The organism is 'Cynodon dactylon' phytoplasma (assembly GCF_009268075.1).
In the GTDB taxonomy this organism is placed as follows: Bacteria; Bacillota_I; Bacilli_A; order Acholeplasmatales; family Acholeplasmataceae; genus Phytoplasma; species Phytoplasma cynodontis.
On the sequence record NZ_VWOH01000001.1, the window covers coordinates 1 to 57671 of the forward strand.

Here is a 57671-nt window from a genome sequence, read left to right on the forward strand (position 1 = left end):
AGCTTTACAACAAGAAATCTTCAATATCCAAACTCAAGTTCAGCAACAAACAAACCAACTCCAACAAAAAGATCAAGAAATCATGAACTTAATTGAACAAAAAGACGCTATTCAACAACAATTACAGCAAATGGAAATAGACATTAAAAAAATCAATAACTTAAATAAAAAATTAAAATTTAATCTAATAAATAAAATAGAAAGACAAAAACGTCAATTAATAGAAATAGAAAATCAATATATAGAATCTCGAAATAAAATTGAAGAAAACAAAGAAGAAAATAAACTTATCCAACAATTGTATACTTTTACAATTGAAAATTTAAAAGAAATAAATAAACAAAATCAAAAAACACATTTAGAAACTTTAAATATACTAAAAGAAATAAAACAAGAAAATCAAGAAAAAATAAAAAAAGAAAATGATAAATTCTCAAATGAAGTACAAAAATTTTTAAAATCAACAGAAAATTTTGGTACTTTTGAAGATATTATAGGCTCTGAAGAAGCAACACAACAATTAAAAGAGTCTTTAGAGTCGTTAATACATGGCGATTTATATAAAGAGATGGGAATGAGAAAAAAACCTAAAGGGATTTTATTATATGGCCCTCCAGGAACAGGTAAAACTTTTTTAGCAGAAGCTTTTATAAAAGAATCAGGATTACCTTGTTTTGTATTAACATCAGCTGATTTTGCAAAAACATATTTTGGAGAAGCGCCTCAATTAATAAAAAATCTTTTTGAAGAAGCAAGAAAATCATCACCAAGTATAATTTTAATAGATGAATGCGAAAGCGTTTTTAAAAAAAGAACTGATGATCGATTAAGTTCAGATCACGGAAATGTAGTAACTGCTTTCTTATCACAAATAGAAGGTGTTTATACAGACCCACAAAAACCTGTCTTTGTTATTGCAACGACTAATCTTAAAGACGAAATAGATAACGCTATTCTGAGTAGATTTAACAAATTAATAAAAGTGGATCATTGGAAAAAAAATGAAATAAATATTTTTTTAAAAAAAATTTCCAAAAAATATAAAATAGATATAAGAACTTATAAATATTTTGATGAAATTTGTCAACAAATAGTTGATGCACCAGAAGAATATATGTTAAAAAATCCTAGAAAAATAATAGAATTACTGGAACAATCAACTATTATAGCCACTTCTAAACATAAACATTTAAATATTTTACCCATAGATGTAAAATTAGCTTTGGATAGAATGAGTATGAATAGTAAAATTATAGATTGGGATCAACATAAACACATTAAACATGAAAAAGAAGAATTATTTTCTATTAATGAATTTAAAAATACTCCAATTAGACATCTTTTTAAAGACAGTGATTTTAAAAATATATTAGAAAAAAACTATTTTGATTTAATTTATAACCAGAATATTTATTCTAAAGAAGATATATTATATAACGCTAATAACAAAAAAGAAATAAACAAAATAAAAATAAATGAAAATAAAGATGAAATTAAAAAATTTTATAATAATGAATATCCTCTTCCTGAACATCTTTTAGGTTTTTATTTTGAATATGAAAATAAAAAACAGGATTATGAATCAGATCAAAACTTTTATTTAAAAATAGAAAACATAAATACTTTAGAAGATATTTTACACAAAGTAATAAAAGAAAAAGTAAAAAAAATTTATTTTATATGGAATTTAAACAAAAAAGAAGAAAATAAAAAAATATTTTTAAAACTAAAAAAAGAATTCGCTAATCAATATCCTTTTTTAAATAATGATTTTGATTTTGAAAAAAAACTATCACAATATTATGAAAAAGAAGAAAACCAAGAAGAAGATTTGAAAAAAATAATATTAGAATATTTAGAAAATATTCAAAATGATATTGTAAATCAAATATATAATGATTTTTTATTAATTAAAAAAAATGTATTAATAAATGAAAATGAAAAAATAGAAAAAAATAATTTTTTTATTTATAAAATAAAAGAAATGGTTAAAAACTATTTTGAACAAGAAATTATTGAATCAAAAAAACAAATACAAAATAAAATTCTCACACAAATACAAAATGAAGATATTAACCAAAACAAATTAAAAATAGAACAAAAAATTGATTATTTGATGTCTGAAATAGTTTTTAATAATAATTTTATTTCTAAAGAACAAACTATTAAAATAAAAAATAAAATTTTGAATCAATTAAAATTACTTTTAGAAAATAATGAAAAAATAAATATAAAAATAGATGACATTAAAATTAAATTAAATCAAGAAATAGAACAAATAACACAATATATTTTTTTAAATAATGAAAATGATATTTTAAATAAAATAAAAATAAATAGTTTACCTATAAATATCAAAGAAAAACTTTTAGATGAGATCAAAAAAAAAATAAAAGAAAAATTAATTTATGGAAATGAATCTTTAGAACAAATAACAAATAATATACAAAAATATATTTTAAATTATGAAAATAATTTTAATATTTATTTAGAAAATAAAATTTTTGAAAATTTTTATGAATATTTTTTAATTAAAAAAATAGATAATTCATCAATTCAAAATGATCAAATTGAATTTTTAAAGAAAAAAACATTTTTTTTTATCAAAAATGAATTAAAAAACGAAGAAATTACTGATGAAAAAATAAAAGATAAAACATATTCATTTTTAGATAATAATTTTATAAATACAAAAGAAAATAATATAAGTTTCTTTTTACAAAAACATCCTTATTTATCATCCATAATTATATTATTAATTTTTTTAAATATTAAAAATATAATAAATTCAAATAAAAAAAATTAAAATAAAAATTTAATCAATATCAAAATATAAAAGTCGTATTAAATACGACTTTTAATTTGTAATAAAAAAATATTTATAAATCTTAGTTCTTTTTAATTCATCCTAAAAATATTATTTTTCAATATTTATAATAATAAAAAATCCGCTATCATTCCTGTAGATTCTAATTCCATTAAATGAAGTAGATCCAAATATCTATAATTTAACTGTTGAAAACATTGATAAATTAAAACACCAAAAATTTTCAAAGAATCACTAAATATAACATTAATATCAATATCATCTGATGTCAAAATTGCTAATAATTTGGAAAAATTTATTCTTGTTCTATCATAAGCATTTTCTTGTTTTTCTATTATATAACCTAATAAAGTTTGAGTTATTAAATCTATCGCTTCTTTTGATTCTGCTGTTGTATCATTTTTAAATAACATCAAATTTAATTGAGACATATTTTGGATAATATGTTGAAGAATAACTGATATTAAATTAGGATATTCATTAATGTATTTATCAAAATATATTTGAGAATATTTTATTTTTGCATCTTCTGACTGTTCTAATCCACCATATTGTTTTAAAAAGTCTATCATTTGTGACTTATTTTTAATACTAATTTGTTCAAAAATATCTTTATATAAAAATAATAAATATTTTACTTCTGGTTTTACTTTTGAAATTTCGTTATTTTCTATTCTTAAAATTTCGTTATTTTCTATTTTTGAAATTTCGTTATTTTCTATTTTTGAAATTTCGTTATTTTCTATTTTTGAAATTTCGTTATTTTCTATTTTTGAAATTTCGTTATTTTCTATTTTTGAAATTTCGTTATTTTCTATTTTTGAAATTTCGTTATTTTCTATTTTTGAAATTTCGTTATTTTGAGCCATAATAAAATTATTATCAATATTATAATAATAAGTAGAAAAAATTAAAAAAACAAACAAAAACAATATTCTATTTTTTTGCAAAAAAACTTCTTTTTTTAACAAAATATCAACTCCTTTTTTTTATTAAATAAAAAAATATATTAGTAAGTAAATTTGAACATCAACCATAAAGTATTCTAATAAATTTTTTAAAAATTAAAAATTTTTCATAACAAAAAAATAAAAATATGATATTTTATTAATGAATATATTAATGAATATATTAAAAAATATTTTTATTATTTTTTAATTTAATTAAAAAATTATTCTAATAAAATGTTTTATAATGAATTTTAAAATTTGTAAAAGGAAGTTTGAAAAAAATGAATTCAAAATGTGAAATAAAAGAAAAAGCATTACTTATTCACGAAGAACATCAGGGCAAAATAGAAGTTAATTCAAAAATAAAAGTCAATAATTTAAAAGATCTTGCTTTAGTATATACTCCAGGAGTTGCAGAACCTTGTTTAAAAATAGCTGACAATAAAGAAAATGTATATAAATATACTTCAAAACAAAATACTATAGCAGTTATCACAAATGGTACAGCTGTATTAGGATTAGGTAATATTGGTCCTTTAGCTTCTTTACCTGTAATGGAAGGAAAGGCTATATTATTTAAAGAATTTGGCAATATTAATGCTTTTCCTATTTGTATTGATTCTGAAGATCCAAAAGAAATAATTCATATTATTTCTAAAATTTCATCTTCGTTTGGAGGTATTAATTTAGAAGATATTAAATCGCCTGAATGTTTTGAAATAGAAGAAAAGTTACAAAAAATATTAGATATTCCTTGTTTTCATGATGATCAGCAAGGAACAGCAATCGTTATTAGCGCAGGTTTGTTAAATGCTTTAAAAGTAATCAACAAAAAAAAAGAAGATGTTAAAATAGTGATTTGCGGAGCAGGAGCTGCAGGGATAGCTACAGCCAAAATGTTACTTTCTTTAAAGTTCAAAAATATAGTTTTAGTAGATAAAGAAGGAGCTATTTATAAAAATGCAAAAGGATTAAATTCTGAACAAGAAAAAATGTCTCTAATCACAAACTTAAACAATGAAAAAGGTAGTTTAAAAGAGATTATCAAAAATAAAGATGTTTTTATTGGTTTATCAAAACCAAATTTATTAAATAGTGAAATAGTATCAACTATGAATAAAAATGCTATAGTTTTTGCTTTAGCTAATCCTATTCCTGAAATTATGCCTGAAGAAGCAAAAAAAGGCAATGTTCGTATAATAGCTACTGGTAGATCTGACTTCCCTAATCAAATAAATAATATTTTAGTTTTTCCAGGAATGTTTAAAGGTGCATTAAGAGCTAAAGCAACAAAAATTAATGAAGAAATGAAAATAGCTGCAGTTGAAGCCTTAAAATCTATTATTCCAGAAAAAGAATTAAACGAAAATAAAATCATTCCTTCTATTTTTGATTCAGAAGTTTCAGAAAAAATAGCTGTAGCTGTAGAACAAGCTGCAATTAAAACAAAAGTTATTAGAAAATAAAAAAATTTTTTTAAATTTTGTTTTTAAAAAAAAAAGATGTTAAAACATCTTTTTTTTTTAAAAAACAAATAAATTTAAATTCTTTTTTGAAAAAAATTATTTGCATCTTTCAAACTTTGAATTAACTTATTAATGTCTTTGTTATCGTTATGAATACCTATAGAAATCCTAATTGTATTTTTTTTTTGAATCTTTTCTAGAGCAAAATCAGCGCAATATTTTCCTGTTCTTACATAAACATTATTTTTAATTAAAAAACTTTCCAAATCATGAATATGAATATATTTGGAATTACACAAAATAATATTATTATGTGCATTTTCATTATCAGAATTTAAAATTTCTATATTATTTATTTTTTGTAACCTTTCTCTAATTTTTTTTACTATTATTTTATTATGTTTTTGTATTTCAGAAAAACCTATTTTTTCTATAAAATCTAAACTTTTTTTAAAAGATATAATACTACTAATATTTGGTGTTCCTATTTCAAATTTAAAAGGAGTATTTTTGAAAAAAAATTTGTTTTCATTTATTTTTTCCACATTACCACTACCTACAAAAAAAGGTTTAATTTTATCCAAAATTTTTTTTTTGCCAAATAAAATTCCTAAACCAAAAGGACCATACATTTTATGAGCAGAAAATGCCATAAAATCAATATCTAATTCTTTAACATCTATTTTTTTACAACTAACAGATTGTGCAGCATCTAAAATAACTAAAGCTTTTTTAGAATGAGACAATTTAGTAATCAATTTAATGGGATTTTCATATCCTAAAATATTTGAAATATGATTTATAGCAACGATTTTAGTTTTATCAGATAAAACTTTTTCAAAATTTTCAATAATAATCTTATTTTGTTTATTTAAAGGAATAAAAACAATTTTAGCTTTTTTTTCTCTAGCTATTTTTAACCAAGGAAACAAAGAAGAATTATGTTCCATCTGAGAAGTTATTATTTCATCTCCTGGTTGAATTTCTTTTGCTAAAATATTTGATATTATATTTAAAGAATCAGTAGTATTTTTTGTGAAAATAATTTCTTCTGAATTTGAATTAATAAAATTAGAAACTGCTTTTCTAGTTTTCATTATTAATTTCTCAACTTCTTGAGATAAAAATCCTGCATTTTTAAAACTCATACCATTAGAACTATAAAATTTGGATATATCATCTATTAATATTTGCGGTTTTAAAGAGGTAGCGGCTGAATCAAAATAAGTTAATTCAGGATTTATTTTAAAAATAGGAAATAATTCTTTAAAATTTTTTTTAAGCATGATAAAACACCAACTTTTTAACAAAATAAAAAAATTACAAAACAGAATTAATAATATTATTTATCTTGTCATTTATTTCTTGTGTTTTTAATTCTTTAAAATCTTTAAATGGAATATATGGGTGAATAAATAATTCTACTTTTTGCTTTTTAAACCAACATTTTCCTATCAACATTGAAGAACCTTTAATAGATACAGGTAAAATAGAAGATTTACTTTTTAAAGCTATTTTAAAAGCACCTTCAAGAGATGCTACAATTTTATCGCTTTCTTTATTCTTTCTACCTCCTTCATGAAACACCACTACACTTAATAAATTTTTATTCATTTTTTCTATAGTTTTATTTATATTTAATACAGTTTGTCTTTTATTATCTCTTACAATTTCAATACAATCTAAAGTATTAAAACAAAATCTACGTAAATAACCTAAAAATCCATTATAAAGTTCGCTTTTAGGAGTAAAAGTAATATTAATAGGAAAAACAGAAGACAAAATAAAAGCATCAAAAAAAGATTTATGATTTGAATAAATAATAACTTTTTCTTTTAAAGGAATATAATTAATATTATTAACTTTTATCTCTATTCTAAAAAAATGAACAATTAGTTGAGAAAAACTAGATAAAACTTTTCTTTTAAAATAATAATTATTATTAATATTAATATTCTTTATTATGAAAAGAAAAATTAAAAATATAAAAAAAATTGAAAACCAAGATAAAAACAAACTAATAACAAAATTTAATAATAAAAAAAATAATTTTAAAAAATTAAAATACTGTAACGAAGAAAAAAACCATTGATAAAAACTTACATTATAAAAATAAGGAATCGGCAAAAGAAAAATAGAAATGAAATAAAATAAAAAAAATAAAATAAAAAAAATAATAAAAAACATATTTTTACTTCCTTATATAAGTGACAAAAATTAATTCATTTGATATTTTTTTTTTTTTTATAGTAAAATCATTATAATCAAAAATAGGAAAAAATTTATTACCTTGATATCTTCTTAAAATATGAGTTATAATCATTTTATTAACAAAAGGAAGGGATTGCTGATAAATTTGGCTTCCTCCGATAACTATAATTTCTTTTTTTTCTTCACATTTTTTTTTTAAAAACAAAATTAAATCATTTATTAAAATTATTTTTTCTTTTAAATTATCAATATTAATATTAGGATCAAATTTAGAATTAGCAATATAAATAGTTTTAAAAGGTAATTTTTTTTTTTTATAATAACCCATTAGTGAAAAATATGTTTTAGAACCCACTAAAACTTCTTTTTGAAAAGTTTGCTCTTTAAAAAAAAGTATATCTTCTGAATAATGCCATGGTAATTTATTATCTTTTCCTATTAATAAATTCGAATCAAAGGCTGCTATCAAACTTATCATACTGCTATTTCACCCTTTAAAGCGCTATGAAAATTGTAATTTTTCAAAGAAAAATCTTTAATTTTAAAATCTTCTATTTTTTTTATATTATGATTCAAAATAATTTGAGGTAATATATTAGGTTTTCTTTTTAATTGAATTTTAATTTGTTTTAAATGATTAAAATAAATATGTGCATCACCTAAAGTATGAATAAATCTATAGGGTTTTAAATTAGTAACTTGAGATATCATCATAAGTAATAAAGAATAAGAAGCAATATTAAAAGGCAAACCTAAAAAAACATCAGCGCTTCTTTGAAAAAGTTGTAATGACAACATTCCATCATTAACATAAAATTGCATCAATACATGACAAGGAGGTAAAACCATTTTTTCTATTAAAGGAACATTCCAAGCAGAAATTATTAAACGTCTAGAAAAAGGATTTTTTTGAATTTGATTAATAACTTCTTTCAATTGATCAACACCAGAAAAATTACGCCATTGTTGACCATAAATAGGTCCTAAATTTCCATATTTATCTGCAAAATCTTTATCTTTTTTTATTTTATTAATAAATTCTTCTAAACTTTCTCCTAAAAAACAAGATTCTTTAGAATATTTTTGATATGGCCATTCGTTCCAAATATTAACGTTATTTAATACCAAATATCTAATATTAGTATTTCCACTAATAAACCATAATAATTCATGAATAATAGAATTAATATAAACTTGTTTAGTAGTTAATAAAGGAAAACCAAAATTTAAATCAAAATGCATTTGATAACCAAAAATACTTTTAGTTATGATATTTGTTCTATTTTGCCTAAAAACACCTTTTTTTAATATAAATTGACATAAATCTAAATATTGTTTCATATTATTATCTCTTAAATATTTATTATTTTATTTTTTTGCAAAAAATTAAAATGGCGGAGGAAGAGGGATTCGAACCCTCGCATCTTTAATAAGATCTACATATTTTCCAAACATGCCTCTTAAACCGCTTGAGTATCCCTCCAAAATCAAAATTATTTATCAATTTGAAAAATATATTATATCTTTTGATTATACAAATAATATTAAGAAATAATAAAAAAGAATAAATTGATAAAAAATATTAATTTAAAAATTTAAATAATAAAAAATTTAAACAAATTTTATTTAAATATTTTATTATTTGTTTTAAACCAAAAAACATCCCTTGCAATTATTATTTCTTCATTTGTAGGGATTATCATAATTTTAGTTTGAGAATCAGGGCTAGAAATAATTCTTTCTTTTTGATCAACTTTTTGTTCATTCAAATTTGAATCTAAATATATATTTAAAACTTTCAAACGTTTCACAATTTCTTGTCTAAAAAAAGAAGAATTTTCACCTATGCCTGCTGTAAAAATTAAATAATCTGCTCCTTCTAACAAAACATAAAAACTTGCGATATAATCAACTATTCTTTTTATTTGAATATTTAACGCTAAAATAGATCTTCTATGTTTTTGCAAAATTTTTGTTTCCAAATCTCTTGCATCATTTGACACACCTGAAACACCTAAATATCCAGATTTTTTGTTTAAATCATCAACTACTGATTGAGAATTTTTATTTTCTTTTATAGATATAAAAGGTATTATAGCAGGATCTATATTTCCGCTTCTAGTACCCATAGGAACGCCTTCTAAAGGAGTAAAACCCATAGAAGTATCTATTGAATTTCCATTTTTAATAGCTGCTAAAGAAACGCCATTACCTGCATGACAAACAATTAATTTTAATTCTTTTTTATTACATAATTTTTCTACTCTGGAAGTAATATACCTATAAGAAGTTCCGTGAGCTCCATATTTTCTAATTTTATATTTTTGATACCATTCATAAGGAGTAGCGTATAAAAAATTTTCTTCTTCCATTGTTTGATGAAAAGTAGTATCAAAAACACCTATTTGTAAAACTTCAGGCAAAATATCTTTAAATAATTTAATATTTAATAAATTAATAGGATTATGAAGTGGAGCTAAATCATTTAAAGTTGCGATTTTATTTATATTTTCTTCTGTTAAAATAACAGAATTTTTAAATATTTCTCCTCCTTGGACAATTCTGTGTCCTATTCCTTCTATTTCTTTTAAACTATTTATAATTTTTTTTTCTATCAAATTATCTAATATTAATTTTATTGCTTGCTTATGGTTTACAATAGGCAAAATTTTTTTAATTTTTTTATTTTCATTAAAAGAAATATTAAAAATAGCGTTATCACAACCTATTCTTTCTACTAATCCTAAAGCAAAAATTTTCTCTGTTGGCATTTCTAACAATTTAAATTTTAGAGAAGAACTACCTGCGTTTACTGACATAATTTTCATAATAAAAAACTTAATTCAAAATTGAATTTTTACTCCTTCTTTAATTAAAAATAAAAATAAATTTTAAAAAAAACTGAAATATATTTAAATTTTATTATATTTAGGTCGATATTTTTTTAAAAAAACATCTAATAAAAAATAATTTATTTTTTGAATATAAGTTTCAGTATATTCAAAACATATAGGAACAGAAATATTAATTTTTACTAAAAAACGATTAAAAAAAACTCTATCTTTAAAAATAATTAATTTTTCTTTTATTTTACTATCAATTTCTTGTAAATTATTAAAAATGTTTTCTAAATTTTGAAATTTATTTAATAACTTAATAGCTGTTTTAGGACCGATTTGAGGTATTCCTTTAATATTATCAGATGCATCTCCAATAATGCTTTTAAAATCTATTATCTGATTAGGTTTTAAATTGAATTCATTCCATAAAATATTTTCATCATAATAAATCACATTTTTTAATCCTTTTTTTATTAAACAAATTCGAATATTATTATCAATCAACTGTAAAAAATCTTTATCACTAGAAAAAATAAAAACTGATACATTTTGATTACTAGCTTTTTTAGCTAAAGTTCCAATAATATCATCAGCTTCATAACCATTTTTAAAATAATGTTTAATGCCAGACAATGTTAAATATTTTTTAATTAATACGATTTGAGAAATTAAATCAATCGGCGTAGGAAGTCTTTTTTTTTTATAATTTTTATAAAGAATATGTTTTTGAGTTTTTTCTCTTGAATCAAAAATAACACAAATATTTTTTTCTGTTTTTTCTAAAATTTTTTTGAACATATTAATAAAAACTATTAGAGCATTAATATCTTCTCCTTTTTCATTTTGTATTTTTTTTTTTTTATAAGCAGTAGCATAATAAGCTCTAAATAATAAAGAATTGCCATCTACTAAAACTAGACTTTTCATGTTTTCCAAACCTCTTCTTTTTAAAAAAAAACAAAAAAACATAAAATTAAAATTATTTAAAAATTTTTACTTAAAAAAATTAAAAAAAATTTTTAAATAAATCTTCAGGATTTTCTAATTTATCTAATAAATTACTATCTAATTCACCTATTTTGCCAGATATTTGTTTTTGTTTTTTAATAAACATTACTAAATTATCTACATCTTTAATTTGATTACCTGAACCTATAGCTATTCTTTTTCTTCTTCTAAGATTTGATTCTATTAAATAAGGATAAATTCTTTCTTTTGACGTCATACTATCTATTATAGAATTAAATTTTTTCAAAAAATTTGTCTCTAAAACAGGCATTTTATCAATTTTAGAACTTAACCCTGGAATAAATTTTAATATTTTTTTTAAAGAACCTATTTTTTCTAATATTTTTAATTGTTTTTTTAAATCATTATAATTATATTCTTTTTTTAAAATTTTTTCTAAAGTTTTTTTTTCTTCTTCAGAACTAATTTTTTCTTCTATATTATCTATTAAAGTTAAAATATCTCCCATCCCCAAAATTCTAGAAGCAATACGATCTGGATAAAAAATTTCAAAATTACCATCATTATATTTTTCAGAAGAAGAAATAAATTTAATAGGCAATTTAGTAATATATCTTATAGATAAAGCTGTTCCACCTTTAATATCAGCATCCATCTTAGTTAAAATAACTCCAGTAGCAGAAATTTTTTGATGAAAACTTTTAACAACATTTACAGAATCTTGACCCAAAATAGCATCTGAAACAATTAAAATTTCTGAAGGATTAGTTCTTGTTTTGATTTCCATCAATTCTTTAATCATTTTTTCATCAATATTTAATCTTCCTGCAGTATCTATAATTACTGTATCAAAATTATTTTTTAAAGCATAACTTAATCCATCTTCAATAATTTTCATAACTTTTTCATTTTTTATTGAAAAAACATGAATATTTATTTTTTTTCCTATTTGTAATAACTGATCAATAGCACCAAACCTATAAGTATCAGCAGCAATTAATAAAATTTTTTTATTTAATTTATTTTTAATAAAAAGAGATAATTTTCCAGAAGTTGTTGTTTTTCCACTACCTTGTAAACCTATTAAAAGAATAACATTTAAAATATTATTATTTTTAAAATCTAAATTTGATTCTTTAGAACCTAAAATTTCTATCAAAGTATTTTTAATAATTTTAATGATTTGTTGTTTTGCATTTAAACCGTCCAATATTTTTTGTCCTATAGACTTTTCTTTAATAAGATTATTAAATTTTGTTACTACTTCATAATTAACATCAGCTCTTATTAAAGATAAATTAATATCCTCCATAATAGATTCTATATCTTTTTCTTTTATATATTTTTTATTTTTAATTTTATCAATAATTTTTTGAAAACCTTCAGTTAAAAAACTCATTTTATATTCAATTTCTCCTTAATTTATAAAAAAACAAAAAATTTAAATTTCAACTTAACTTAATAAATAATCAACATAATCTTTAATATTAAATTCAATTAAATCATCGTTTTTTTCTCCTATACCGATATATTTTATCTTTAAATTATGTATATATTTTATACTTAAAATTATACCTGCTTTAGATATTCCATCAAATTTAGTTAAAATAATACTATCTATAGGTAATATTTTTTTAAATAATTCAACTTGATTCAGAGCATTATTTCCAGTCATAGAATCTATAACTAAAAAAATTTTATAATTATTTTTAATAAAAGAATTTTTTTCTATAATTTTTTTAATTTTTTCTAATTCTTTCATTAAATTAATGTTATTTTGTAATCTTCCAGATGTATCACATAAAATAAAATCAAAATTTCTAAATTCAGCATATTTTAGAGCATTAAAAAATAATTTAGAAGTTTTTTTATTTTCGATATTATTTTCTTGAAAAAAAACACTTTTTGTTATTTCTGACCAAGTTTTCAATTGTTCTACAGCTCCATCTCTAAAAATATCTCCAGCTACTAATAAAACTTTTTTTTTTTCTTTGCGAAACTTAAATGCTAATTTACCTATAGTTGTTGTCTTACCGACTCCATTCACACCTACAAATAAATATAATTTAGACTCTTCTTTTTCAGATTTAAAATCAATATTTTTATCACAAGTATCAGATTTTTGATAAAAATCTAAAATAGTTTGTTTAATTAAAATCAAAAAAGAACTAGAATCTGTAACTTGGTCTTTTTTAATGCTTTTCTCTATTTGTGATAATAAATAAGAAGAAGTTTCCAAGTCTATATTAAATTTAATAAAAAAAATCTTTAATTTATTTAGTAAATCAAAATCTATAATGGTATTCTTTTTTATACTTTCTATCCAGTGGTTAAAATCATAAGAAATAGATTTCAACTCTAAAGATTTTTTTATATCTTTTTTATTTTTTTTTTCAAAAATTTTTTTCAATAAATTAAACATATATTATTTTTTTTCTTTCTTATTTTTTAAAGTTACCATATTTTTACATTTAGGAAAAGAATTACAACCTAAAAATTCTCCATATCTCCCTATTCTTCTGACTAAAAAATCATTACATAAAGAACACTTTTCTTGAGTTAAAATATTTTCTTTTTTCTCTTTTAAAGAAATTATATTTTTACATTTAGGAAAAGAATTACAACCTAAAAATTCTCCATATCTCCCTATTCTTCTGACTAAAAAATCATTACATAAAGAACACTTTTCTTGAGTTAAAATATTTTCTTTTTGGATTTTCTTATTAGCTATATCCCATAAAATAATAAAATCATTATAAAAATCTGTTAAAAAATCTAACTTGCTGATTTTACCATAATAAATATCATCAAGTTTTTTTTCTATCTTAGAAGTATATTCAATATTAATAATAGAAGGAAAAAAATCTTCTAAAGTTTTTTTAATTGACATTCCTAATTTTGTACAAATTATTTTCTTATTTTCTATATAAACATAAAATCTTTTTTTCAAAATTTCAATAATATGTGCATAAGTTGAAGGTCTTCCGATTTTCAAATTTTCTAATTTTTTAATTAAAGAAGCTTCTGTAAAATAAGCAGGCGGATTAGTCTCTTTTTCAATTTTTTCAATTTTTTTTGGTAAATATTTTTGATTTATTTTTAAAAATGATAAATCAATATATTTAAAATCATTTTTTAATATTTTATAAAAACCATCAAAAATCATTTTATTAGATTCTGTCGAAAAAATATATTCTTTAACATTAAAAAAGAATTCTGTTTTTTCAAAAATAGCATTCGACATAAAACTAGCTAAAGTTCTTTCATAAATAATTTTATATAATGATAATTCATATTTATTTAAATATTTTTTTAAATTTTCAGGAGTCATTAAAATATCCGTAGGTCGTATAGCTTCATGAGCATCTTGAATTTTATTTTGAAGAATATTTTTTCTTTCAGAAACATTTAAATATTCTTTTCCGTATTCATTAATAATAAAACTTTTTATTTTTTCAGTAAATGAAGAAGATATTCTGTAAGAATCAGTTCTCATATATGTTATTAAACCAATTATTTTATTTTCAATCTTAACTCCTTCATAAAGTTTTTGAGCATGTAACATTGTGGTTTTTGCACTCATAGAAATTTTTTTAAAAGCTTCTTGTTGTAAAGTAGAAGTAATAAAAGGTTTAGGAGGTTTGTTAATAATTTTTTTTTTAATTATTTTAGACAATAAAAAATTTTGATTTTTTATATCTAAAACAATTTTATCTGCATATTCTTCTTTTACAATTTTTTTCTTTTTTTCTATTTCTAAATTGACTTCAAATTGATCAAAAAAAGCTTTAATCAAATAATATTTTTCTGATATAAATTTTTTTCTTTCTTCTTCTATTTCTACAATTAATTTCAATGCTACTGATTGAACTCTACCGGCAGACTTAGCAGATTTTTTTCTAATCAATTTAGATAGTTTAAATCCAATAATTCTATCTAAAATTCTTCTAGCTTCTTGAGAATCAACTAAATTTTTTTTTATGGATTCAGGATGTTTAAAAGCTTCTAAAACAGTATTTTTGTTAATTTCATTAAAAGTTATTCTATTTTTATCTTTTAATCGTAAACCAAGTACTTCTGATAAATGCCAGGCTATTGCTTCTCCTTCTCTATCAGGATCTGTAGCTAACAAGACTTTTTTACCTTTGGATATTTTTAAAATTTTCTTGAGCAATTCTTTTTGTCTAGGTATGATTTGGTAATTAGGACAAAAATTATTATCAATATCTATACCTAAATTGTCTTTACCTTTGTATGACAAATCTCTAATATGACCTTTAGATGATAAAACTAACACTTTATTTTCAAAATAGCTATTTAGAGCTTTAGCTTTAGAAGGTGATTCCACTATAATAACTGTAGATTGCATTTAAAATCCTTTCATCAATATTTTGATCATTTTAAAATTTAAAATAAAAATTAAGAAAACAAGTCTAAATCAAAATTGATTTTTTGTATTTTTTTACCTATTATTTCTGAAAAAAATTTTGATACTATATTGTTTCTATCAACAAAATCATAATAATTTTTTTCAATAAATTTTTCATTATTATATCTTTTTTTTATTAAAATTTGGAATAAATTTTTTTCATTTATTTCTGATTGACTTAAATTAAAAAATATCATCAATTTTTCTAAATAATATTTTTTTAAATAATCTAAAAAATAATGAATTAAATCTTCTTTTGATACAAGTTCTTCTTTTATACATCCGCAAAGAGCTAAAGAATAACTTATTTTATAAGAATTTATTTTAGGATATAAAATTCCTGGAGTATCCAAAAATTTAATATTATCAATAAAAGAACTTATCCATTGAAGTTTTTTAGTAATACCAGGTTTGTTAGAAGTTCTAACAACCTTTCTTTTTGTTAAACTATTAAGAAGGGTAGATTTTCCTACATTAGGTACTCCAACAATCATGATTTTAATTTGTTTTTTATAATTTTTATGAGAATTAATTTTAATATTAAGCATTTTTTTAATTTTCACCAAAATTTTATCAATATTTATTCTATTTTTTGCATCTATTAATAAAGTGTTGATTTTTTTGCTTTTAAAAAAATTTTCAAAAAGAAAATTTTTACTTAAATCAGTTAAAGATATCTTATTTAACAAAACTAAGAAAGGCTTATTATTCAAAATTTTTAAAAGTTCAAAATTCATACTAGAAATAGGTATTCTAGCGTCTAAAATAACTAAAACAATATCTATAAATTTTATATTTAATTTTATTTCCTCTAATGTTTTTTTCATATGTCCAGGAAACCATTGTATTGGAAACATATTTTGATACCAACTTTATTTCTAGTTATATATTTTCTTCTTCCTCTTGATCTATTTTTTTTTGCAAATCTTCTAAAAAATCATCTAAATTTTGTTTATCATTAGATTCAAATAACTTTTTACTATAAATTTTATAAATTTCTTCTCCTAGAATAAAAATAATAGCACAACCTATTTTATTCACCAAAATATTATACAAATTATTTAAAAAAATTTTTTTTAACCAATGAAAAGGATTCAAAATATTCAAAGTATTTGTAAAAATATTTAATATTTTATTTGTTTTTTTAAATTTTCTAATATATTTTTTTTTTATTATTTTTTGTCTAAAAAGAAAAATTTTTCTTAAAGTGATTTTTTTAAACATAAAAATTATTTTTTTATTAAATAATTCATCTATTCTTTGATGTATATATTTCACTAAGGTTAAACTTTCCTCAATAGTTAATTCTAAATAAGGATAATTAGAATTTGGGTAAAAACTAGAAGCTACTTTTAAAGTCATTTCCTGAATATTTTTAAACAAGAAAAATATATACTCGTCTTTATCTTTTTTTAAATTCTTCAAAAAATTTTTTTGTGTTTCTTTAATTAATAAAAGCATTTTATCATAGTCTAAATCGTCATTTTGAGTTTTAGAAACTTTAAATTCTTTATTAAAATTTTTAATAAAAAAAAATAGATAAAATAAAAAAGAAAAAATAAAACCAAAAAAAAATCCAGAAAAAAAAGATAAAAAAAATCTAAATTGCATTAAAAATTGTATTTGACTTAATATATTTTTCATAATTAAATAAATTTTTAATCCTTTTTTTTAAAATATAGTACTGAAAATAATAATAATGAAATAATTTACTTTAATTATATTGTATACCTAAATAAATAAAATTATCTTTACCCAAAGTTTTATTTATATAAAGTTTAGGTATCCATATTATATTATTCATTTTATCTGATACTATATAAATATTATCTCTTTCCTGATAAACAATTTTTTTATTAATAAAAAATTTTTTTAGTTTTTGAGTACCAAAATTAAATTTTAAAATATCACCTGATGCTCTTTTTCTCAAAATAAAAGGAGGATAAAAATTTTTCACATCATAATATATTTTTTCTATTATACAACAAAAAGAAATTAAAAACTTATTTGGAGATAAATGTAAAATAGGGTTTTTTTTATCCAAATTTTTATTTTTGAGTATTTTCGTTTTTTTCTCAATATAAAAATATCTATATTCCTTGATTAAAACATAATTCGGTTCTAAATTCAAAATTATAGAAGCTTTATTCTTATTATTTAAACATTTGATAATATTATTAATAAAAACAAAATTTAAATTTATTTTTTTATTTTCTAACAAAAACACAATAATATCTTTTTGAATAGCTATATTTAAACTTAAAAAATATTTTAAATCTAACATATGGGAGAATTTTTGTTTTTGTAAAAAAAACAAAGTATTTTGTCTTATGAAAGAATAAATTTCTTTAATTTGAAAATGAAATTTTTTAATATTTTTTAAAAAATTACGAGATTCTTTGAAAAAAGGAATAACTTGGTTTCTTATCTGATTTCTAAAATATATATTTTGTTTATTTGTATAATCTTCTATAAACAAAATTTTATTTATGTTTGCATATTCAATTATTTTTTTTTTTTCTGTATACAAAAAAGGTTTTAAAAGAATAAAATCTTCATATAAACAAGAATCTTGCATACCACTATAACCTAATAAAGAACTACCTCTTAAAATTTTTAAAAAAATAGTTTCTGATAAATCATCTAAATGATGAGCTGTTAACAAATATTTTGTTTTATATTGTAAAGCTACTTGTTTTAATTTTTCTAATCTTAAAATACGAGCTTTATTTTGAAAATTTCCTTCTTCATAATTTAAATTTAATTTAAAATAATGAAAATCTATATTTTTTTTAAGGCAATAATCATAAACTAAATTTTTATCTTTAATACTGTCTTTTCTTACTGAATGATTAAAATGAACAACTTTTAACTTATAATTTTGATGATATAAAAAATCTAATAAAACCATAGAATCAATACCTCCACTAACAGAAATAATGTAATCCTTAGTTTTATCTAAATTAATACAAAAAAACATATCAAATTATAATTCAATCTTTTTTATTATAAAATTTTAAATTAAGAACGGATAATTGTTGTTCATCTACAATACTAGGAGATTCTAACATTAAATCTTGAGCACTTTGAGTTTTAGGAAAAGCAATGACATCTCTTATGTTATTAGTTTTGGTTAATAACATTACCAAACGATCTAAACCTAAAGCAATACCACCATGAGGAGGAGTACCATATTTTAAAGATTCCATAAAAAAACCAAAACGTTTATCTATTTCATCCTTAGAAAAACCTAATATATTAAAAATAATTTCTTGTATTTGAGGTTTGTAATTTCTTAAAGAACCACCGCCAACTTCATATCCATTCCATACTAAATCATAAGCTTTAGCTTTAGCTTCTTTAGGATTATCAATTAATATATTAATATCTAAAGGAGCTGTAAAGGGGTGGTGAACTGTTTGAAATTTATTTTCTTTAACATCGAATTCAAACAAAGGAAAATCAATAATCCATAATAGAGATTCTTTTTCTGGATTAATTAATTCAAAATCTTGAATTAATTTGCTTCTTAAAAAACCTAAAGCTTTTAAAAAGATATTATATTGATTATTATAATTATTTTCATATACTATGAAAAATAAAAATTCTTTTTCTTTTAAATTAAAATTTTTAGACAAAAATAAAAATAAATGGTCTGATATAAAAGATTTCTTTTTAGAAAAAATTTGCAAATTTAAATAGTATTTTTCATTAATTAAACAATTATATTTTTCTATTTTTTCAAAAATAATTTTATTAGAAAAATTCTCTAAATTTAATCTAAATCCTTTAACAATTTTTTTTTGAATTTCGAAATTTTTTTCTTTTTGTTCAATAAAAAAATCTTTATTAAAAATAAAACTTAAATCTTCTATTAACAAATCAGATCTTAAATCTGGCTTATCTGTTCCATATAAATTCATAGCATCTTTATAAGTCATTTTTAATAGAGGAATATTTATTTTTTTATGTAAAATTTTATCAAATAAATCAACTATTATTTTTTCCGTTAAATGCATAATTTGTTCTTGATTAAAAAAAGAAGTTTCTATATCTATTTGAGTAAATTCGGGTTGTCTATCTGATCTCAAATCTTCATCTCTAAAACAACGAGCAATTTGAAAATATCTTTCAAAACCAGCAATCATATATAATTGTTTAAAAATTTGAGGAGATTGAGGTAAAGCATAAAAATGATTTAAAAATAATCGCGAAGGCACTAAATAATCCCTAGCTCCTTCTGGCGTAGATTTAGACAAAATAGGAGTTTCTAATTCTAAAAAATTTTCTTTTAAAAGCGTATTTCTAACATTTTGAGTTATTTGATGCCTTTGGATTAAATATTTTTTTTGTTCCTCTCTTCTCAAATCTAAATAACGATATTTTAATCTAATTTTTTCTAAAACTTCTTCTTTATCAAAAACATTTAAAGGTAATTCTTCTGCTTCAGATAAAATATTAATAAAAGTAACTAAAATTTCTATTTCTCCAGTTTTTAATTTAGGATTTTTATTAATTCTTTCTATAACAACACCTTGAACTTCTACTACAGTTTCTTTCTTTATAGAACAAATATCTTTATATTGATCATGATTTTTTTTCATAATTAATTGAATCAAACCTGTAAAATCTCTTAAAATTAAAAATAAATTATTCCTTAAATCTCTTTTTTTAGCTATCCAACCTTTTACAAAAACTTTTTTATTTTTATCTTTTAAACTAATATCTTCGTTATTTGTATAATTAAATTCTAATTTCATTATTTTTTTAATTCCTTTATTAAAAAATCAATTCCCTCTTTAATTTTAAATTTATAAATTTTTTCAGTAACAACATTTTTAATAGTCAAAAAATTATTATTTATCTCTTTCTTCCCTATAAAAATAATATATTTAGGTTTATTCATTAAAATTTTTTTTAACTGTTTACTGAAATTACCAAATTCATAATTAATTTCAGCTATTAAACCGAATTTTCTTATTTTTTGTAATAAAAAAAAAGATTTTAATAAAAGTTCAGATTCTAAAACAAATAAAAAAATTTCTAATTCATTAAATTCTATATTTTTAAAATAATTATTTTTTTCTAATAACCAAATTAAACGTTCCATTCCTAAAGCAAAACCCATATTACAAGTTCTATCACTATTAAAAATTTCCATCAAATCATTATAATTTCCGCCTCCTCCTAAAGACACAACTGGATCAGAAGCGTTATTAGAAATGATTTCTATTTCGAAAACTAAATCTGTATAATAATCTAAACCTCTTACTAATTTAGGATCTACTACAAAATTAAATTTTAATTTTTTTAATATATTTATAATTTGTTGAAACTTTTTTTTAACATCTTTAGATAAATAATCTAAAATAACAGGAGCCTCTTTTAAAAAATTCTTTTTTGAACATTCCTTACAATCAAAAATTCTTAAAATATTTTTTTTTTGTCTTTTTAAACATAAAAGACATAATTCTCTTTGATTTTTTTGAATATAAGAACTAAAAATTTTAAAAAAATGTTGTCGAGAATTTTTATCTCCTAAATTGTTAATTTTAATAACAGTCTTATTATTTAAATTAAAAATATCAATAATTTCTTTCAAAAATAAAAGTATTTCTATTTCAGATAAAAAATGTTTAATTCCTATAACTTCAATACCTAACTGATAAAATTGTCGATAACGTCCTTGTTGAGGTCTTTCATATCTGAAAAAAGGACCGTAATAATATAATTTATTTAATTTATTTTTACTTTTATTTTCTATATAACTTCTAACTACAGATACGGTACCTTCAGGTCTTAATGCTATTTTTCGTCCTTTTTTGTCTTCAAATTTAAACATTTCTTTAGAGACCATTTCTGAATATCTAGAAGAACGATTAAAAATTTCTTCATATTCTATAAGGGGAGTACGAATTTCTTTAAAATTATATAAATTTAAAATATTTATTATTTTCTTTTCTACAAGCTGCCATTTTTTTATTTCATCAAATAATAAATCATAAGTTCCTTTAATTTTTTGCATTCCGAAATCCTTTAATAATTTCTAATTAAATTAAAATTCAACTAAATATATAATAATCAAAAATTAAATTAATTAAAAATTTTATAATTAATACATAATATTAAATTTATTATATAAAACAAAAATAAAATTCTGATCCAATTATAAATTAAATTATTTAAGAATATAATAATTTTTTATTGTTATTAAAAACCTCTAATATCATACCTGCTCCTAAACAAAAATTATCTTTATAAAAAGCACAAATTTGTCCTGGTGTGACAGATTTAATTTTATTTTCATAATAAACTTTTAAAGTATTTTTATCTATCCACTCAATTTTAACATTTTGTTCTATTTGTCGATAACGAAATTTAGCTTTTAAATTTGTTATTTTATGATCAAAAATATTATCTTCATATTTTCTCCATATCACATCAACTATTAAAGCAGAATCACTATATAAATAAGAACTATTTTTATCTTGGTCTACATAAAGAATATTTTTTTTTAAATCCTTACCAACCACAAACCAAGGTCCTGAATTTCCCTTACTCACTTTTAAATTCAAATTTTTTCTTTGACCTATAGTATATTTAAAAACGCCTTCATGTTCTGATAAATACTTTCCGTTTTTGATATTTATAATAAATCCTTTTTTGATAGGAAGATAATTATTTAAAAAATGAAAAAAATTTCTTTCTCCGATAAAACAAATTCCTGTAGAATCTTTTTTATCAGCATTAATCAATTTTTCTCTTTTAGCTATTTGTCTAACTTCAACTTTAGTTAATTTTCCTAAAGGAAAAATAATTTTTCTTAGTTGTTCTATTTTTAATTGAGATAAAAAATAAGTCTGATCTTTATTTGTATCTAAAGCCTTGGTTAAAATAGGTTGATTTTTTTTATAAGTAATTTGAGCATAATGTCCCATAGCGATATAATCTGGATTAAAAACTTTAGCATATTTTAAAAAAGCTAAAAATTTAATTTGGTTATTACATAAAACATCTGGATTAGGAGTTAAATTTTGCTTAATTTTTTCTAAAAAAGATAAAAATACTTTTTCCCAATATTCTTTGATAAAATCTATTCTATGACATTTAATATTTAATTGTTTAGCAACATTTAAAGCATCTTGAAAATCTTTTTCTTGAGGACAAATATAATTATTAATAAAATAATTACCTTTAATATCGTTATTTAAACTACTATCCCAATTACGCATAAAAATACCTTCTACTTCAAAACCTTTTTTTTTTAAAAGAAAAGCAGCAACACTACTATCTACTCCGCCCGATAATCCAATAATTACTTTTTTTTTCATTTTTCTCCTTTAATTTTTTTTATTTTTGTCTTTGTATAAAAATAGGTAATTTTAATTCTGTTCTGCTAGAAAGACTATACTCAAAAATTTTAGGACCCGAAACTATTTTTTGTCTTTTATATTGATATTTAAAAAAATTGCTCATATATGTTTTTACTTTATTCAAACTTTTTTCTTTATCAAACAAAAATACTTTTTCTATTAAAAAAGCTATTTTTATTATACTGAAATTATGTTTTAAATAATGATACAAAATAAAATCATCAATAATTAAATCAATAGTTAAAAAATTATTTAATTTGTCTAAATATATTTGTTTTAAATCAAGATCTATTTCTAATATATCATTTCGTAAATAAAATAAAATTAATTCTACCATAAAAGTATTAGAAATACCTATATTTAAATTATATGAAAATTCATGACAATAATTATTATTATTTATTTGACCTATAGCGATATTAGATAAATTATAACTTTCTAAACATAAAATTTTTTTGTTTTTATCTTTTTTGATAAAAAAATTATTTAAAATAACTTCAATTCCTTTTTTATCTAAAAATTTTTTTAATAAAATGAATAATTCCTTATCTAAAAAAATTTCAGAATTCAAAAAAATAATTAATTTTTGTTTTTTTGGTTTTTTTTGTATAAAAAAATTCATTACTATTAATAATGTTAAAAAAACATTTAGTTCTTCATCCATATATAAAATAACTTCAACTTCAGAAATTTTAGATAATCTACTTTGTAAAGAAAAAAATTGAATAGCGCTAGAAATTTTTAAATCTTCTTCCAAATTAGATTCAGAAATAAAAGGTTTTTGGTGAAATTTTTTCTCAAAATAATAATTATTAACTTCTTTTAAATTGAAATAAGATTTCAAAAAAAAACTTTCTTTTCCTATTTTTTGATCACCATATGTTGTATCTATTCTCCTCTGATATTTAATAACATCAACAAAAACATCTACTAATAAACTGATATCTTGATTAAAAAGATCTTTTTCTCCAATAATTTCTCCTAAACAAGCTGCTATTTTATGATTAGAAAAAAGAGTATCTGTAGTAGTTTCGCTAATACCACTACTAGTATAAAAATAACCTCCGATTTGTTTTCTAGAATGATCCAAAACAGCTGTTTTTCTTAATTGAGATTTACCTATATGTTCTGTTGAAGCTGATAAGTTAAATATTAAATGAGCCCCATTTAATGATAACAAATCACTAGGAGATTCGATTGTCCATAAATCTTGACAAATTTCCACACCAAATATAATGTCAAATTTTTTATTAATAAATAAAATATTACCAAAAGGAACTTTTTGTTCTAAAAAATCAACTAATTTATTTTGAACAAATTTACCAGATTGAAACCATCTTTTTTCACTAAATTCTTTATAATTTGGAATAGTATGTTTAGGAACAATTCCTAAAATCTTTGGTCCCTGTACAACAACTGCAACATTATATATCAACCCTTCTAAACAAAAAGGCATTCCAATAAAATAAACTCCTTCAAAATTATTATTATTAATAATGAATTTTAAAGCTTTTAAATTTTCTTGTAAAAAATTATTTTCAAAAAATAAATCTCCAGCAGTGTAACTGCTTAAACATAATTCAGCAAATAAAACAAAACTTGCTTTACTCTGATTAAGTATTTGTATAATATTTTGGGCATTTCTAAAAGGATTAGCGATATATAATCTAGGACTAGATAACTCTATTTTAACTGAACCATTTTGATACATTAATGGATAATATCCCTTCTAATATTAAAATATAAGTCATTTAAGTAATCTTAATAAAATTATTAATACGAAAAAAATTCATAAAATATCAAAAAATATAAATAAAAAATATTTTTTTCAATATTTTTTAATTTTTTTATATTTATTAAAAAATAAAAGGTTTTTTTCTATAACATAACCAATAATAAAAATAGATAAAAAAGAACAAAATAATCTAATTATTAAATCTGATAAAAAAGAAATAAAATTAAAACTATTACTTTGAAATTTTGTTATTATACTTTCAAAAAAAGAAGAAAAAAATATTACAATACCATCAGTTAAAAATAAAATTATAATAAAATTTATTTTATAAAAATCTTTAAGAATCTTTTGAAAAATATCCATTCCTCCAGTAGTATAACCCATTTTTATAATATTACTTAAAGTTAAGCCTATAAAAAATCCACTTAATAAAGAAGAAAAAAACATTTTTATTAAAAAATTATCTCTAAACAAAATTCTTAATAGTAAATTGTTTTCAGCAGCTCCAAAAATCAAAATAAAAAAACAAAGACTTATATGTAAAATTAAAAATAAAATAATAGTTTTGATTAAAAAATCATGACCAAAAAATTTATATCCTATAACTAAAGATAATAAATTATAAAAAATCATCAAAAATATAATAATAAATTCTTTTGTATCATTATCCATTTGCAAATTAAATAATTGAAAAATCTGAGTAGTCATAACAGACAAACCATCAATTCCTCCAGTATTTAATCTAACACCTAAAGTAAAAAAATAAATACATAAAGCTAATAAAATATCGTTAATAATAAGAAACAACCATTTTTTAATATTTTTACTTTTCATTATCGTAAACATATAAAAGACTAAATTTAAATTTAATTAAATTATTATTAGTTAGAAATATCATTTTCTTTTATTAAAAAAGCATTAATAAAATCATCTAAAAAATATCCATCCATTACTAAATTTATCTGTGAAACTTCAAAATTAGTTCGATGGTCTTTAACCATTTGATAAGGATGAAAAATATAACTTCTTATCTGAGAACCCCAACTAATGTCTTTTTGTCCTTTCTTAAATACTTTTTCATTTTCTTTTTGCTCATCTAAAGCTAATTGTAATAATTTAGTTTTTAAAATTTGTAAAGCTTTTTCTTTATTTTTGATTTGACTTCTTTCGTTTTGACAAGTCACAACTATATTAGAAGGCAAATGAGTAATTCTGACAGCTGAATCAGTAGTATTAACATGTTGACCTCCAGCTCCGCTACTTCTAAAAACATCAACCCTTAATTCTTCATCTTTAATATTAATTTTTATCTCTTCATTTATTTCTGGTAAAACTTCACAAGAAGCAAAAGAGGTATGTCTTCTAGAGTTAGAATCAAAAGGAGAAATTCTTACTAATCTATGTATTCCTCTTTCGGCTTTTAAATAACCATAAGCATATAAACCTTTAATCAATAAAGTTACGCTTTTTAAGCCTGCTTCTTCTCCTTCTTGAATATGTATAACTTGCACTTTAAAATTCTTTTTTTGAGAATATTTTTGATACATTCTAAATAACATTTCGCACCAATCTTGAGATTCGGTACCGCCAGCACCAGAATGCAAAATTAAAATAGCATTATTCTCATCATAAGGCTGATTTAAAATTATTTCAATTTCAAATTCTTTAATTTCCTTATTGAGTAATTTTAATTCTTCAATAAAATCAAAAAAATAATCGTTTTTATCTTCATTTTCATTTAATAAAAATTTTAATTCATTATATTTATTTTGCAAATCAGTAAATTTTTTTAATCTATTTTGTATTTGAGCAAATTTCTGAGTTATTTTGCTAATATCTCTCGGATTACTTTTCCAAAAAGAAGGTTTTAACATTAATTCGTTTAAATTCTCTATTTCTTTTTTTTGTTTTTCTATATCTAATTTTGATTTTAAAACTGATAAAATTATACTTAAATTATCTATAATTTTATTAATTTCATATTTTTCCATTTTTTATTTCCTTTCTTTGAAAAAAAATAAAAAATCAATAACAAGTTTTTAAACATTTCGTTTTTTTTATTATTCATTTCGGAAAGTTCTAAATTTTTTTATTTTTTTTTAATAAACAATTTGGAGAATTTATTATTCATTAAAGGGGAAAATTTTAGAATAATACGTGTAATATCGAAAGCGATATTATCTATCATTTTATTAAAAAATTTTTGACCTTCGCGTTGATAAACAACTAAAGAATTTTGTTGACCGTAACTGACAAAATTCATACTTTTACGTAAAATATTCATATCTAAAATATGACGTTTAAAATGAATATCTACATTTTGTAATATGATTTTTTTTATAATATCTGAAAAAGAATTTTCTAAAAAATTATTTTTTAAATTTTGTTTTTGTTCAATTAAAATTTTTTCTATTTTTTTCTTGAATATTTCTTTAACTTTTTCTCTGAATACGTTATTACTTAAATGACCGATCAATTCTAACTCTTTCAAAGAAAAAGTATTTTGAGGAAAAAATAAATTTTCGAAATAATCAATAAACTTAATTAAATTTTCACTATTTTTTACTTTAATTTTGTAACTTAAAAAGTAATCTATTTCTTTATCTAAATTTTTATTTATTAAAATTAATAATATTTTTTCAACATCATTAGAAGTTAAAATTTCTCTTCTTTGTTTATAAATAATTTCTCTTTGCAAACCTAAAACAGAATCAAATTGTAAAATAAATTTTCTTTGTTCAAAATTAGAAAATTCAATTTTTTTTTGCAAATTAGTAAAAAAATTTGTAAAAAAACTAGAAGAAATATTTTCTTTTTTTTCTTTAGATTTTTTTAATAAAACAATTAATTTTTGAATTCTATTACCGCCAAATTTTCTAGCTAAATCATCCTCTCCAGAAACAAAAAAACGTGAAAAACCCGGATCTCCTTGTCTACCAGCTCTACCTCTTAGTTGATTATCTATTCTTCTGGCTTCATGTCTTTCCGTTCCTAAAACAGCTAATCCTCCTAATTCTGCTACTCCTTCTCCTAGTTTAATATCAGTACCACGTCCTGCCATATTAGTAGCTATAGTTATAGAACCTTTTAAACCTGCTTTTGCTATTATTTCAGCTTCTTTATAATTATTTTTAGCATTTAAAACTTCATGAGGAATTCTTTTTTTTTTCAAAATTTTGGATATTTGTTCTGATACTTCTACAGTAATAGTACCAATTAAAATTGGTTGTCTTTTTTCATGTCTTTTTTCAACCTCTTTGATTAAAGAATCCCATTTTTCTTTAAGAGTCGAAAAAATAAAATCTGGAGCATCTTTTCTAATCATTAATTTATTAGTAGGAATTTCTATAACTTTCATTTTGTATATGTCTTGGAATTCTTTTTCTTCTGTTTTAGCTGTACCAGTCATTCCTGAAATTTTTTTATAAATTCTGAAAAAATTTTGATAAGTAATAGTAGCAGCAATTTCAGTTTCTTCTTTAATAACGCATCTTTCTTTAGCTTCTAAAGCTTGATGTAATCCATCACTAAATTGTCTTCCTTCTAAAATTCTTCCTGTAAATTGGTCTATAATTAAAATCTGATTATTAGAAACTAAATAATCCTTGTTTTTTTCCATTATAAAATTAGCTTTTAAAGCGTTCTTTATACAATGTAATAAAATAATATTATTACTATCATATAAGTTAGGAATTCTAAAAAAATCTTCACCTTTTTTTATTCCTTCTTCAGTTAATTCAATAGTATCTGACTCTAAATCAATAATATAATGATTTGGTTTTAAAACTTTGGCAAAACGATTTGCATCAATATAAAATCTTTTTTCTTTTTTAGCATAACTTGAAATTATTAAAGGAGTTCTTGCTTCATCTATCAAAATAGAATCTACTTCATCGATAATAACATAATCATAATCTCTTCTCATTAATAAATTACATTCTTGGGTTTCTATATTATCTCTTAAATAATCAAATCCTATTTCACTATTAGTAGTATAAAGAATATCGCAATTATAAGCTTTTTGTTTTTCTTCAATAGTACTATTCTTAATATTTAAACCTACTGTCAATCCTAAAAAACGAAAAATATCACCTATAGAACCTTTCGCTTCTCTTTGAGCTAAATATTCATTAACAGTAACAATATGTACACTCTTTCCACTTAAAGCATTTAAATAAGCAGGCATAACTGAAGTTAAAGTTTTTCCTTCGCCTGTTTTCATTTCAGCAATTAGACCTTTATGTAAAACAATAGCTCCTAAAATTTGAACGTAATAAGGATCTAAACCAGTTACTCTTCTGGAAGCCTCTTTCGCTAAAGCAAAAGATTCTACTAACAAAGAATCTAAACTATAACCCTCTTGAAAAAGTTTTTTTAATTCTTTAGTTTTTTGAACAAATTGTTCGTTTTTCATTTTTTTATATTCTTGGCTTAAATTTTCTATTTTTTTTGCTGTTTTTTTTATTTTTTTTAAATAACGATTAGAAGAATTAAAAAAATTTTTGAAAAAAGCAAAAGTTGTTTTTAAAAAATTAAATTTCATGATTTAACCTTTCTATAAAAAAATTAAAAACTATAATTTTTGAAATTTTAAAATCTTTTCTAATAATTATAACATATTAATTAATATACTAATTTTATTTAAATTATGAATTAGTAATAAAATTCATTATATAGTAAAAAATTTTAAATAATATGAAAATATTTTAACTCATTCAGATTAAATATTATATAATATGAATATAATGAATAATAAAAAAAAATTAATTTTAGCTATTGTTTCTAATGAAGATGCAAATCTAGTACAAAAAAATTTGAATAAAGAATGTATTTCAAACACAAGATTATCAACTAAAGGAGGTTTTTTACAAGAAAATAACGATACTTTTATAATTGGATTAGATGAAAATAAATTAGAAAAAGCATTAGATATAATAAAAAAATATTCAAAAACTAAAAATCAATTAATTCCGAATCACATTTTTAATGAATTTAGCGCTTATTATTCTCTTCCTTCTGAAATATCTGTAGGAGGAGCTATTGTTTTTGTGATAGATATAGAAAAATTTATTAAATTTTAAATTAATTAGAAACAAATTTGAATAAAATTGAATTTGAACTTATATAAATAAAAAAACATTAAGATAAATAAATTACTTAATAGTATTATATTTATAAAAATTAAGTAGAATTAAAATTAGAATAAAAATTATTTCTTAACAAAAAAATCAAAAAAATTATAATAAATTATCTAGATATAAAAACTGTTATATAATAACAATTATTAAAAAACAACAAAGGAGATATAAATAAATCATGGTTTTAACTAAAGAACAAAAAAAAAAAATTATAAGAGAAAATTCTACAAAAGAAAATGATACAGGTTGTTGTCAAGTGCAAATAGCTTTGCTTACTCATGAAATAGAAGAATTAAATAAACATTTAAAAAAACATCCTTCTGATTTTCATTCAAAAAGAGGATTACTAACTAAAAATAAAAAAAAAAATACTTTAATAAAGTATTTATATAATCAAAATAAAAACAAAACGAAATAATAAAAAAATACTTAAAAATAAAATTTTATATATTAATTAATTCTTCAATATATAACGTATATAATATAATATTTTAAAATTTTATTTTTTTTTATTAATTTTTTTTACTATAAATTTTTAATATTTTTAAAGATATTAAAAATCATCTTCTTCAATAATATTGAAGAATTTTTTTTTGGAGTGAACGAGGGGAATCGAACCCCCATCTTATGCTTGGCAAGCACACATAATGACCATTATACTACGTCCACAAAAATGTAAAAAAAATAAATATATAATAAAAAGTATTGAACCATAAAAAAAATTACATACTTATTTTATAATATTTTTAACTAAATTAATATGAAAAAATATTTATTTAATAAAAAAATAAAAAATTCATAAATGGTGCCCTTAACAAGAATCAAACTTGTATCTTATCATTACCATCGATATGTTCTAATCATTAAACTATAAGGGCTTTTTTTTAAATTATAGATTAGGTAATTTTTAAATATTTTCAATTTTAAATTTTAAAAAAATGAAAATCATTTTATTACCTAATCACTTATATTATAATTTATAATTTGTTTACTAATTATTTCTTTTATTCTTTATATTATTTTAATATTATATTATTTTTTTTAATAAATATAGCTAAAACTTATAGAAGCTAAAGAGAAAATAATAGGACCTACTACTCTAGTAGCAATAGTAGCAAAAGGTAATAAATCCATTCTATTACTAATCGCCATTACCCCTATATTTCCTGTTCCTCCTATACTATGAGAACAAATTCCAGCTGTTAAAGCGGCTTCTAAAGGATAAAAACCAAAAAAACTTGATAATAAAAAAGTAATTAAAACTACTAGTATTAAAGAAAAAGAAACCATTAATAAAATATTTCTGTTAGTTATACATTTAATTAACTCACTAAAATTAGTAGTTAAACCTAAACCTGCTAAAACAGGAGCAGTAAAATTAGTCATCATAAACTGTCCGGTCTGAGAAACAAAAATTTGATTTTTATCAGACATTAAATGAAAAATCTTAACTATCAATAACAATAATATAACATAAACCATTGCATCCAATTTAAAAGAAAATTTACTCGCAAAAAACGTATTTATTACATTACCGACTGAATAAAAAGCAAATATTATTAACATACCCATACCAATATTTTGGTATTCTAAAATACTTTTTTTAGCATTTTTATTATTATCAGAAAATGACATTTGTTTCTGTTTTTTTTCTAAAGAACCTTTACCACTAAAAATAGTTTTATCAAACATAACAAATAAAATACCAGATAAAAATATGCTTAAAACTCTAGCTAACACTAAAGGAGCTAATATAGCTGTTCTTATTGAAGAAGCATCTTTTTTGAAAAAATCTAAATAAATTCCATTAGCAAATCCATTAATTCCTAAATTGGTTCCTCCATTTGTTAAAGGAACTAAAACAAAAAAAATTGAATCAAAAAAAGAACCTTTTGATTTGTCCTTAAATATATCAGGACATTGATAAGATAATAATTTTCCTAAAAAACCTGTTATCAAAATAGATAAAAAAACAGAAATTAAAGTCAAAGGAATAAATTTAAAAATAGACCTTTTTAATAAATCTCTATCAACACTCAAAATACTACCAGATATAACTATTGTGATAAAAAACTGCGAGAAATTAATTCCTATTCCATCATTCGAATTAGAAACAGAAGTTTTATTAAAAAAAAGTTTATCAAAATAATATGCTATATCCGGACTTATAATTTTTTTATATACCAAAAAAGAAGGTAATAAAATACACAATAAAAAACCAAGACCAAACTTATTCAATATAGGTATATTTTTTCCGACAAAATCACAAAATATACCCAATAACATCATAATAAATAAAGGAGTTATTAAAGGATGCCATAATGATTTTATTAATGAAGGGTTTTGAGTTATATAAAAAATATTCAAAATTCCCATAAGAGCGAAAAGAAAAAATACATAAGTTTGAAAACCAAAAATTCTCTTTTCTTTAAAAAATTTAATGACTTTGTTTTTATTAACCATAAAAATATTGATAATCTCCTCTTATTTAATATTTTATATTCTTATTTTTTTTATTAAATAAACAAAAATATAAAAAAAGATATGTCTTCAAAATTCAATTTTTTTAACTTCTAAATTATTATCTTTTACTAAAATTAAATTATTAACATCCATATTATTTTTAATTAAAATTTGAACATTATAATCTAATTCGCTTTTTTCTAGTATAGGATAAATACTAAAATTTAAAGATAATAATCTTGATTCTTTTAAATTAGAAACAAAAGCAAAAACAGGAACAGAAGGATGAAATTTAGAAATATTATATGCATCTTCAAAATTATAAACCACTATAGCTGCAATAGGCAAATTTAAAGACATTTGAACTGCATTTAATAGTAAACTTTCTCTAAAATTTTGAGGATTATATATTTTTGAAAAAAATTCATAATTTAATGTTTTTTCAGCATTATTATTAATTTTTTTCATATATTCAGTAGATTCAATTGGATAAAAACCTGAAGCTGATTCGCCTGAAAGCATAGTAGCACTTGTACCTTCTCTAACAGCATTAAAAACATCTGAAATTTCAGCTTTAGTAGGTCTTGAATTTTTTTGCATTGATTCTAACATTTGAGTAGCAACAATTACAGGTTTTCCCTTAACCAAACATTTCTGAATAATAATGCTTTGATACAAAGGAACAGTTACATCTTTTATTTCGATTCCTAAATCTCCTCTAGCAACCATAACACCATCAGCAACTTCTATAATTTTATCTATATTGTCAATACCAGACTGATTTTCTATTTTAGCAATAATTTTAATCTTACTATTTTTGTAATTATTTAAAATATTTTTAATATCTATTATATCTTGAGCTGTTCTAGTAAAAGAAGCCGCGATATAATCATAATCATTCTCAATAGCAAAAACAATATCCTTGTAGTCTTTATCAGAAATAAAATTCATTTTTAAATCAACATTAGGAACATTAATACCTCTACGAGATTTAACTATATGAGTATTTTTAGCTTTAGTAATTAATTCTCCATTTTTTTTATCAATTACTTCTAATTTTAAAAAACCATCATCTAAATAAATAATATTTCCTATATTTAACTCTTCATAAAAATTAGGATAAGTAACAGAAAAAATATCCTTATTACCTAATACTTTATAAGAAGCAATCTTGACTAATGAATCTTGTTCAATAGTTACCTCACCATCAAAATCATGAGTTCTAATTTCAGGACCTTTAGTATCTAATAAATTAGCAACACTAGTTTTTAATTTTTGATTTAAAGATTTAATGATATTCAAAATATTTTTTGTTTTATCATAATCAGCATGTGAAAAATTAAATCTAGCAATATTCAAACCTGAATTTATCATTTTTTCTAAAATTTCTTCGTTATAGGTTGAAGGACCTATAGTACAAATAATTTTGGTTTTATTCATAAATATTATTTAATAATATCCTTTCAAAATTTAAAAATTTAAAAAAATAATAAACAATATAAATTATAAATCACAATATAAATAATAAAATAATATAACTAATAAACTCACCAAATAATATTATAAATACTAAATAACAATAAATATAATTATTTACTTTTAACTTCATTTATTTTTAATAATTAAAATAATATAAATCTTGAATAATCATTAACTAAAATAATTGATCATATAAAATTATGAACTTAAAAAAAATTAAAAAAAATAAAAAAGACAAAAATAAAATTTATTACTATATTTTAAATTTTTTTATTTAAAATAATTGTTTAACGAAAAGTTTAATACTATAATAATTTTTATTTTAAATTAAGGTTAGTAAAAATATAAAAAAACATTCAAAAGAGTCAAAGGGTTATATCTATTAATTATTTTTTTAAGCTTAAAGTTTATTTTTTAATTTTTTTTTCAATATTTTCATCATTTTTAAATTTTTTTCACTAATTTTATTCAATATTAACTTCTATATATACACACTTAAAATATTTATTACTAAATTAAAGTGTAAATAATAAGTTTGATGTTAACCATAAAAAAACGAGACCAATAAAAAGTTGTTTTTTGACTAAAAAATAAAAGAAATAACTCTTTTAATTTTTAGTAATCTAAGTCAACTTATTTATTAACTACTGGTAGTATAACTAAAAAGAAAAAAAGTCAACATAAAAAGATAGTGAACTTTTTTAAAAAAAAGTTATTATAAAGTGAATATAATTTGAAAGAAAGGTATTATGAGAGTTTATTATGTTTGAAGCATTTATTAATTATTTTGTTAATTTTTGTGAATTCTTTTTATTCTTATTTAGTATTGTGAGAATTTATAAATATTTTTTAAGACCTTATTATTATTGTTATTTGAAGAAAGAATATAAAATATGTTTTTTTAAAGAATAAAAATAGAAAGGCTAATATTAATAAAACAGAAAAGAAATATTTTATTCATTGGTTTCCCGCTATTGAAACTTGTTTAATCTCAATCACTTTATATCCGTTTTTATCAAAATTATATATTTTCATTTTTGGACATAATTATTTATTTTTGTTTAAGTTTTTCTATATTATTTATGTTTTTTTGCCTGCTATTTTTTTTATTGTTTTTTTGATATCGACAAAATTAAAAAGAAAATTTAAAGAAATATAAATATAGATAATATTAAGTAAAGTAAAAAAACCAACTTTAATAGCAATAGCTGGTTTTTTTACTAATCAAATATATCCTTTTAAAAAAACATTTTTAAGACTTCTTAATTTTGAGTAGGTGAGCCTTTCTCACTAAAACTATGTTGAATTTTTTTTTCTTTCATGGTTTGTTATAAAACGTTATTTACATATTGAGTACCTTTATCAGAATGAATTAAACAATTATTAAGAGTAGTTGGTAATTTTTTTAAAGTATCTAGTACTAATTCCACATCAGGTTTATCTGATACATGATATGCTAACACTTCTCGGTTAAAAAAATCGATCATTACTGATAAATACATAAATTTATAACACTTGTTTAATTTAGTTATATTTTAAAATTAACTAAATAGAATAAATAAAACTATTTTATATAAAATAAAGTTTTTATATTATTAAGTGACTTATAATTTCATAATTTTAAAAATAAAAAATCTAAAATTCCACTTTTTAAAAAGTCTTTTATCAAAAAAAGATATAATAATCTCCGTTAATTGAACTTATTAGACAACATATTACAGTCCATAAAATTTCCATTATAATGTTGTTGATTTTGTAAAAAAATATTATATAATGAAAGAGGTTATTCAAGACTAATTACAAAAAAAGGAGTTTTATAATAAATTCATGACTAAATTTCGAGGCACTGTAAAATGGTTTGACCCAACAAAGGGGTTCGGTTTTATAACGTCAGTTCAAAAGGTAGAAGACGAATCAAAATGTATAAAAATACATGATGTTGAACAAAAAGATAGCGATAAAGACGCAGTAGATAAATGGATGAAAAATGCAGAAGGTGAAAAAGATTTAGTTACAAAAGATATCTTTTGTCATCATACTTCAATAATAAGAGAGAGTAGTTTTTCAGAAGCAGATTCGCATCAGAGAAATTCATTTCATAGTAACGAAAATGATCAAAGAAACTATGTTGTTAAAAAATTAAAACAAGGCGACAAAGTAGAGTTTGTTATTTGTTGGTCAAATAAAACTGTCGACAATCAAAAACAACCACAAGCAATTGATGTTATAGCATTAACACAAGAAGAAATATCAGAAACAGAATAAAAAATAAGTAAAAATAAGCAATTGTTATAATTGTTATAAAAATAAATTAATAATAAAAAGGACTTTATTGCAAATTATAAAGTCTTTTTTTTATAATTTAAATTTATTTTTTACAACTAAAGAATATATTAAGGAGTTACTATAAGTGAAAAAATTTAGTTCCGAATCAGTAACAAAAGGGCATCCTGATAAAATAGCAGATCAAATTTCAGATACTTTATTAGATGCTTATCTATTAAATGATAATAAATCTCGAATTGCTATAGAAACAGTAGTAACAAAAAATAAAGTTATTCTCTTAGGAGAAATAAAATCTAAACATAAACTAAATAAAAAAGAAATTGAAAATTTAGTTAAAAAAACAGTTAAAGAAATAGGATATATCAACAAAGAAGATAACTTTTATTTTAAGAATATAAAAATAATTAATTTTATTCAAAAGCAGTCTGATGAAATCAGTAGAGTAGTAGAAAAAAAAGGAGCAGGAGATCAAGGTTCAATGTTTGGTTTCGCAACTAATGAAACTCCGATTTTTTTACCATTAAGTTTTTATTTATCTAAAAAATTATCTGATAAATTAACAAAAGTAAGAGAAAATAAAGAAATAAGTTTTTTAAAACCAGATGGAAAAACACAAATAACTTTAGTTTACGATCAAAACAATAAACCTTTATATATAGATAATATTATTATTTCTTGTCAACATGAAAAGAATATTGAAAAAAAATATTTAGAAAAAGAAATTATAAATAAAGTTATAACAACCACAATAAACAAATCATTAATTACTTCCAAAACTAAAATGTATATAAATCCTTCTGGCAGTTTTATAGTTGGTGGTCCTGATGCAGACACTGGATTAACTGGTAGAAAAATAATACAAGATGCTTATGGTAGTGAAATTCGTCATGGAGGAGGATGTTTTAGTGGTAAAGATGCTACAAAAGTAGATCGTAGTGGAGCATATATGGCAAGATATTTAGCCAAAAACATTGTAGCATCTGGTATTTGTAGTAAATGTGAAATTCAAATTTCTTACGCAATAGGACTAGAAAAACCAACTAATTTATATATAAATACATTCAAAACTAGTAAAGTTGAAGAATTTTTAATAATGCAGATTATTAAAAAAAATTTTGACTTAAGTCCTCAAGGAATTATCAAAAAATTAAATCTGGATAAACCTATTTTTTCTATTACCTCTAAAGAAGGTCATTTCGGCAGAAAAGATAACTTATTTGCTTGGGAAAGAATAGATCAAAAAAAAATTTTTTCAGAATTATTATATTAATATAAAAGGATTTGAATAAAATTTATGAATCGTCCAAAATTAGTAAAAGAAATAAAATCACGTAATAAAGATTTTAGTCAATGGTATACAGATGTTTGTATAAAATCAGAACTAATTGAATATTCAGATATAAAAGGTTTTTTTATTTATTTACCATATAGTTATGAAATATGGGAAAATATTCAAAATTTTTTAAATAAAAATTTAAAAAAAAAAAATCATCAAAATGTTTATTTTCCTTTGTTTTTTTCTGAAAATTTATTTAAAAAAGAAAAAGATCATATAGAAGGTTTTACTCCTGAATCTTTAATAATTAATAAAGTAGGAGAAAAAAAACTAAAAGAAAAACTAATTCTTAGACCTACTTCAGAAGTATTATTTTCTAGATATTATTCTAAAAAAGTAAAATCTCACAGAGACTTACCTAAATTATTTTTTCAATGGTGTAATGTGGTAAGATGGGAAAAAACTAATAAACCTTTCTTAAGAAGTAAAGAATTTTTATGGCAAGAAGGACACACTATTCATTCATCAAAAAAAGAAGCTTTAAAAGAAACAAAATATGTATTAAATTTATATAAAAAATTAGGTAAAAAAATATTAGCTATACCTTTTATTTCTGGAAAAAAAACAGAATCTGAAAAATTTAAAGGAGCTGAAATTACTTTTTCTCTAGAAACTTTAATGTATGATGGACAATCTTTACAAGCAGCTACATCACATTTCCTAGGTACAAAATTTTCAAATCCTTTTCAAATTCAATTTCAAGATCAAAAATTAAAAACAAGATTAGTTCAACAAACTTCATGGGGAATTTCAACAAGACTAATAGGAGCATTAATAATGATTCATGGAGATGATGAAGGATTAGTAATGCCTCCTTTTATAGCTCCAATCCAAATAGTTATTATTCCTTTAGATATAAAAAATAAAAATATATTAGAAATATCGAAAAATATATACAAAAAATTAAAAAGAAAATATAAGGTATGTTTAGATGAACAAAAAAAAAATATTGGTTGGAAATTTAGTTATTATGAATTAAAAGGAATACCTTTAAGAATAGAAATAGGTAAAAAAGATATTGAAAAAAAAGAAATAACAATTTTTATAAGACATAATTTTAAAAAAATAGTTTTATCCATAGAAAAAATAGACCAAAAAATTAAAGAATTATTACTAAAAATTAATAATGAAATGTTTCAAAAAGCACTTAATAATCTAGAAAAAAAAATATATGAAGCAAAAACATATAAAGAATTTAAAACAATACTTAATCAAAAAAAAGGTTATATTAAAATGAATGTTTATAAAGATGAAGCCGAAAAAATAATTAAAATGGAAACAGGTGCTACTGCTAGAATTATTATTTCTGAAAAAGTAGTTGATCAAATTTGTCCTATAACTCAAAAAAAAGCTAATCAAACTATTTTATTTGCAAGAGCTTATTAAATATAATTGAAAATAATTTTGACTTTTTTTTTATTATATGTTAGAATTATCATAGTTTATTTTTATTAAAAAAAAGAGGTTATAAAAAAAAAGTGAACCCAGTCGCCATTATATTAATTATTTCATTTTTAATATTACTTAATGCTTTTTTCGCTTCTATCGAAATAGCTTTAGTTTCTTTAAGTGAAAATCGAATTAATCTAGAAATTAAAAAAGGAGTAACTAAAGCTTTAAAAATAAAAAAAATAAAAGAAAAACCAACTATTTTTTTATCAGTTATTCAAGTAGTTATCCATATTATTACTTTCTTTCAAGGTTCTATTTTAAAAGATAATATTGCTCCATGGAAATTATGGCAACAATACTTAATACAATTAATTGTCATTTTCTTATCAATTATATTTGGAGAAATTCTTCCTAAAAGAATTTCTCTTATTTCACCTTTAAAAACTGTTTACTTATTATCAGATTTGTTTTACTTAATAAGTTTTTTAATTAAACCAATTGTAATCTTTTTAAATACAATTAGTAACATTTTTTTATTTATATTAGGCGTAGATCAGAATAAAAAAAATGATGTATTTGCTGAAGAAGAATTAAGATTTTTACTTAATTCTTCATATCATAAAGGTATCATAAATAGAATAGAAAATAACATGATACAAAATATCTTTGATTTTGATGGAACTGTTGTTTCAGAGATTATGCGTCATAGAAAAGAAATAGTAGCTATTAAATCTAACATAACACAACAAGAATTAATTAATTTTATTTTTAAAGAAAAATATACTAGATTTCCAGTATACGAAGATAATATAGATAAAATAATAGGTATTGTACATGTTAAAGATATATTCAAAAATTTGTTAAAAAAAATTAATGAAGATAACAAAAAAAATAATACAAAAAATAATAATAATCAAAAAATTAATATTTTAGAAAATAATAATGTAGTTTTAAATAAAGAGTTTGATATTAAAACTTTCATAAGAAAAGCTTATTATGTTTTAGAATTTAAAAACATAAGTGAATTATTTAAAGAAATGCAATTAAAACAAATTCATATTGCTATTGTTATTGATGAATATGGTGGTACTTCTGGTATAGTAACTATAGAAGACGTAATTGAAGAAATTTTAGGCGATATAAAAGATGAATATGACAACAAACAAAATGTTGATATTTCAAAAATTTCAGATGAAGAATATATAGCTAAAGGTACAGCTCATTTATATGAAATCGAAGAAAATATAAAAACCAATTTGCCTACAGATGATTATGACACTTTGAGTGGTTTTATGTTAGGACAATTAAAAAGAATACCTGAAAGTAATGAAAAAATTAAAATTGTATATAAAAATTGGCAATTTGATGGATTAACACATAATGGACTTGTTATTACCAAAGTTAAAATTACTAAAATAAAAAATAATGATATTTTAACATTAGCAAAAGTAAAAAAATAAAATTAAAAAAATATTATCTAATAAAATTAAATATCTTTATCTTTATAAAAAAAAAGAAGTTCAATAATTTGTTAAAAAATTAAAAAGAACTTCTTTTTTTTATTTATTTTATTTTAAATAAAATAAATTTAAAAATCATATTTATTATTTTAATAATTTAAATTTTAATAATTTAAAATTATATTTTTAAAAAATATTTAGAAAGTATAAAAAAAATAATACCCAAATCATGGATTTTTCAATTTATAAAATAAATATAGATTTTTTAGAAAAAAAAATAAAAACAAATTTTAAAAAAGGTTTAACTACAAAACAAGCAAAACAAAATTTTTTAAAATATGGAATAAATAAAATCAAAAATAAAAATCAAACATCTTTATTTAAATTATTTTTAAAACAATTTAATGATTTTTTTGTTTATATTTTATTCACTTCATCAATTTTTACTCTATCAATAGGTTTAATAAATAATGATAGAAAAGAAATATTCGAAAGTATTTTAATTTTTATCATTATTTTTAGTAATGCTATTTTAGGTTTTTGGTACGAAATCAAAAAAGAAAAATCTTTAAAAATAATAAAAAAAAAAACTAGGCTTTATGCCAAAGTTTTGAGAGATAATAAATTAAAATTAATTCCAAGAGAAACAATAGTTCCAGGTGATATAATTTTTATAGAACAAGGAGACATTGTTCCAGCTGATTTAAGAATAATTGAGAGTAACAATTTAAAAATAAACGAGTCTATTTTAACAGGAGAAAATTTAATTGTAGAAAAAAATCATAAAGATTTGGATAAACAAAAAAAAATAGATTTATTACAAATTCCAAATGCAGCTTTTATGGACACTAATGTTATTAGTGGATACGCTAAAACTGTAGTGATTAAAATAGGATCAAAAACACAAATAGGTAAAATAGCAAAATTGATTTGTGAAACTAAAAAAACAAAAACACCCTTAGAAAAAAATATTAATGAATTAACAAGAATAATAAGCTTAATCATTTTTTTTCTTATAATTATTAACTTTTCTTTAAACTTATTAAAACATAAATTACATTATGGAAAAATAGACTTTGTTTTGATAAAAAAAATGTTATCTTCTTCTATTATTTTAGCCGTAGCAGTAATTCCAGAAGGATTATTATCAATTATTACTATAATATTAACTTTAGGAATTAAAAAAATAGCTGAAAAAAAAACAATTATAAAAAATTTAAAAGCATTAGAAACACTAGGTTCTGTAAATATTATTTGTACTGATAAAACAGGTACTTTAACTAAAAACAAAATGAAAATAAAAAAAATATATTTATATAATAAAATAATGGAAATCGAAAAATATCCTTCTTCAACTTTAAAAAATATTCCAGAATTAGTCAAATTAATCAATTACGGAGTATTATCTAATAATGAATATATAAAAAACGAAAAAAAAAATAAAAAAATAATAGATCCGGTAGATAAATCTTTTATCGAATTCATTAAATCATATAACATTGATTTAGATATAATTAAAAAGAATAATATCAAATTAAAAGAATTTCCTTTCGATAATGAAAACAAAATAACTATTACTATTTATAAACAAACAAATACATTTTTATTAGTAATGAAAGGAGCTTGTGAGATTTTATTAAAATTATCTAATTATATAGAAGATGAAAAAAATATTTTTTTCAAAAACAGTTCAAATCATAAAACAATAGAAAATAATTTCAATATTTTATCACAAGAAGGATACAAAGTTTTAAGTATTGCTTACGCAAAATTAAAAAAATTAAATTTTAATTTTCAACAAAATATATCTATAAACGAAATATTAAAATTTATAGATAAAAATATTGTTTTTCTAGGAGCAGTAGCTATTGAAGATCCTATAAAAAAAGGAATTAAAACAACAATTAAAAATTTTCAAAAAGCTTTTATCACTCCTATTATGATTACTGGAGATCATTTAAATACTGCTAAAACTATAGGTTTAAAAACGGGTATTTTACAATCTTCAAAAGATTTAACAATAACAGGTTCAGAATTAGAAGAATTGAAAGAAATAGAATTGATGAAAAAAATAAAAAAAATTAAAATTTATGCCAGAGTAAATCCAGAAAATAAATTAAAAATAATTCAATCATATAAAAAATTAGGTTATGTAGTTGCTATGATAGGTGATGGTATTAACGATGCTCCTAGTATAAAAGCATCTGATGTTGGTATTGCTATGGGTATGACAGGAACAGAAATAACAAAAAAAACAGCAGATATTATTTTAGTAGATGACAATTTTGTTACTTTAAAAAAAGCAATTTTAGAAGGAAGAAATATATTTAATAATATTAAAAAAAGCATAATTTTTTTACTTAGTTGTAATATAGGAGAAATTTTTGTTATACTTTTAAATACTTTTATAGGACAATTATTTTTTTCTTTTAATTTTGATATATTAAATTCGCTTCAAATATTATGGATTAATCTAGTTACTGATTCATTAGTAGCAATAGCGCTAGGTTTTGAACCTAAAGAATCAAATTTAATGAAAAAAAAACCAAGACAAATAAAAAATTCTTTATTAAACAAAATTTTAATTTGGAAAATTATATCAGAAGGAATATTAATAGGTAGTTTAACTTTTTTAGCATCTTTTATTGGTTATAAAAAATATAACAATAGCGTGCAACATGCACAAACTTTCGCTTTTATGGTTTTATGTTTTGCACAATTAGTACATGCATTTAATTTAAGAAATATAGAAAAATCAATTTTTAAATTAAAAAAAAATAATAAGTATTTAAGAGTTTTTTTTATCATAAGTGTTTTTTTACAAATATTTATTTTTTTTATTCCTTTTTTAAAAAAATATTTTCAATTATCTACATTATTTTTGACAGATATAATAATTATTATAATTTTATCGATAATTCCTTTATTAATTGTAGAAGTATTTAAATTTTATTTTAAAAAAAATATTAAATAACAAATTAAATTTTAATTATTCATTGTAATTAAATGAATTATTTCAAAAAAATTTTTATAAAAAAATTTAAAATTATTTAAATCATTTTTTTTAAAAAATTTTTTTTAAACGTTTAAAAAGAGGAGGACCTAAAAATAATTCCTTGTTTTGTTGTGTAACACCAAATTCTTTTAAGCTATCGAAAGTAGTGTCCTCTGCTTTAATTTGTTCTAAAATTTTTTTTGAAGTTTCTGGTAAAAAAGGCTGTAATAATACTCCAATAAAACGTAGTGTTTCTACTAAATTAAAAAGAAAAAAATCTAATTTTTCATTCAAAGATGGATTTTTAAATAATTTCCAAGGCTCAGTTTGATCAATATATTTATTACACAAACGAGCTAATCCGATAATTTTTTCTAAAGCATCAGATGTTTTATATAATTTCATATAATGACATACTAATTTGAAAGTTTTTAAAGAATTCAAAGATAAATCATTTTTTTTATCTTTTTTAACAAAATTAAAATTCAAAACTTTTTTAAATTGATTATTTCTGTAATTAGATATCATACCAAGAACACGACTTAAAAGATTACCTATTGTATTGACTAAATCAGAATTATATCTTTCTAATAAAAGATCATAAGTAATAATACCATCAGAAACATAGGGAATTTCATGTAAAACAAAATATCTAATAGCATCAACAGAAAAAAAATTCAATAAATCTTTTACATAAAGAACGTTATTAGTAGATTTCGACATTTTTTTATTATTAAATAAAATCCAAGGATGAATTAAAAATTGTTTTGGTAGAGGCAAATCTAAAGCCATTAACAAAATAGGCCAATATATTAGATGAAAACGACTAATATCTTTACCTATAACATGTAGATCACAAGGCCAATAATAATTAAATTTTTTATTTCTTAAAACAAAGTTTTTAAAATAACAACAATTAAAACCAGTAATATAATTACTAAGAGCATCTATCCAAACGTAAACTATATGTTTAGGATCGAATATTAAATTTATTCCCCATTTAAAAGAAGTTCTAGTAATAGATAAATCAGATAAAGGTTCTTTTAATAAGTTTAAAATTTCTTGTTTTCTTTGTCTAGGCAAAATTAAATTATTACTTTGTTCCAAATAATTCAATAATTTGGATTGATATTTGGATAATTTAAAAAAATAAACTTCTTCCGAAAACCAAATAGGAACTTCACCATTAAGTGTTTTTCCATTAATCAAATCCTTTTCTGATATAAAACTTTCTTCAGAAACAGAATACCAACCTTCATATTTTCCTAAATAAATATCTTTATTTTGGATTAATTTTTGAAATATATTCTGAACATGTTGTTTATGAATAGGATTCGTTGTTCTAATAAAATAATCATATTTTATATTCATTAAATTATAAATTTCTTTTATTTTATCGCTAATATTATCAACATAATCCTGATTTTTTAATCCTTCTTTTTTAGCTTTTTGTTCTATTTTTTGTCCATGTTCATCTGTTCCTGTTTGAAAATAAACATTATAACCTTCTAATTTTTTAAAACGAGATATAGAATCAGCTAAAATTATTTCATAAATATTACCAATATGAGGAATAGAAGAAGCATAAACAATAGAAGTAGAAATATAAAATTTTTTTTTTTTATCTAACATATTTTAAAATTTAAACCTCAAAACTTTTCTTTAATAGATTTTTTTAAAATTTTATATCTTCGATAAATTTCTCTTTTTGTTATTTTTCTTTCTTTAGCTACCTTACTAAAAGATTCTTTTTGGCTAAAACCTCTTTTAAGAAAAAACATAATATGATCATCTAAACTTAAATTTGAATATAAATTCGTCTTATTGTAAAAATTTTCTACTAACAAAACATATTCTCCTTTTAAAGATAATTTTTCTTTTAAAACAGAATCTATATCTCCACTAATAATAGTTTCAAATTTTTTTGTTAATTCACGAGATAAAGAAATATTACTAGAAGGAAAATTTTTTTTAATTAAAACTAAAGTTTTATTTATTCTTAAAGCTGATTCATAAAAAATAATAGTTCCTTGAAATAAAATATAATTTAAAAATAATTTTTCTTGATTTTTTTTATCTCGAGGAAAAAAACCTAAAAATATAAAAGGCAATCTTAAAGAAGAAACAGTAAAAGCAGTCAAAAAAGCTGAAGGACCAGGAATTGAAGTAACATAAAAACCTTTTTGTTTAATTTCTTTTACCAAAAAAAATCCTGGATCATTTATTAAAGGAGTTCCAGCATCGCTAATTAAAGCTAAATTTTTATTAGATTCTAACAAAAACAAAATTTTGTTTAAATTTTTTTTTTCGTTATATTTGTATAAAGAAATTAATTTGTTTTTAAAATTATAATAATTAAAAATTTTTCGAGATTGTCTTGTATCTTCTGCTAAAATATAATCTACTTTTTTTAATATTTCTAATGCTCTAAAACTTAAATCAGACATATTACCAATAGGAGTAGATACTAAATATAAAATAGGTTTTTTAATAGTAAAAGTTTTTTGGACTATAATCATAAAAAAATAATTTTTTTATCTTTCTTCTTTTTTTGTTAAAATATTTTTTTTTGTTGTTCATCTATTTTTATTAATAAATTTAAAAAACAAATTGAATTATCTAAAAAATAACTTTTTTTTTCTATTTTGATAAAAATATTAAGAAAAACAATAATTTCTTTTAAAGATATTTTTGATAAAGAAAAATTATTTATTATATCTAAATAAAAAATAGTACTTAATTTTAATTTATTATAATATAAATCTAAAAAAAATATCGTTAAAATGAATAAAAAATCATGAATAAAGTTATTTTCTTGTAACAATTGATAAGCATCTAAAAATAAATTTGTAAAAGAAATATTCTGATTAAAATTATTAATAAATTTCAAAAAAAATTTTTCAAAATATACATAATAATTTCTGTTTTTAATTTCATTATTTTTTTCTATTATTCTAAATTTATTTAATAATAAAATTAAAATATCTTTTATTTTTTTTTTATTTGATAATAAACCAAAATTTGTTTTTAATTTTTTATTTTCTAAACATAAAAAATCCAAATAAAAAAACTGCGCTCTTGAAACTATAGTAGATAAAACAAGATTATGATTATTAGTTAGCAAAATTCCTAAAATATCATTATTAATAGGATTTTCTAAAAAATGTAATAAACTATTAGCAGCTTCATAAGAAAGATCTTCTATTTTATTAATAACATAAACTTTTTTTGATTGTATTAAAGAAGTTTGATTAAAATATTGTTTCATTTCCAAAATTTGTTCTTTTTTAATAAATAAACTTTGATTAGAACTTAAATAATAAAAATTGGGATAAGAAAAATTTTGAATTAAATACTTTAAATTAGGCGAATTATAGTCATCTTTTAAAAATTCATAAGATAAATCAAATACAAAAGAAAGTTTGTCTGTTTCACTTTTATTACTTTCAAATAAATAAAGATGATTTAATTTTTTATTTCTAATAATATCTTTAAATTTTTCTAATATTCTTATTTTATTCATGCTTTATTTTAAAAATTTTCTTATTTTAGAATCAATATTTTTTTTAATTATGTTTAAAGGTTGATTAGCGTTAATTATACAAATTCTTTCAGGATAATTTTGGCATATTTTTAAATAACCTTCTCTTACTTTTTGGTGAAAATATATATTATGCAAATCAAAATATTCTATTTTTTCTTTTCTTTTATCTTTTAATCTTTTTAAACCTATTTCAGGATCTAAATCTAAATAAAATGTAATGTCAGGATAATATGATAAAGCGAATTTATTAATTTCTTTTATAAATGTTTCTCCTAATCCTCTAGCATACCCCTGATATGCAAAAGAAGAATCTATATAACGATCACAAATAATAATTTTTTTCTCTTTTAATGCTGGTATTATAACTTTTTTTAAATGTTCTATTCTATCAGCAGCATATAATAAAGCTTCGGTTTGATATTCTATATGATTATTAAATTGGAGGAGTATTTGTTTCAATAAAACATTAAAATCTTTCAATTCTTTTTCATTACCTCCAGGTTCTTTGGTCAAAATAACCGAATATTTACTTAAAATCTTGTTAAATAAATAATTTGCTAAAGTAGTTTTTCCGGAACCTTCGCATCCTTCAAAAGAAATAAGCATATTTTATATCATCCTTTTTTCAATATTATATTAATCAAAAATTAATAAAAAATTTTTTTTAAATAAAGACCATTAGGAGGTGCTACAAAAGGTAATTTTTGTGAATTTTTTAAATTTAACATGTTTTGTAAATCTATTATTGTCTTTTTTTTTTGAGATATTTTAATTAAAAAACCAACTAAAAATAAAATCATTTGTTTTAAAAAACTTTTTCCATGAAAAAACAAACAATATTTTGTTTTTGTTTCTATAGTGAAAACCTTAAAAATAAATCGAATTGTGCTTTTATTTTTATCTTTATTACTAGTGAACAAAACAAAATCATTTTCACCTTCTAATAAAGTAATAGCTTTATTGATAAGATCAAAATCTAAATTTTCAAAATAAACGTAAAAACGACAATTAAAAATATCTAATTTTTTTTTAGAAAAAATATATTTATAAATTTTAGATTTAGCGCTATGTCGAGCATGAAAAGAATTATCCACAATTTTTATATCAATTATTTTTATGTCCATTGGTAAAATATTGTTTAAAGATTTTTTTAAAATATAAGGTTTAATAAAAAATTCAGTTTTAAAATTAACTACTTGTCCTAATGCATGTACTCCTTTATCGGTGCGACTAGATGCAAAAGTTAAAATTTTCTTTTTAGTTAGTTTGGATAAAGAATTTTCTAAAACAGATTGAATAGTATTTAAAAAAGGTTGTTTTTGATAACCATAATAGTTAGTGCCATCATAACTCAAAATTATTTTATAATTCCACAAAATAAAAAGTAAACTCCTTTTATATAAGATTGTACCAATTGCTTGATTTTACATAAAATATAAAATTATATTTGACAAAAACTAATAAAAAAAACTATAAACAAAAAAAAACATAACTATACATAATGATATAAAATCTTTTTTAATAATTTTATAATTAGACAATTTAGTACGATTATTACCTATGACAAAACCTCTTGTTTCCATAGCATTAGCTAAAACAAAAGATTTTTGAAAAATTAAAACAAAAATAGGAACCAACAAAGAAATTAAAAAATAAATTTTTTTAAAAATATTCTGGGTATATAAATTTAAACCTCTTGAAATTTGAGCTTTAATAATTTTTTGTATTTCAATCAACAAAAAAGGAATAGACATAAAAATCAGAGAAATCATAATACAAAAAACTTCAGTAGGAATACCAATTTTTTTCAAAGGCTTCAAAATAATTTCTAATCCATCATTAATTTCCATAAAAGAAGTAGTTTCGCTAATTAAAATGTTAAGTATTAATATAAACGAAATACGAATCAAAATTAAAAATATATAAAATAAATCTTTTATTTTAAAAAATAAAACCTGTATATATTTAGTTTGGAAATTAATTTTAAAAAAAATAAAAGGTAATAATAAAAATACTACTAAATTAGTTATCAAATAAATTTTTTTATGAATACTTTTTTTAACAAAAAACAAAAAAAATAAAAACAAAATAAAAAACCAAATAAAAGTATTTTCAAAAATATAAATAGAACAATATTTTTCAGATGGTTTTTCAAAAGAAAGATAAATAAAAAAACTAAATAAAATAAAAAATTTAAAATTTAACAAGTTTTCTATTAATTTTAAAAAAGAAAAATTAATAGACCAAAGTAATCCAAAAAGACTTAAAGTAACAAAAAAAAAGGGTAAAAATGACAAAAAAATATTTAATTTGCTATTTGCTTTAAAAAAACAATCTATATTTAAAGTAAAAATAATTTTAAAAAATAAAATAGTTAAAATTATCTTTAAAGCTGGATTAAGAGAGAATAAAAAAGAATTTTTTTTAAAATTATTATAATTTATAATATTAGACATATTCAATTTAATAAAAATTTTATCCTTTATTTTGTTAAAAATTCTACCAAATATTCCAATAATTGTTCAAAATTATATTTTGGTTTGAAGTCTATACCTATTTTTTGACTTAAAATTTTTAAAATTTTAAAACATTGTGGTTCATTATAAAAAAAAGATTTTAATTTTGATATTTTATTAAAAAAAATTTCTTTAGAATTATCAAAAATAATTTTTCCTTTTTCTAAAAAAATAATCCTTTTCGCATATTGAGCAACTAAATCTATATCATGAGTAATCAAGATAATAGTTGTTTTATCATTTTCATTTTTTTTTTTTAAAATATCCATAATTTCTTTTTGACTATTATGATCTAATCCTCTTGTAGGTTCGTCTAAAATTAAAATAGACGGTTCCATAGCTAAAATTCCAGCAATAGCTACTTTTCTTTTTTGACCACCTGATAGTTTAAAAGGAGAAATATCAAATAAATCTTTGCTTATACCTACTTTTTTTAAAGATTTTATAGCTATTTTTTCAGCTTCCAAATTACTTTTGTTAAAATTTTTAGGAGCAAACATTACATCTTTCAATACATTTGTTTCGAATAATTGATATTCAGGAAATTGAAATACTAAACCTACTTTTTTTTTAACAAAAAATAATTGTTTATTAGAAGTTTTATAATTAATTTTATAATTAAAAATATCTATATATCCTTCTGATGGCAATAATAAACTATTCATTAATTGAGCTAAAGTAGATTTTCCTGAACCTATTTTACCAATTAAAGCTATAAATTCATTTTCAGATTCAATTTTTAAATTAATATCTTTTAAAACATAATTTTTTTCATGCTTATTATAATAAAAATTTACATTTGTAAACTGTATTCCCATAAAATATCCTTAATTTGATTTAAATAATTTGGGTTTATTTTTTGTAAATATTTTTTTTTGCAGAATTCTCTATATAATTGTAAGGATAAAGGTAAACTTAAAAAAAATTTATTCAAAAAAAAATCATCTTTCAATAAATTGGAAGTTTTATCATATTTCCATATGATACCATTATTTAAAACAATAATTTCATCACTTTTTAAAGCTAAGGAAAAATCATGTGTTATAGTAATAATAATTTTTTTTGTTTTGCTTATTTTTCTAATAATATTATTAATTTCTTGAGCTCCTTGTGGATCTAAAAAAGAAGTCGGTTCATCAAAAATAATGATTTGTGGTTCCATAGCTAAAACAGAAGCAATTGCTACTTTTTGTTTTTGACCTCCTGATAATTCTTGAGGTTTTTTATCTAATAATTTTTGAATACCTAAAATAGAAGAATATTTATTAATTAATTCAATAATTTTATTTCTTGATAATTTTTTATTTTCTAAACCAAAAGCTATATCGCTTTTAACATCAAAACCAACAAATTGATAATCAGGATTTTGAAAAACAATACCCATAATAGAACGTAAATCATTTAATGTATTTTCATTCAATTCTGTATTATTTATTAAAACTCTACCTTCATAAGAATGAAATAAACCGATTAAAATTTGAGCTAAAGTAGATTTACCTGAACCGTTATTTCCTATGATAGAAATCCATTTATTATTATAAATTTTAAAATTTAAATTTTTTAAAACTTTTTTATTATTATAACTAAAACTTAAATTTTGAACTTCTATCATTTTTTTAAATTACCTAATTTTCTTAAAAATATAAAACAAATATCTTGTTTTTATATCAAAATTATACTAAAGAAATAAAAGCCATAGGAGCAGAATCTCCTTTACGATATTCGCTTTTAATAATTCTTGTATAACCACTATTTCGATCTAAATATCTTTTTGATATATCTTGAAACAATTTTTGTAAAATATTTTTTTGAATTTTATTATTTATATTTTGATTAAAAAATAAAAGCAAAGCTTTTCTTTTTGAAGCTAAATCATTTTTTTTTCCTAAATTTACAACTTTATCAAATATTCTTTTTAATTCTTTAGCTTTAGATTCGGTAGTATAAATACGTTCATGAATAATTAAACTAGCTACTAAACTCTTCATTAAAGTTTTTTTTTGAGAAGTATTTCTTCTTAATCTACTATACATTTTATCTCCTTTATTTTTCTTATTAGAATATAATAACAAGAAAATTTATAAATAATTTAATAAAAAAAAATAAAAATATAATTTTTATTGATCACTCATCATCATCTTTTTTAAAACAAACTTTAAATTCTTTCATTTTATTTTTTAATTCTTCAAAAGATTTTTTTCCTAAACTATGTAATTTAGCAATATCTTTTTCTGTATAACTAACTAAATCTCTTACAGTATCAATTCCAGATTTTTTTAAACTATTAAATAATCTTGCTGATACTTCTAATTGAACAATTTTAAAATCTAAAATATGATTATGATTTTCCACTTTAGGTTCATAAATAAAATCTATTTTTTTAGCTTTTTCTGATAAATCAGCTAAAGATAAAAAATAATCAGATAAAATTTTAGAAGCTGTAGCTAAAGCTTCTTTAGAAGAAATAGACTTATTGGTTTCTATTTCTAACATCAACTCTTCTTTATTATTTAATTTTTGTTCTACATTATAAGTAACTCTTAAAACCGGAGTATATAAAGAATCGATAGCAATAACACCAAATTTATTTTCATTATATAATTTATTTTCTTGTGCACTAACATAACCAATGCCTCTTCTGACAGTAACTTCCATTTTAAAATTAAAATTACTATCAGATACATGTGCAATAATTTGTTCTTTATTAATAATTTTAATACCTTCAATAGGTGTAAAATCTGCTGCTGTTATTGTTCTTTCTCCTTTTAAATTGATCTCCATTTTAGCTTCAAAATCATCATCTTGTGAATCTACATAAATAACAACTTTTTTCAAATTCAAAATAATAGACATAACATCTTCATAAACACCGGGAATAACACTAAATTCATGTTCTACTCCTTGAATATAAACATTAACAATAGATGCTCCTGGCAAAGAAGATAATAAAACTCTCCTCAAAGAATTTCCAATAGTAATACCATAACCTTTTTCTAAACGCTGAATAAAAAATCTTTGATTAAAAACATCATAATTTTCTTCTTCTTGTATCATAAAAGGTTTTATAAATTTTAATTTTCCGATCATTTTGTCTCAAAAACTCCTTTAATAATATTTTTTAACTACGAGGTCTTTTAGGAGGTCTACAACCATTATGAGGAATAGGAGTAACTTCATTAATAGCTGTAATATCTAAACCTGATTCTTGCAAAGCACGAATAGAAGTTTCTCTTCCGGCACCCGCCCCTTTAACAAAAACTTCAATTTGTTTCATTCCTTGTGCTTTAACCAAATCTGATACTTGTTTCGCAACTTGTTGAGCAGCATAAGAAGTAGATTTTCTACTATTCTTAAATCCTAAACAACCAGCACTTTTTGATGCAATAGTATTTCCATCCAAATCTGTAATATTTATAATAGTATTATTAAAAGTTGAATGAATATGAGCAATTCCAGAAATAATATTTTTTTTAATCTTTTTATTACGTTTTGTTTTTTTTTTAGAACTCATAATTTAAATCCTTTTTTTGTTTTTATATTTTTTATATAATGACTTAATATCATTTATTTTTTTGATTTTATCTTTTTAATTTTATCTTTTTTGTTAGATAAAGAAATATTTTTACGATTTTTCTTAGCTGTTTTAGCATTATTCCTAGTTTTTTGTCCTCTAACTGGTAATCCTTTACGATGATGAATACCTCTATCACAACCTATATCCATCAATCTTCTAATATTCATAGCAACTTCTCTTCTTAAAGAACCTTCAACATTAATTTTACTAATTTCTCCTCTAATTTGTGTAAGTTGTTCTTGTGTTAAATTTTGAACTTTAATATCTTCATTAATGTTTAATTCATTTAAAATTTTTTTTGCTGTTTTTTTACCAATACCATAAATGTAAGTTAAAGAAATAATTACTCTTTTATCACGAGGAATATCTATACCCGCTATCCTTGCCATATTTTTTCAATTTCTCCCATTCAAAAATTTTAACCTTGTCTTTGATTATGACGACGTTTTTTTTTATTTATAATATAAATTCTTTTTTTTCGACGAACAATAATGTCATCTGCACTACGTTTTTTAACAGAAGCTCTTACTTTCATTCTATATATTCTCCTTCAATTCTATATAAATAAATATATAAATCAAGTTTTATTAAATTTTATTTTCTTGTGTTAAATAACGATAAATAATACGTTTTTTAGAATCAACTTGAACCTTATCATACTTTAAAATACGAATTTTATTTGAATATAATTTACCAGAAATATAACCTTCAATAATTTTTTCACTAGGTAACAATTTTAATTTAAATTTAGCATTTGGTAATATTTCCATAACTATAGCATCACAAGTGTTGATTTTTTTTGTATTTTTTGTATTCAAATTTTATCACCTACTCTTTTATATATTAAAATTTTTCATGTCAAAATTTCATATCCTTTATCAGTAACTAAAACTGTATGTTCAAAATGAGCACTTAAACTAGAATCAATAGTAGAAGCAGACCAACCATCAGATAAAATTTTAATTTCCTTACTTCCTAAAGTAAACATAGGTTCAATACAAAAAGTCATTCCTTTTTCTAAAACATAATCTTTATCTTTTAGACAATTTTCTTTAGTAAAATCAAAATTAAAAATATTGGGAGCTTCATGTAAACTAGAACCTATACCGTGTCCAGAAAAAACTTCTACAATTCCATAATTATTGATTTTACCTATTTTTTCAATAGCAAGAGAAATATCAGAAATATAATTTCCTGGTTTAACTTTTTTTATACCTTCGTATAATGCTTTAAGAGTGTTTTTAATTAATTTTTTATTATTAGTAGAAGTGTCTCCTAAATAATAAGTCCAAGCAGAATCTACATAATAATCTTGAAATTTAATACCTATATCCAAAGTTACAATATCTCCTAATTTTAAAATCCTTTGTTTAGAAGGAACACCATGGACTATAATTTCATTTACAGAAATACAAGTATAACCAGAAAAATTTTTATAACCTTTAAAAGCTGAAACAACATTATATTTTTTCATTAAACTATTTGCAATTATATCTAATTCTAAAGTAGATAAATTTGGTTTTAAATAAGTTGATAATTCTTCTCTTATGATAGATAAAATCTTACCTGCTTCCCTCATTATAACTATTTCTTGATTTGTTTTTTTAAAAATCATTTTAAATATAATCCTTTAATATTATTAAAATAACTTATTATAAAAATTTTTAACATTTGTTTTAGTCATGATATTTTCTACATATTCTATAGAAACACCTACAATAATAATAAAACTGGTTCCGCTAAATCTAATATATTGTTGTATATTAAAAAAATATCCTATTAAATCCGGTAAAGCTGCCAATATAGTTAAAAAAACAGTTCCAATAATAGAAATTTTTAATAATTCACCAGTAATTTTATAAACAGTTTGTTTTCCAGGTTTTATATTCTCTAAAAAAGCATCTTTTTTAGATAAATGCTCTGCGACATCATTAGGATTAATAGTTATAAAAACAGAAAAAAAAGAGAAAAAAATAATTAATAATAAATAAATATAAAAACCTATTCCTAAATAATTAAAACGTGATTCAAAAAAAATTTTTTCAATTTTTTTAAAAAAACTATTTTCCTTCGTAAAAACACTAATAGTAGGTATAATACTAATAATAGTATTAGCTAAAATAATAGGTAAAACACCAGCTGTATTTATTTTTAAAGGGATATTTTGTTCAATATCTTGAATATTTTTTTTATAGGCATATTTGATAGGTATTTTTAAATATGCAGAGCATAAAATCACTGTTAAAATAAGTAGAAATAAAAACAAAAAACAAATAAGTATTTTTAAATATATAGATAAAAACTTGTTATTTACATATAATAAATTTTTAAAAGTATTAAACAATTCTTTACTAATACCAATAACTATCAAAAGAGAAATACCATTACCTATTCCTTTAGAAGTAACAAGATCAGCTAACCATATACAAATAAAAACTCCTACTATAAGAAAAAAAATAATTTTTAAACAAACAATCTTATTTTCTTTAAAATTAATAATACCTGTTCTTAAAATTAATGATAAACCCTGACCTATAGCAAAAATAATAGTTAAACATCTGGTTATTAAACTAATTTTTTTTTTGCCTCTTTCTCCTTGTTCATTTAATTCTTTTAAAAAAGGTAAAAATTTAACAGCAAATTGCATAATTATAGACGATGTTATATAAGGAATTATACCTAAAGAAAGTAAACATAAAGAACGAGAATTTTCTCCTAAAATATTCATATTAAACATATCAACAAAACTTTTTGACATTTTTTCTTTAAAAATTAATAAAAAGTATTGATCTTTAGTTAGAACAGGAATATAAATTCTAGTACCTATTATATATATAAAAACAACAATTAAAGTTAAAAAAATTTTTTTAATTATTTTTTTTCTATTAAAAAAAAAATTTATTATTTTACTCATATCAAAAATATCCTACTATTTCTGTACTTCCTCCATTTTTCTCAATCAATTTTTTTGCTTTTGAAGAAAATTTAGAAGCTTGTACAATTAATTTTTTAGTAAAAATACCTTTAGCTAAAATTTTAATCAAAAATGATTTTTTTTTAATAATTTTTTTTTTTAATAATAATTCTTTTGTAACAATAGTATCATTATCAAACATTTCTAGTTTATTTATATTTACAATAGAATATTTTTTCTTATTTAAGTTAAAAAAACCTCTTTTAGGTATTCTTTGAAAAAAAGGCGTTTGCCCACCTTCAAAACCTAATCTTGTTTTTCCTCCTGAACGAGCTAATTGTCCTTTATGACCCTTTCCAGCAGTTTTACCATGACCACTCCCTGGTCCTCTTCCTAAACGTTTAGTTTTTTTACGAGAACCTCTTACTGGTTTTAATAAATGTAACAACATATTTGATCAATTCTCCTTAGTAACAACTATTTTTCTGATTGAAACTAAATGACTAATTTTTTTTAAAATTCCTCGAATAACATCATTATCATCTTGGATTATTTTTTGATTTATTTTTTTTAAACCTAAAGTATAAATATTTTTAATTTGATTTTGATTTCTACCGATTAAACTTTTTTTTAAAGTAATTTCTAACTTATTCATTTAATAATTATTCCTTTTTAATTCTAGAATTAAAAGAAATTTCTCTAATTCTTTCTATATCCTTAGGAGTTTTTAAACTTTTAAGACCTTGCATTATTGCTCTAATAACATTAATAGAAGTACGAGAACCAAAAGATTTAGTTAAAATATCTTTTACTCCTACTAACTCTAAAACTGTTCTAGCTGCTTTTCCTCCAGCAATAATACCAGTGCCTTTATAAGCTGGTTTTAATAAAGTTTTAGAAGCGCCAAATTTACCAATAACTTCATGTGGAATAGTAGAACCAGAAAGAGAAATTTGTACTAATTTTTTTTTAGCTCTCTCTAGAGCTTTTCTAATAGCATCCAAAATTTCTTGAGCTTTTCCTGTAGCAAAACCTACTTTTCCTTTTTTATCGCCTACAACAACTAAAGCAGAAAAACGAAAACGGCGCCCGCCCTTAACTACTTTAGTAATTCTATTTATTTGTATTACTTTTTCTTCAAATATGTTTTTCTTAATATTATAGTTTGATTGATTTTTTTTATTAATATTCAAAATTTCAGCCCTTCTTTCCTAACAACATCAGCTAAAGCTTTTATACGACCATGAAATAAATATCCACCTCGATCAAAAACTATATTAGTAATACCTTTTTGTAAAGCTTTTTTAGCTATAATTTTTCCTATATCAGTAGCTACTTTAATATTGACAATATTTGCATTTATTTCTTTGCTATGAGCACTACATAAAGTAACTTGATTTTGATCATCAATAATTTGAACATAAAAATATCTATTCGAATAAAAAACACTTAAACGAGGTTTTTCTTTAGTCCCAATTACCTTTTTTCTTAAACGAATATGACGTTTTTTTCTTAAAACAAAAGATGATTTCTTATTTATCATAATTTGTAATTAACCAATATCCTTTCTAATTTCTATTTTTTGTTACTCTTACCTGATTTTCGATGAATATATTGTCCTACTAAACGAATACCTTTTCCTTTATAAGGTTCTGGTTTTTTTAATTTTAATATTTTAGCTGAAAATTCACCTACCATCTGTTTATCAAATCCTTTAACAATAATTTCCTTGTTTTTAATAATTTCTACCTGTATATCTTTCATAATAGGTAAA

The 57671-nt window shown here is 20.6% G+C and carries 53 protein-coding genes and 3 tRNA genes (1 of these 56 running past the window's edge); 9 read left to right on the top strand and 47 right to left on the bottom strand.

Annotated elements, in window-relative coordinates; genetic code table 11:
- Positions 1 to 2806, top strand: a 2806-nt coding sequence (locus tag F1741_RS00005) for an AAA family ATPase (RefSeq protein WP_152309566.1), incomplete at its 5' end; no start/stop codon positions are given.
- Between the two features lie 125 nt (positions 2807 to 2931).
- Here F1741_RS00005 and F1741_RS00010 read toward each other — a convergent pair.
- Positions 2932 to 3798, bottom strand: coding sequence for a bacteriophage T4 gp5 trimerisation domain-containing protein (locus tag F1741_RS00010; protein WP_152309567.1), 867 nt, complete (start codon positions 3796 to 3798; stop codon positions 2932 to 2934).
- Positions 3799 to 4058: 260 nt separating this feature from the next.
- Here F1741_RS00010 and F1741_RS00015 point away from each other — a divergent pair, with 260 nt between their 5' ends.
- Positions 4059 to 5243 (top strand): NAD(P)-dependent malic enzyme, encoded by a 1185-nt coding sequence (locus tag F1741_RS00015; protein WP_152309568.1) that lies wholly within the window; start codon positions 4059 to 4061, stop codon positions 5241 to 5243.
- Between the two features lie 74 nt (positions 5244 to 5317).
- Here the strand turns inward: F1741_RS00015 and F1741_RS00020 are convergent, their stop codons facing one another.
- The 20 genes from F1741_RS00020 to secA form a co-directional block, all read right to left on the bottom strand.
- A complete protein-coding gene (locus F1741_RS00020) occupies positions 5318 to 6529 on the bottom strand; it encodes an aminotransferase class V-fold PLP-dependent enzyme (protein ID WP_152309569.1) in 1212 nt (403 codons plus the stop codon).
- Between the two features lie 34 nt (positions 6530 to 6563).
- Positions 6564 to 7430, bottom strand: a complete 867-nt coding sequence (locus F1741_RS00025) for a lysophospholipid acyltransferase family protein (protein ID WP_152309570.1) — start codon at positions 7428 to 7430, stop codon at positions 6564 to 6566.
- 4 nt (positions 7431 to 7434) lie between these two features.
- The gene (locus tag F1741_RS00030; protein WP_152309571.1) at positions 7435 to 7932 is read right to left on the bottom strand and encodes a dihydrofolate reductase; all 498 of its coding nucleotides are present in this window, start codon (positions 7930 to 7932) and stop codon (positions 7435 to 7437) included.
- Positions 7929 to 8795, bottom strand: coding sequence for a thymidylate synthase (locus F1741_RS00035; protein WP_152309572.1), 867 nt, complete (start codon positions 8793 to 8795; stop codon positions 7929 to 7931). The genes F1741_RS00030 and F1741_RS00035 overlap by 4 nt, the downstream gene beginning before the upstream one ends.
- A 51-nt stretch (positions 8796 to 8846) precedes the next feature.
- Positions 8847 to 8937 (bottom strand) — tRNA-Ser (locus F1741_RS00040).
- Between the two features lie 139 nt (positions 8938 to 9076).
- Positions 9077 to 10282: an acetate kinase gene (locus F1741_RS00045; protein ID WP_152309573.1), complete on the bottom strand. Its 1206-nt coding sequence runs from the start codon at positions 10280 to 10282 to the stop codon at positions 9077 to 9079.
- An 84-nt stretch (positions 10283 to 10366) separates the two neighbouring features.
- A complete protein-coding gene (locus F1741_RS00050; RefSeq protein WP_152309574.1) occupies positions 10367 to 11221 on the bottom strand; it encodes a 5'-3' exonuclease in 855 nt (284 codons plus the stop codon).
- A gap of 79 nt (positions 11222 to 11300) precedes the next feature.
- Positions 11301 to 12662 carry a signal recognition particle protein gene (gene ffh / locus F1741_RS00055; protein WP_152309575.1) on the bottom strand — a complete coding sequence of 454 codons (1362 nt, stop codon included), beginning with the start codon at positions 12660 to 12662 and terminating at the stop codon, positions 11301 to 11303.
- Between the two features lie 54 nt (positions 12663 to 12716).
- Positions 12717 to 13685, bottom strand: a complete 969-nt coding sequence (gene ftsY / locus F1741_RS00060; protein ID WP_152309576.1) for a signal recognition particle-docking protein FtsY — start codon at positions 13683 to 13685, stop codon at positions 12717 to 12719.
- 3 nt (positions 13686 to 13688) lie between these two features.
- Positions 13689 to 15632 (bottom strand): type I DNA topoisomerase, encoded by a 1944-nt coding sequence (topA, locus tag F1741_RS00065; RefSeq protein WP_152309577.1) that lies wholly within the window; start codon positions 15630 to 15632, stop codon positions 13689 to 13691.
- Between the two features lie 50 nt (positions 15633 to 15682).
- Positions 15683 to 16549 (bottom strand): ribosome biogenesis GTPase YlqF, encoded by an 867-nt coding sequence (gene ylqF, locus F1741_RS00070; protein ID WP_152309578.1) that lies wholly within the window; start codon positions 16547 to 16549, stop codon positions 15683 to 15685.
- 25 nt (positions 16550 to 16574) lie between these two features.
- The gene (locus tag F1741_RS00075; protein ID WP_152309579.1) at positions 16575 to 17336 is read right to left on the bottom strand and encodes a hypothetical protein; all 762 of its coding nucleotides are present in this window, start codon (positions 17334 to 17336) and stop codon (positions 16575 to 16577) included.
- Between the two features lie 70 nt (positions 17337 to 17406).
- Positions 17407 to 18672 (bottom strand): tRNA lysidine(34) synthetase TilS, encoded by a 1266-nt coding sequence (gene tilS, locus F1741_RS00080; RefSeq protein ID WP_152309580.1) that lies wholly within the window; start codon positions 18670 to 18672, stop codon positions 17407 to 17409.
- A 13-nt stretch (positions 18673 to 18685) separates the two neighbouring features.
- A complete protein-coding gene (gene aspS / locus F1741_RS00085; RefSeq protein WP_152309581.1) occupies positions 18686 to 20452 on the bottom strand; it encodes an aspartate--tRNA ligase in 1767 nt (588 codons plus the stop codon).
- Positions 20452 to 21717, bottom strand: a complete 1266-nt coding sequence (hisS, locus tag F1741_RS00090) for a histidine--tRNA ligase (protein ID WP_152309582.1) — start codon at positions 21715 to 21717, stop codon at positions 20452 to 20454. Before hisS ends, aspS begins: the two co-directional genes overlap by 1 nt.
- Positions 21718 to 21874: 157 nt before the next feature.
- Positions 21875 to 23023 (bottom strand): tRNA 2-thiouridine(34) synthase MnmA, encoded by a 1149-nt coding sequence (mnmA, locus tag F1741_RS00095; protein WP_152309583.1) that lies wholly within the window; start codon positions 23021 to 23023, stop codon positions 21875 to 21877.
- A gap of 19 nt (positions 23024 to 23042) precedes the next feature.
- A complete protein-coding gene (locus F1741_RS00100) occupies positions 23043 to 24776 on the bottom strand; it encodes a nitrilase-related carbon-nitrogen hydrolase (protein ID WP_152309584.1) in 1734 nt (577 codons plus the stop codon).
- Between the two features lie 117 nt (positions 24777 to 24893).
- A complete protein-coding gene (locus tag F1741_RS00105; protein ID WP_193310863.1) occupies positions 24894 to 25634 on the bottom strand; it encodes a YitT family protein in 741 nt (246 codons plus the stop codon).
- A 47-nt stretch (positions 25635 to 25681) separates the two neighbouring features.
- Positions 25682 to 26791 carry a peptide chain release factor 2 gene (prfB, locus tag F1741_RS00110; RefSeq protein WP_152309586.1) on the bottom strand — a complete coding sequence of 370 codons (1110 nt, stop codon included), beginning with the start codon at positions 26789 to 26791 and terminating at the stop codon, positions 25682 to 25684.
- A gap of 98 nt (positions 26792 to 26889) precedes the next feature.
- Positions 26890 to 29343, bottom strand: a complete 2454-nt coding sequence (gene secA / locus F1741_RS00115) for a preprotein translocase subunit SecA (RefSeq protein ID WP_152309587.1) — start codon at positions 29341 to 29343, stop codon at positions 26890 to 26892.
- A gap of 202 nt (positions 29344 to 29545) precedes the next feature.
- Between secA and F1741_RS00120 the strand changes: the two genes are divergently transcribed.
- Complete coding sequence (locus F1741_RS00120; RefSeq protein WP_152309588.1) at positions 29546 to 29881, top strand: cyclic-di-AMP receptor; 336 nt, start codon at positions 29546 to 29548, stop codon at positions 29879 to 29881.
- Positions 29882 to 30116: 235 nt separating this feature from the next.
- The gene (rpsO, locus tag F1741_RS00125) at positions 30117 to 30356 is read left to right on the top strand and encodes a 30S ribosomal protein S15 (protein ID WP_152309589.1); all 240 of its coding nucleotides are present in this window, start codon (positions 30117 to 30119) and stop codon (positions 30354 to 30356) included.
- 176 nt (positions 30357 to 30532) lie between these two features.
- Here rpsO and F1741_RS00130 read toward each other — a convergent pair.
- From F1741_RS00130 to F1741_RS00150, 5 genes are all read right to left on the bottom strand, one after another.
- A tRNA-Gly gene (locus F1741_RS00130) sits at positions 30533 to 30607 on the bottom strand.
- Positions 30608 to 30741: 134 nt separating this feature from the next.
- Positions 30742 to 30816, bottom strand: a tRNA-Thr gene (locus F1741_RS00135).
- A gap of 163 nt (positions 30817 to 30979) precedes the next feature.
- On the bottom strand, positions 30980 to 32401 hold the full coding sequence (locus tag F1741_RS00140) for a 2-hydroxycarboxylate transporter family protein (protein WP_152309590.1): 1422 nt from the start codon (positions 32399 to 32401) through the stop codon (positions 30980 to 30982).
- An 87-nt stretch (positions 32402 to 32488) separates the two neighbouring features.
- Entirely contained in the window at positions 32489 to 33841 is a 1353-nt protein-coding gene (gene pyk, locus F1741_RS00145; RefSeq protein WP_193310864.1) for a pyruvate kinase, read from the bottom strand.
- A 1367-nt stretch (positions 33842 to 35208) separates the two neighbouring features.
- Positions 35209 to 35412 carry a DDE-type integrase/transposase/recombinase gene (locus F1741_RS00150; protein WP_338140445.1) on the bottom strand — a complete coding sequence of 68 codons (204 nt, stop codon included), beginning with the start codon at positions 35410 to 35412 and terminating at the stop codon, positions 35209 to 35211.
- A gap of 295 nt (positions 35413 to 35707) precedes the next feature.
- On the opposite strand from F1741_RS00150, the gene F1741_RS00155 reads away from it, so the two are divergent.
- The 5 genes from F1741_RS00155 to F1741_RS00175 all read left to right on the top strand — a co-directional run bounded on the left by F1741_RS00155 (position 35708) and on the right by F1741_RS00175 (position 43328).
- Complete coding sequence (locus F1741_RS00155) at positions 35708 to 36145, top strand: cold-shock protein (RefSeq protein ID WP_152309593.1); 438 nt, start codon at positions 35708 to 35710, stop codon at positions 36143 to 36145.
- A 145-nt stretch (positions 36146 to 36290) separates the two neighbouring features.
- The gene (metK, locus tag F1741_RS00160) at positions 36291 to 37436 is read left to right on the top strand and encodes a methionine adenosyltransferase (protein WP_152309594.1); all 1146 of its coding nucleotides are present in this window, start codon (positions 36291 to 36293) and stop codon (positions 37434 to 37436) included.
- Between the two features lie 24 nt (positions 37437 to 37460).
- Complete coding sequence (gene proS / locus F1741_RS00165) at positions 37461 to 38888, top strand: proline--tRNA ligase (protein ID WP_152309595.1); 1428 nt, start codon at positions 37461 to 37463, stop codon at positions 38886 to 38888.
- A 92-nt stretch (positions 38889 to 38980) separates the two neighbouring features.
- Entirely contained in the window at positions 38981 to 40354 is a 1374-nt protein-coding gene (locus F1741_RS00170) for a hemolysin family protein (protein WP_152309596.1), read from the top strand.
- A 229-nt stretch (positions 40355 to 40583) separates the two neighbouring features.
- A complete protein-coding gene (locus tag F1741_RS00175; protein ID WP_152309597.1) occupies positions 40584 to 43328 on the top strand; it encodes a cation-translocating P-type ATPase in 2745 nt (914 codons plus the stop codon).
- Positions 43329 to 43418: 90 nt separating this feature from the next.
- On the opposite strand, the gene metG is transcribed toward F1741_RS00175, so the two are convergent.
- The 21 genes from metG to rplF form a co-directional block, all read right to left on the bottom strand.
- Positions 43419 to 44981, bottom strand: coding sequence for a methionine--tRNA ligase (metG, locus tag F1741_RS00180; protein WP_152309598.1), 1563 nt, complete (start codon positions 44979 to 44981; stop codon positions 43419 to 43421).
- A 17-nt stretch (positions 44982 to 44998) separates the two neighbouring features.
- Complete coding sequence (gene rsmI / locus F1741_RS00185; RefSeq protein ID WP_152309599.1) at positions 44999 to 45868, bottom strand: 16S rRNA (cytidine(1402)-2'-O)-methyltransferase; 870 nt, start codon at positions 45866 to 45868, stop codon at positions 44999 to 45001.
- 35 nt (positions 45869 to 45903) lie between these two features.
- Positions 45904 to 46872, bottom strand: coding sequence for a hypothetical protein (locus F1741_RS00190; RefSeq protein WP_152309600.1), 969 nt, complete (start codon positions 46870 to 46872; stop codon positions 45904 to 45906).
- A gap of 3 nt (positions 46873 to 46875) precedes the next feature.
- Positions 46876 to 47499: a dTMP kinase gene (gene tmk / locus F1741_RS00195; protein WP_152309601.1), complete on the bottom strand. Its 624-nt coding sequence runs from the start codon at positions 47497 to 47499 to the stop codon at positions 46876 to 46878.
- Positions 47500 to 47540: 41 nt separating this feature from the next.
- Positions 47541 to 48248 (bottom strand): tRNA pseudouridine(38-40) synthase TruA, encoded by a 708-nt coding sequence (gene truA, locus F1741_RS00200; protein ID WP_244609554.1) that lies wholly within the window; start codon positions 48246 to 48248, stop codon positions 47541 to 47543.
- A gap of 102 nt (positions 48249 to 48350) precedes the next feature.
- Positions 48351 to 49349, bottom strand: a complete 999-nt coding sequence (locus F1741_RS00205; protein WP_152309603.1) for an energy-coupling factor transporter transmembrane component T family protein — start codon at positions 49347 to 49349, stop codon at positions 48351 to 48353.
- A gap of 26 nt (positions 49350 to 49375) precedes the next feature.
- The gene (locus F1741_RS00210; protein ID WP_152309604.1) at positions 49376 to 50227 is read right to left on the bottom strand and encodes an ATP-binding cassette domain-containing protein; all 852 of its coding nucleotides are present in this window, start codon (positions 50225 to 50227) and stop codon (positions 49376 to 49378) included.
- Positions 50203 to 51021 carry an ATP-binding cassette domain-containing protein gene (locus F1741_RS00215; protein ID WP_152309605.1) on the bottom strand — a complete coding sequence of 273 codons (819 nt, stop codon included), beginning with the start codon at positions 51019 to 51021 and terminating at the stop codon, positions 50203 to 50205. Before F1741_RS00215 ends, F1741_RS00210 begins: the two co-directional genes overlap by 25 nt.
- A gap of 61 nt (positions 51022 to 51082) precedes the next feature.
- On the bottom strand, positions 51083 to 51442 hold the full coding sequence (rplQ, locus tag F1741_RS00220) for a 50S ribosomal protein L17 (protein WP_152309606.1): 360 nt from the start codon (positions 51440 to 51442) through the stop codon (positions 51083 to 51085).
- Between the two features lie 91 nt (positions 51443 to 51533).
- Positions 51534 to 52493, bottom strand: a complete 960-nt coding sequence (locus tag F1741_RS00225; protein WP_152309762.1) for a DNA-directed RNA polymerase subunit alpha — start codon at positions 52491 to 52493, stop codon at positions 51534 to 51536.
- 34 nt (positions 52494 to 52527) lie between these two features.
- A complete protein-coding gene (gene rpsK / locus F1741_RS00230; protein ID WP_152309607.1) occupies positions 52528 to 52920 on the bottom strand; it encodes a 30S ribosomal protein S11 in 393 nt (130 codons plus the stop codon).
- Positions 52921 to 52973: 53 nt separating this feature from the next.
- Positions 52974 to 53372 (bottom strand): 30S ribosomal protein S13, encoded by a 399-nt coding sequence (rpsM, locus tag F1741_RS00235; RefSeq protein ID WP_152309608.1) that lies wholly within the window; start codon positions 53370 to 53372, stop codon positions 52974 to 52976.
- Positions 53373 to 53401: 29 nt separating this feature from the next.
- Positions 53402 to 53518 (bottom strand): 50S ribosomal protein L36, encoded by a 117-nt coding sequence (gene rpmJ, locus F1741_RS00240; protein WP_152309609.1) that lies wholly within the window; start codon positions 53516 to 53518, stop codon positions 53402 to 53404.
- Positions 53519 to 53570: 52 nt separating this feature from the next.
- A complete protein-coding gene (locus F1741_RS00245; protein ID WP_280177756.1) occupies positions 53571 to 53801 on the bottom strand; it encodes a translation initiation factor IF-1 in 231 nt (76 codons plus the stop codon).
- 35 nt (positions 53802 to 53836) lie between these two features.
- Complete coding sequence (gene map, locus F1741_RS00250; RefSeq protein WP_152309610.1) at positions 53837 to 54598, bottom strand: type I methionyl aminopeptidase; 762 nt, start codon at positions 54596 to 54598, stop codon at positions 53837 to 53839.
- A 24-nt stretch (positions 54599 to 54622) separates the two neighbouring features.
- Positions 54623 to 55897, bottom strand: a complete 1275-nt coding sequence (gene secY / locus F1741_RS00255; RefSeq protein ID WP_152309611.1) for a preprotein translocase subunit SecY — start codon at positions 55895 to 55897, stop codon at positions 54623 to 54625.
- Between the two features lies 1 nt (position 55898).
- On the bottom strand, positions 55899 to 56348 hold the full coding sequence (gene rplO, locus F1741_RS00260) for a 50S ribosomal protein L15 (RefSeq protein WP_152309612.1): 450 nt from the start codon (positions 56346 to 56348) through the stop codon (positions 55899 to 55901).
- A 6-nt stretch (positions 56349 to 56354) separates the two neighbouring features.
- A complete protein-coding gene (gene rpmD / locus F1741_RS00265) occupies positions 56355 to 56552 on the bottom strand; it encodes a 50S ribosomal protein L30 (RefSeq protein ID WP_152309613.1) in 198 nt (65 codons plus the stop codon).
- A 7-nt stretch (positions 56553 to 56559) separates the two neighbouring features.
- Complete coding sequence (gene rpsE / locus F1741_RS00270; protein ID WP_152309614.1) at positions 56560 to 57090, bottom strand: 30S ribosomal protein S5; 531 nt, start codon at positions 57088 to 57090, stop codon at positions 56560 to 56562.
- Positions 57087 to 57440: a 50S ribosomal protein L18 gene (gene rplR / locus F1741_RS00275; RefSeq protein ID WP_152309615.1), complete on the bottom strand. Its 354-nt coding sequence runs from the start codon at positions 57438 to 57440 to the stop codon at positions 57087 to 57089. The genes rpsE and rplR overlap by 4 nt, the downstream gene beginning before the upstream one ends.
- A gap of 32 nt (positions 57441 to 57472) precedes the next feature.
- On the bottom strand, positions 57473 to 57671 hold the end of the coding sequence (gene rplF / locus F1741_RS00280; protein ID WP_152309616.1) for a 50S ribosomal protein L6. 344 nt of this gene lie beyond the right edge of the window; 199 of the gene's 543 nt are visible here — the last part of the coding sequence; its start codon lies beyond the right edge, outside the window; its stop codon occupies positions 57473 to 57475.

Bases quoted from the DNA above. Each gene is read 5' to 3' on its own strand.
- F1741_RS00030 (WP_152309571.1), bottom strand. From the start codon at position 7,932: ATGATAAGTTTGATAGCAGCCTTTGATTCGAATTTATTAATAGGAAAA.
- rplR (WP_152309615.1), bottom strand. From the start codon at position 57,440: ATGATAAATAAGAAATCATCTTTTGTTTTAAGAAAAAAACGTCATATT.
- tilS (WP_152309580.1), bottom strand. From the start codon at position 18,672: ATGTTTTTTTGTATTAATTTAGATAAAACTAAGGATTACATTATTTCT.
- aspS (WP_152309581.1), bottom strand. From the start codon at position 20,452: ATGAAATTAGAATTTAATTATACAAATAACGAAGATATTAGTTTAAAA.
- F1741_RS00050 (WP_152309574.1), bottom strand. From the start codon at position 11,221: ATGAAAAGTCTAGTTTTAGTAGATGGCAATTCTTTATTATTTAGAGCT.
- F1741_RS00210 (WP_152309604.1), bottom strand. From the start codon at position 50,227: ATGGGAATACAGTTTACAAATGTAAATTTTTATTATAATAAGCATGAA.
- topA (WP_152309577.1), bottom strand. From the start codon at position 15,632: ATGCAATCTACAGTTATTATAGTGGAATCACCTTCTAAAGCTAAAGCT.
- F1741_RS00205 (WP_152309603.1), bottom strand. From the start codon at position 49,349: ATGTCTAATATTATAAATTATAATAATTTTAAAAAAAATTCTTTTTTA.
- F1741_RS00075 (WP_152309579.1), bottom strand. From the start codon at position 17,336: ATGAAAAATATATTAAGTCAAATACAATTTTTAATGCAATTTAGATTT.
- secY (WP_152309611.1), bottom strand. From the start codon at position 55,897: ATGAGTAAAATAATAAATTTTTTTTTTAATAGAAAAAAAATAATTAAA.
- F1741_RS00025 (WP_152309570.1), bottom strand. From the start codon at position 7,430: ATGTTTTTTATTATTTTTTTTATTTTATTTTTTTTATTTTATTTCATT.
- F1741_RS00155 (WP_152309593.1), top strand. From the start codon at position 35,708: ATGACTAAATTTCGAGGCACTGTAAAATGGTTTGACCCAACAAAGGGG.
- rplQ (WP_152309606.1), bottom strand. From the start codon at position 51,442: ATGTATAGTAGATTAAGAAGAAATACTTCTCAAAAAAAAACTTTAATG.
- mnmA (WP_152309583.1), bottom strand. From the start codon at position 23,023: ATGAAAAAAAAAGTAATTATTGGATTATCGGGCGGAGTAGATAGTAGT.
- F1741_RS00045 (WP_152309573.1), bottom strand. From the start codon at position 10,282: ATGAAAATTATGTCAGTAAACGCAGGTAGTTCTTCTCTAAAATTTAAA.
- rpsK (WP_152309607.1), bottom strand. From the start codon at position 52,920: ATGAGTTCTAAAAAAAAAACAAAACGTAATAAAAAGATTAAAAAAAAT.
- hisS (WP_152309582.1), bottom strand. From the start codon at position 21,717: ATGCAAAAAATTAAAGGAACTTATGATTTATTATTTGATGAAATAAAA.
- F1741_RS00100 (WP_152309584.1), bottom strand. From the start codon at position 24,776: ATGTATCAAAATGGTTCAGTTAAAATAGAGTTATCTAGTCCTAGATTA.
- rpmJ (WP_152309609.1), bottom strand. From the start codon at position 53,518: ATGAAAGTAAGAGCTTCTGTTAAAAAACGTAGTGCAGATGACATTATT.
- ylqF (WP_152309578.1), bottom strand. From the start codon at position 16,549: ATGTTTCCAATACAATGGTTTCCTGGACATATGAAAAAAACATTAGAG.
- prfB (WP_152309586.1), bottom strand. From the start codon at position 26,791: ATGGAAAAATATGAAATTAATAAAATTATAGATAATTTAAGTATAATT.
- F1741_RS00105 (WP_193310863.1), bottom strand. From the start codon at position 25,634: ATGAAAAGTAAAAATATTAAAAAATGGTTGTTTCTTATTATTAACGAT.
- rplO (WP_152309612.1), bottom strand. From the start codon at position 56,348: ATGTTGTTACATTTATTAAAACCAGTAAGAGGTTCTCGTAAAAAAACT.
- F1741_RS00015 (WP_152309568.1), top strand. From the start codon at position 4,059: ATGAATTCAAAATGTGAAATAAAAGAAAAAGCATTACTTATTCACGAA.
- F1741_RS00190 (WP_152309600.1), bottom strand. From the start codon at position 46,872: ATGAATAAAATAAGAATATTAGAAAAATTTAAAGATATTATTAGAAAT.
- map (WP_152309610.1), bottom strand. From the start codon at position 54,598: ATGATTTTTAAAAAAACAAATCAAGAAATAGTTATAATGAGGGAAGCA.
- tmk (WP_152309601.1), bottom strand. From the start codon at position 47,499: ATGCTTATTTCTTTTGAAGGATGCGAAGGTTCCGGAAAAACTACTTTA.
- F1741_RS00215 (WP_152309605.1), bottom strand. From the start codon at position 51,021: ATGATAGAAGTTCAAAATTTAAGTTTTAGTTATAATAATAAAAAAGTT.
- F1741_RS00175 (WP_152309597.1), top strand. From the start codon at position 40,584: ATGGATTTTTCAATTTATAAAATAAATATAGATTTTTTAGAAAAAAAA.
- rpsM (WP_152309608.1), bottom strand. From the start codon at position 53,372: ATGGCAAGGATAGCGGGTATAGATATTCCTCGTGATAAAAGAGTAATT.
- F1741_RS00120 (WP_152309588.1), top strand. From the start codon at position 29,546: ATGAATAATAAAAAAAAATTAATTTTAGCTATTGTTTCTAATGAAGAT.
- F1741_RS00140 (WP_152309590.1), bottom strand. From the start codon at position 32,401: ATGGTTAATAAAAACAAAGTCATTAAATTTTTTAAAGAAAAGAGAATT.
- ffh (WP_152309575.1), bottom strand. From the start codon at position 12,662: ATGAGTTTTTTAACTGAAGGTTTTCAAAAAATTATTGATAAAATTAAA.
- pyk (WP_193310864.1), bottom strand. From the start codon at position 33,841: ATGAATAAAACCAAAATTATTTGTACTATAGGTCCTTCAACCTATAAC.
- rpsO (WP_152309589.1), top strand. From the start codon at position 30,117: ATGGTTTTAACTAAAGAACAAAAAAAAAAAATTATAAGAGAAAATTCT.
- metG (WP_152309598.1), bottom strand. From the start codon at position 44,981: ATGTTAGATAAAAAAAAAAAATTTTATATTTCTACTTCTATTGTTTAT.
- ftsY (WP_152309576.1), bottom strand. From the start codon at position 13,685: ATGTTTAATTTATTGAAAAAAATTTTTGAAAAAAAAAATAAAAAAGAT.
- proS (WP_152309595.1), top strand. From the start codon at position 37,461: ATGAATCGTCCAAAATTAGTAAAAGAAATAAAATCACGTAATAAAGAT.
- secA (WP_152309587.1), bottom strand. From the start codon at position 29,343: ATGAAATTTAATTTTTTAAAAACAACTTTTGCTTTTTTCAAAAATTTT.
- F1741_RS00035 (WP_152309572.1), bottom strand. From the start codon at position 8,795: ATGAAACAATATTTAGATTTATGTCAATTTATATTAAAAAAAGGTGTT.
- rpmD (WP_152309613.1), bottom strand. From the start codon at position 56,552: ATGAATAAGTTAGAAATTACTTTAAAAAAAAGTTTAATCGGTAGAAAT.
- rsmI (WP_152309599.1), bottom strand. From the start codon at position 45,868: ATGATTATAGTCCAAAAAACTTTTACTATTAAAAAACCTATTTTATAT.
- F1741_RS00020 (WP_152309569.1), bottom strand. From the start codon at position 6,529: ATGCTTAAAAAAAATTTTAAAGAATTATTTCCTATTTTTAAAATAAAT.